Origin of the sequence: Undibacterium sp. 5I2 (genome assembly GCF_035019605.1) — a bacterium.
GTDB lineage: Bacteria > Pseudomonadota > Gammaproteobacteria > Burkholderiales > Burkholderiaceae_D > Undibacterium.
This window is the reverse complement of sequence record NZ_JASJVS010000026.1, coordinates 1-57,671: the sequence shown is the minus strand read 5'-3', so window position 1 is coordinate 57,671 and position 57,671 is coordinate 1. Positions and strand designations below refer to the sequence as shown.

Annotated in this window: 56 protein-coding genes and 1 tRNA gene (1 of these 57 running past the window's edge); 12 read left to right on the top strand and 45 right to left on the bottom strand. The window is 53.9% G+C overall.

Annotated elements, in window-relative coordinates; translation table 11 throughout:
* Both QN359_RS11035 and QN359_RS11030 read right to left on the bottom strand, forming a co-directional pair.
* Positions 1-1,214 carry the 5' portion of a hypothetical protein gene (locus QN359_RS11035; RefSeq protein ID WP_322250632.1) on the bottom strand. It extends 271 nt beyond the left edge of the window, so the window shows 1,214 of its 1,485 coding nt (coding positions 1-1,214); it begins with the start codon at positions 1,212-1,214; its stop codon lies beyond the left edge, outside the window.
* Between the two features lie 188 nt (positions 1,215-1,402).
* A complete protein-coding gene (locus QN359_RS11030; protein ID WP_322250631.1) occupies positions 1,403-2,335 on the bottom strand; it encodes an acyl-CoA thioester hydrolase/BAAT C-terminal domain-containing protein in 933 nt (310 codons plus the stop codon).
* A gap of 142 nt (positions 2,336-2,477) precedes the next feature.
* Here QN359_RS11030 and QN359_RS11025 point away from each other — a divergent pair, with 142 nt between their 5' ends.
* The gene (locus QN359_RS11025) at positions 2,478-4,826 is read left to right on the top strand and encodes a Tex family protein (protein WP_322250630.1); all 2,349 of its coding nucleotides are present in this window, start codon (positions 2,478-2,480) and stop codon (positions 4,824-4,826) included.
* A 309-nt stretch (positions 4,827-5,135) separates the two neighbouring features.
* Positions 5,136-5,930, top strand: coding sequence for an aldehyde dehydrogenase family protein (locus tag QN359_RS11020; protein WP_322250629.1), 795 nt, complete (start codon positions 5,136-5,138; stop codon positions 5,928-5,930).
* Between the two features lie 4 nt (positions 5,931-5,934).
* Here QN359_RS11020 and QN359_RS11015 read toward each other — a convergent pair whose 3' ends face one another.
* Positions 5,935-7,860, bottom strand: coding sequence for a sigma-54-dependent Fis family transcriptional regulator (locus tag QN359_RS11015; RefSeq protein WP_323503146.1), 1,926 nt, complete (start codon positions 7,858-7,860; stop codon positions 5,935-5,937).
* A gap of 210 nt (positions 7,861-8,070) precedes the next feature.
* Between QN359_RS11015 and grxD the strand changes: the two genes are divergently transcribed.
* Together grxD and QN359_RS11005 are read left to right on the top strand one after the other, a co-directional pair.
* Positions 8,071-8,382, top strand: a complete 312-nt coding sequence (grxD, locus tag QN359_RS11010) for a Grx4 family monothiol glutaredoxin (protein ID WP_322250627.1) — start codon at positions 8,071-8,073, stop codon at positions 8,380-8,382.
* Between the two features lie 4 nt (positions 8,383-8,386).
* The gene (locus tag QN359_RS11005; protein ID WP_322250626.1) at positions 8,387-8,983 is read left to right on the top strand and encodes a UbiX family flavin prenyltransferase; all 597 of its coding nucleotides are present in this window, start codon (positions 8,387-8,389) and stop codon (positions 8,981-8,983) included.
* Here QN359_RS11005 and QN359_RS11000 read toward each other — a convergent pair.
* The 4 genes from QN359_RS11000 to QN359_RS10985 form a co-directional block, all read right to left on the bottom strand.
* Positions 8,975-11,431 carry an EAL domain-containing protein gene (locus tag QN359_RS11000; protein WP_322250625.1) on the bottom strand — a complete coding sequence of 819 codons (2,457 nt, stop codon included), beginning with the start codon at positions 11,429-11,431 and terminating at the stop codon, positions 8,975-8,977. The two genes, QN359_RS11005 and QN359_RS11000, sit on opposite strands and share 9 nt — an antisense overlap.
* Positions 11,421-13,235 carry a PAS domain-containing protein gene (locus QN359_RS10995; RefSeq protein WP_322250624.1) on the bottom strand — a complete coding sequence of 605 codons (1,815 nt, stop codon included), beginning with the start codon at positions 13,233-13,235 and terminating at the stop codon, positions 11,421-11,423. The genes QN359_RS11000 and QN359_RS10995 overlap by 11 nt, the downstream gene beginning before the upstream one ends.
* Before the next feature lie 129 nt (positions 13,236-13,364).
* Positions 13,365-15,557, bottom strand: coding sequence for a S9 family peptidase (locus tag QN359_RS10990; protein ID WP_322250623.1), 2,193 nt, complete (start codon positions 15,555-15,557; stop codon positions 13,365-13,367).
* A gap of 80 nt (positions 15,558-15,637) precedes the next feature.
* Positions 15,638-16,543 carry an AraC family transcriptional regulator gene (locus QN359_RS10985; RefSeq protein ID WP_322250622.1) on the bottom strand — a complete coding sequence of 302 codons (906 nt, stop codon included), beginning with the start codon at positions 16,541-16,543 and terminating at the stop codon, positions 15,638-15,640.
* Positions 16,544-16,787: 244 nt separating this feature from the next.
* Between QN359_RS10985 and QN359_RS10980 the strand changes: the two genes are divergently transcribed.
* The 3 genes from QN359_RS10980 to QN359_RS10970 are packed head-to-tail and all read left to right on the top strand — an operon-like array spanning position 16,788 to position 20,544.
* Positions 16,788-17,261, top strand: coding sequence for a (2Fe-2S)-binding protein (locus tag QN359_RS10980; protein WP_322250621.1), 474 nt, complete (start codon positions 16,788-16,790; stop codon positions 17,259-17,261).
* Between the two features lie 10 nt (positions 17,262-17,271).
* Positions 17,272-19,503 carry a xanthine dehydrogenase family protein molybdopterin-binding subunit gene (locus tag QN359_RS10975; protein WP_322250620.1) on the top strand — a complete coding sequence of 744 codons (2,232 nt, stop codon included), beginning with the start codon at positions 17,272-17,274 and terminating at the stop codon, positions 19,501-19,503.
* Between the two features lie 9 nt (positions 19,504-19,512).
* The gene (locus tag QN359_RS10970; RefSeq protein WP_322250619.1) at positions 19,513-20,544 is read left to right on the top strand and encodes an XdhC family protein; all 1,032 of its coding nucleotides are present in this window, start codon (positions 19,513-19,515) and stop codon (positions 20,542-20,544) included.
* A gap of 257 nt (positions 20,545-20,801) precedes the next feature.
* On the opposite strand, the gene QN359_RS10965 is transcribed toward QN359_RS10970, so the two are convergent.
* Positions 20,802-21,029, bottom strand: a complete 228-nt coding sequence (locus QN359_RS10965) for a hypothetical protein (protein ID WP_322250618.1) — start codon at positions 21,027-21,029, stop codon at positions 20,802-20,804.
* Positions 21,030-21,101: 72 nt separating this feature from the next.
* Here QN359_RS10965 and QN359_RS10960 point away from each other — a divergent pair, with 72 nt between their 5' ends.
* A complete protein-coding gene (locus QN359_RS10960) occupies positions 21,102-21,443 on the top strand; it encodes a hypothetical protein (protein ID WP_322250617.1) in 342 nt (113 codons plus the stop codon).
* Positions 21,444-21,618: 175 nt separating this feature from the next.
* Here QN359_RS10960 and QN359_RS10955 read toward each other — a convergent pair.
* The 6 genes from QN359_RS10955 to petA form a co-directional block, all read right to left on the bottom strand.
* Positions 21,619-21,694, bottom strand: a tRNA-Thr gene (locus tag QN359_RS10955).
* 59 nt (positions 21,695-21,753) lie between these two features.
* On the bottom strand, positions 21,754-22,230 hold the full coding sequence (locus QN359_RS10950; RefSeq protein WP_322250616.1) for a ClpXP protease specificity-enhancing factor: 477 nt from the start codon (positions 22,228-22,230) through the stop codon (positions 21,754-21,756).
* A gap of 118 nt (positions 22,231-22,348) precedes the next feature.
* Positions 22,349-22,960, bottom strand: a complete 612-nt coding sequence (locus QN359_RS10945) for a glutathione S-transferase N-terminal domain-containing protein (protein WP_186913049.1) — start codon at positions 22,958-22,960, stop codon at positions 22,349-22,351.
* Positions 22,961-23,121: 161 nt separating this feature from the next.
* A complete protein-coding gene (locus QN359_RS10940) occupies positions 23,122-23,886 on the bottom strand; it encodes a cytochrome c1 (protein WP_322250615.1) in 765 nt (254 codons plus the stop codon).
* A gap of 25 nt (positions 23,887-23,911) precedes the next feature.
* Positions 23,912-25,324 carry a cytochrome b gene (locus QN359_RS10935; RefSeq protein WP_322251069.1) on the bottom strand — a complete coding sequence of 471 codons (1,413 nt, stop codon included), beginning with the start codon at positions 25,322-25,324 and terminating at the stop codon, positions 23,912-23,914.
* Positions 25,324-25,938 carry a ubiquinol-cytochrome c reductase iron-sulfur subunit gene (petA, locus tag QN359_RS10930; RefSeq protein ID WP_322250614.1) on the bottom strand — a complete coding sequence of 205 codons (615 nt, stop codon included), beginning with the start codon at positions 25,936-25,938 and terminating at the stop codon, positions 25,324-25,326. Before petA ends, QN359_RS10935 begins: the two co-directional genes overlap by 1 nt.
* A 303-nt stretch (positions 25,939-26,241) precedes the next feature.
* Here petA and mscL point away from each other — a divergent pair, with 303 nt between their 5' ends.
* Complete coding sequence (mscL, locus tag QN359_RS10925; protein ID WP_322250613.1) at positions 26,242-26,661, top strand: large conductance mechanosensitive channel protein MscL; 420 nt, start codon at positions 26,242-26,244, stop codon at positions 26,659-26,661.
* Between the two features lie 7 nt (positions 26,662-26,668).
* On the opposite strand, the gene QN359_RS10920 is transcribed toward mscL, so the two are convergent.
* Positions 26,669-27,427, bottom strand: a complete 759-nt coding sequence (locus QN359_RS10920; RefSeq protein ID WP_322251068.1) for a Nif3-like dinuclear metal center hexameric protein — start codon at positions 27,425-27,427, stop codon at positions 26,669-26,671.
* Between the two features lie 25 nt (positions 27,428-27,452).
* On the opposite strand from QN359_RS10920, the gene QN359_RS10915 reads away from it, so the two are divergent.
* The gene (locus tag QN359_RS10915) at positions 27,453-28,619 is read left to right on the top strand and encodes a S1C family serine protease (protein WP_322250612.1); all 1,167 of its coding nucleotides are present in this window, start codon (positions 27,453-27,455) and stop codon (positions 28,617-28,619) included.
* A gap of 6 nt (positions 28,620-28,625) precedes the next feature.
* Positions 28,626-29,294 (top strand): DUF2461 domain-containing protein, encoded by a 669-nt coding sequence (locus QN359_RS10910; protein WP_322250611.1) that lies wholly within the window; start codon positions 28,626-28,628, stop codon positions 29,292-29,294.
* A gap of 26 nt (positions 29,295-29,320) precedes the next feature.
* Here QN359_RS10910 and tatC read toward each other — a convergent pair whose 3' ends face one another.
* The 27 genes from tatC to QN359_RS10775 form a co-directional block, all read right to left on the bottom strand.
* A complete protein-coding gene (gene tatC, locus QN359_RS10905) occupies positions 29,321-30,097 on the bottom strand; it encodes a twin-arginine translocase subunit TatC (RefSeq protein WP_322250610.1) in 777 nt (258 codons plus the stop codon).
* 24 nt (positions 30,098-30,121) lie between these two features.
* Positions 30,122-30,613 (bottom strand): Sec-independent protein translocase protein TatB, encoded by a 492-nt coding sequence (tatB, locus tag QN359_RS10900; RefSeq protein WP_322250609.1) that lies wholly within the window; start codon positions 30,611-30,613, stop codon positions 30,122-30,124.
* Between the two features lie 36 nt (positions 30,614-30,649).
* Positions 30,650-30,880 (bottom strand): Sec-independent protein translocase subunit TatA, encoded by a 231-nt coding sequence (gene tatA / locus QN359_RS10895; RefSeq protein WP_322250608.1) that lies wholly within the window; start codon positions 30,878-30,880, stop codon positions 30,650-30,652.
* A 39-nt stretch (positions 30,881-30,919) separates the two neighbouring features.
* Positions 30,920-31,291, bottom strand: coding sequence for a histidine triad nucleotide-binding protein (locus tag QN359_RS10890; RefSeq protein ID WP_322250607.1), 372 nt, complete (start codon positions 31,289-31,291; stop codon positions 30,920-30,922).
* 42 nt (positions 31,292-31,333) lie between these two features.
* Complete coding sequence (locus QN359_RS10885; RefSeq protein WP_322250606.1) at positions 31,334-31,687, bottom strand: phosphoribosyl-ATP diphosphatase; 354 nt, start codon at positions 31,685-31,687, stop codon at positions 31,334-31,336.
* Positions 31,684-32,085 (bottom strand): phosphoribosyl-AMP cyclohydrolase, encoded by a 402-nt coding sequence (hisI, locus tag QN359_RS10880; protein ID WP_322250604.1) that lies wholly within the window; start codon positions 32,083-32,085, stop codon positions 31,684-31,686. Before hisI ends, QN359_RS10885 begins: the two co-directional genes overlap by 4 nt.
* Positions 32,082-32,846, bottom strand: a complete 765-nt coding sequence (hisF, locus tag QN359_RS10875; protein WP_322250603.1) for an imidazole glycerol phosphate synthase subunit HisF — start codon at positions 32,844-32,846, stop codon at positions 32,082-32,084. The genes hisI and hisF overlap by 4 nt, the downstream gene beginning before the upstream one ends.
* On the bottom strand, positions 32,843-33,634 hold the full coding sequence (gene hisA, locus QN359_RS10870) for a 1-(5-phosphoribosyl)-5-[(5-phosphoribosylamino)methylideneamino]imidazole-4-carboxamide isomerase (RefSeq protein ID WP_322250602.1): 792 nt from the start codon (positions 33,632-33,634) through the stop codon (positions 32,843-32,845). The genes hisF and hisA overlap by 4 nt, the downstream gene beginning before the upstream one ends.
* A 62-nt stretch (positions 33,635-33,696) precedes the next feature.
* Positions 33,697-34,335 carry an imidazole glycerol phosphate synthase subunit HisH gene (gene hisH, locus QN359_RS10865; RefSeq protein WP_322250601.1) on the bottom strand — a complete coding sequence of 213 codons (639 nt, stop codon included), beginning with the start codon at positions 34,333-34,335 and terminating at the stop codon, positions 33,697-33,699.
* 57 nt (positions 34,336-34,392) lie between these two features.
* A complete protein-coding gene (gene hisB, locus QN359_RS10860; protein ID WP_322250600.1) occupies positions 34,393-34,989 on the bottom strand; it encodes an imidazoleglycerol-phosphate dehydratase HisB in 597 nt (198 codons plus the stop codon).
* 8 nt (positions 34,990-34,997) lie between these two features.
* A complete protein-coding gene (hisC, locus tag QN359_RS10855; RefSeq protein ID WP_322250599.1) occupies positions 34,998-36,068 on the bottom strand; it encodes a histidinol-phosphate transaminase in 1,071 nt (356 codons plus the stop codon).
* A 45-nt stretch (positions 36,069-36,113) separates the two neighbouring features.
* Positions 36,114-36,911 (bottom strand): site-specific DNA-methyltransferase, encoded by a 798-nt coding sequence (locus QN359_RS10850; RefSeq protein WP_322250598.1) that lies wholly within the window; start codon positions 36,909-36,911, stop codon positions 36,114-36,116.
* Positions 36,912-36,927: 16 nt separating this feature from the next.
* Positions 36,928-38,241 carry a histidinol dehydrogenase gene (hisD, locus tag QN359_RS10845; protein ID WP_322250597.1) on the bottom strand — a complete coding sequence of 438 codons (1,314 nt, stop codon included), beginning with the start codon at positions 38,239-38,241 and terminating at the stop codon, positions 36,928-36,930.
* A gap of 42 nt (positions 38,242-38,283) precedes the next feature.
* Positions 38,284-38,949 (bottom strand): ATP phosphoribosyltransferase, encoded by a 666-nt coding sequence (gene hisG, locus QN359_RS10840; protein ID WP_322250596.1) that lies wholly within the window; start codon positions 38,947-38,949, stop codon positions 38,284-38,286.
* Complete coding sequence (murA, locus tag QN359_RS10835; RefSeq protein ID WP_322250595.1) at positions 38,946-40,199, bottom strand: UDP-N-acetylglucosamine 1-carboxyvinyltransferase; 1,254 nt, start codon at positions 40,197-40,199, stop codon at positions 38,946-38,948. Before murA ends, hisG begins: the two co-directional genes overlap by 4 nt.
* Entirely contained in the window at positions 40,199-40,435 is a 237-nt protein-coding gene (locus QN359_RS10830) for a BolA family protein (RefSeq protein WP_322250594.1), read from the bottom strand. The genes murA and QN359_RS10830 overlap by 1 nt, the downstream gene beginning before the upstream one ends.
* A 24-nt stretch (positions 40,436-40,459) precedes the next feature.
* A complete protein-coding gene (locus QN359_RS10825) occupies positions 40,460-41,215 on the bottom strand; it encodes an ABC transporter permease (protein WP_322251067.1) in 756 nt (251 codons plus the stop codon).
* Between the two features lie 5 nt (positions 41,216-41,220).
* Positions 41,221-42,141, bottom strand: coding sequence for an ABC transporter ATP-binding protein (locus tag QN359_RS10820; RefSeq protein WP_322251066.1), 921 nt, complete (start codon positions 42,139-42,141; stop codon positions 41,221-41,223).
* A 156-nt stretch (positions 42,142-42,297) separates the two neighbouring features.
* The gene (locus QN359_RS10815; RefSeq protein ID WP_322250593.1) at positions 42,298-42,573 is read right to left on the bottom strand and encodes an STAS domain-containing protein; all 276 of its coding nucleotides are present in this window, start codon (positions 42,571-42,573) and stop codon (positions 42,298-42,300) included.
* An 18-nt stretch (positions 42,574-42,591) separates the two neighbouring features.
* A complete protein-coding gene (locus QN359_RS10810; RefSeq protein ID WP_322250592.1) occupies positions 42,592-43,233 on the bottom strand; it encodes an ABC transporter substrate-binding protein in 642 nt (213 codons plus the stop codon).
* Between the two features lie 93 nt (positions 43,234-43,326).
* A complete protein-coding gene (locus QN359_RS10805; RefSeq protein ID WP_416200221.1) occupies positions 43,327-44,094 on the bottom strand; it encodes a VacJ family lipoprotein in 768 nt (255 codons plus the stop codon).
* Positions 44,091-44,567, bottom strand: a complete 477-nt coding sequence (gene mlaD / locus QN359_RS10800) for an outer membrane lipid asymmetry maintenance protein MlaD (protein ID WP_322250591.1) — start codon at positions 44,565-44,567, stop codon at positions 44,091-44,093. The genes QN359_RS10805 and mlaD overlap by 4 nt, the downstream gene beginning before the upstream one ends.
* Positions 44,568-44,690: 123 nt before the next feature.
* Complete coding sequence (mlaE, locus tag QN359_RS10795; RefSeq protein WP_322250590.1) at positions 44,691-45,461, bottom strand: lipid asymmetry maintenance ABC transporter permease subunit MlaE; 771 nt, start codon at positions 45,459-45,461, stop codon at positions 44,691-44,693.
* Positions 45,458-46,261 carry an ABC transporter ATP-binding protein gene (locus tag QN359_RS10790; protein ID WP_322250589.1) on the bottom strand — a complete coding sequence of 268 codons (804 nt, stop codon included), beginning with the start codon at positions 46,259-46,261 and terminating at the stop codon, positions 45,458-45,460. Before QN359_RS10790 ends, mlaE begins: the two co-directional genes overlap by 4 nt.
* A gap of 286 nt (positions 46,262-46,547) precedes the next feature.
* Complete coding sequence (locus QN359_RS10785) at positions 46,548-48,011, bottom strand: glutamate synthase subunit beta (RefSeq protein WP_322250588.1); 1,464 nt, start codon at positions 48,009-48,011, stop codon at positions 46,548-46,550.
* Positions 48,012-48,073: 62 nt separating this feature from the next.
* Positions 48,074-52,753, bottom strand: a complete 4,680-nt coding sequence (locus QN359_RS10780; protein ID WP_322250587.1) for a glutamate synthase-related protein — start codon at positions 52,751-52,753, stop codon at positions 48,074-48,076.
* A 140-nt stretch (positions 52,754-52,893) separates the two neighbouring features.
* Positions 52,894-53,592, bottom strand: a complete 699-nt coding sequence (locus QN359_RS10775) for a transposase (RefSeq protein ID WP_322250585.1) — start codon at positions 53,590-53,592, stop codon at positions 52,894-52,896.
* A 234-nt stretch (positions 53,593-53,826) separates the two neighbouring features.
* Here QN359_RS10775 and QN359_RS10770 point away from each other — a divergent pair, with 234 nt between their 5' ends.
* A complete protein-coding gene (locus tag QN359_RS10770) occupies positions 53,827-55,506 on the top strand; it encodes a methyl-accepting chemotaxis protein (protein ID WP_322250584.1) in 1,680 nt (559 codons plus the stop codon).
* Between the two features lie 208 nt (positions 55,507-55,714).
* Here QN359_RS10770 and QN359_RS10765 read toward each other — a convergent pair whose 3' ends face one another.
* The 3 genes from QN359_RS10765 to QN359_RS10755 all read right to left on the bottom strand — a co-directional run.
* The gene (locus QN359_RS10765; RefSeq protein ID WP_322250583.1) at positions 55,715-56,059 is read right to left on the bottom strand and encodes a hypothetical protein; all 345 of its coding nucleotides are present in this window, start codon (positions 56,057-56,059) and stop codon (positions 55,715-55,717) included.
* Positions 56,060-56,334: 275 nt separating this feature from the next.
* Positions 56,335-56,775: a ProQ/FINO family protein gene (locus QN359_RS10760; RefSeq protein WP_322250582.1), complete on the bottom strand. Its 441-nt coding sequence runs from the start codon at positions 56,773-56,775 to the stop codon at positions 56,335-56,337.
* 213 nt (positions 56,776-56,988) lie between these two features.
* Positions 56,989-57,671, bottom strand: a 683-nt coding sequence (locus QN359_RS10755; protein ID WP_323493270.1) for a hypothetical protein, incomplete at its 5' end; no start/stop codon positions are given.

Here is a 57,671-nt window from a genome sequence, read left to right as displayed (position 1 = left end):
GCAATGAACACCCGTTCCGGCAAACTGCGCCACATACGGTCGTCGGCCGGGCTTTCGGTGGCAGCTACGGCAATATTGGCAGCCAAACCAGCCAAGGGACCCAGATGCTTATTCACCTGATCTTGCGCCACCGCTTTGGTGACCGCGCGAATCGCCGCACGGGTTTGAATGCCCGGCAATTCATCTTTCAAGGCCCGACGTGCCATGACATTGAAATCGGCCACCATCGCCGTCGGCAAAATCTGGCTGCCGACCGCAAACGAATTGATGACTGGCGCATCTTTGTCAGGATAGATAACTGGGAAAGCAAACGATACCGTGATCAAGCCGCGCCCGGTCGGTACCGGGAAGGCGATCTTTTTCGACAGCCGCGCCGGAGAATTACCGGCTTCGATGACAAACAGCACATCGGTCATGCCTTTCTTGCGGCGAAAACTGGTGCGTTGATCCAAACCTTTCAAGCCATCTTCCAACACCGGCAATTCCGGACGCAATTCTATCGCCTTGCGATAGCCCGGTGCGGCCAAGCCTGGTTCGTTCAAGGCTTCATAGACGAATCCGGCAAGATAATGGCCCAAGGCGTTTTGGTAACCGTTTTTGAGTTGCAGCACGGCTGGGTCATTCAGGGTTTCCACTGGGTAGCCGCTTAATTCCTTGCTACCAGTTTTTACACCTTTGCTTTTTGCATCGTCTTCCGCTTCCAGCGTTTCTTTCGAGCGGAATTCGGCAATCACCGCTTCGCGTTCGTGCGTGCGTTTGATATCGACACGGGCGGTATCGAGGTCGCCGAGATTGATGCGATCCATCGCCATTCTGATCGTCAACATGACTTTTTCGTAATCCTGACCTTCATAATCGCGACTGGCATCACCCATGAACAAAGCGCCGATCTGTCCCATCAGCTTTTGCGGATTCGATTTGGCCGTCTCTTCCCAAGCCTTGACACTGACATCGGCCACACCGAAGGCATCCAAACTCTCTTGGTAGCGCTTACCGACGCGCATGAGCTCGCCTTTTTCCAAGTTCAGCAGCAAATCTTTTTCATTCTTGCCTTGGGTCTGTTGCTCCACCTGCTTAATCGCATCATCGATATTGCCGGTTTTGACTACGCTCAGGGAGCTGGCGACTTTACTGTCATGTGTTGGCGCAGTGGCGCAACCACTCAAGATCAAAGCAAGGGCCAGCGGGGTCAGCGAAAAAGCATGCAAGCGCATAGGGAGCGATCAAAAAAGTAAGAAAAAAGGTCTACCCAGCATGCGCACAGGCATAGCCGAATGAGTTTGAGAGCATTTTATTGCTTTGAAGATGGTGATTATATGAAAGTTATGCTTTTTTGTCACTTTACCGGATGGAAATTAATGCCAATCTGAATCACAAAACCACACTTTTTAAGCTTGCTGCCTCAAGGGCTATTTCCTTCTTGCAACCAAAGCTCAAACTGCCACATAAAGTCTGCCAGATAATTGCGATATGGCCCCTGCAATCCATGATCAGCCTGCGGGAAACCTCGTATTACCAAGCGCTGCGATCCGGCCGAGGCAAATAATTGTTGTAATTTATCCAAAGAATGCGGCGGGATCAAACTGTCCGCCTCGCCGACGCCGAGCAAGATCGGCAAATTACTTTCCAGCAAGCCCTGACTCTGCGGCAAATTGAGTATTTCATCCCAGTAAAGCCAGCTGCGACCATGAATCAAGAGCTGCGTCGGGTCGGCCGGACGCAGCGCCAGTGCGGCTTGTAATTGCTGCCAACCGCGCGCCATATGCGGATACTCAGCCGCCAGCGCACGATAGACGGTGCCGGCATTCATCCCACTATGTGAGAGCAAAACCAAATGCGTTGTTTGCGGCAAGGCCGCCGCCAACAAAGGCAGCAATTCCGCCCCTTCAGAAATACCGAACAACACCACGCGCTGTGGTGCGCCACCCAGCTCTGCCAAGCGCGCACGAATGAAGGCCAACTGGTCGGCCCGCCATTGCGATAGATGGTCGGCACGAACAAACTCGGCGCTGCAGCGTTGGCCGTCGGACAATGCGGCAATAAAGCGTTTTTGTAATACGAAAATACGGCTGCGCCCGGATTCGCCCTCGAATCCGGTGAAATACGCGGGCAAAATACTTCCCATGCTGCGACAACCAGCGCCGGCGACGACAAACATCACATTCACCAGTGCCGCCTCAGTATCCTCGGCCGCCGCCAAATGTTTATCAAAAACATAATACAGCGCACTCCCCCCATCCTCGAATTGCATGCGCTGTGGCACCAATTCAAACGCCATCAAGAGCGGCATCACCGACATCAGACCAATAAAAACGAGTAAGCGTAAGCCGGGCACAGGGTTTCCTTGTTATTGCCGATAACGAAAATTTTCGTCGCACTTTTCCCTTCTAACCCCACAGCGCGCGCCTGTCAAGACTGGCGCATCGGCGGAAATTGGGTATCATCTGCGCCTTGATTGCTTTTTATTGTCTGGATTTATGCTGCCATCGATTGAACAAAGACTCGCCGTAGAACTCGCTGCCAAGCCAGTTCAGGTTGCCGCCGCCGTAGCCCTGCTCGACGAAGGTGCGACCGTGCCGTTTATTGCGCGTTACCGCAAGGAAGTCACCGGCGGGCTCGACGACATCCAGTTGCGCCTGCTCGAAGAGCGGCTGCGCTACTTGCGCGAGCTCGAAGACCGACGGGCAGCCATCATTTCATCGATAGAAGAACAAGGAAAAATGACGCCGGTGTTGCTCGATGCGATCGTGCATGCCGAAGATAAAACCCGTCTCGAAGATCTGTACCTGCCGTACAAATTGAAACGTCGCACCAAAGCACAGATCGCCACCGAAGCCGGCTTACTGCCCTTGGCCGTAGCCCTGCTCGACAACCCTCTGCTGCATCCTGAGACCGAAGCGGCAGCGTATTTGAAAGCGCCGTTTACCACCGATCAGGGCGATAACCCCGGCGTCGTTGACGTTAAAGCCGCGCTCGATGGTGCCCGTCAAATTTTGATGGAACGCTTCGCCGAAGATGCCACCCTGCTGCAGGCTTTACGTGAATACATCAACGACCATGGCGTGGTCGAATCGAAAGTCGTGCCTGGTAAAGAAGAAGCCGGCGAAAAATTCGCCGATTACTTCGACTACACCGAAAACCTCGTGACGATTCCCTCGCACCGTGCGCTGGCCTTGTTCCGCGGCCGGCGTGAAGAAATGCTCAGCGTTACCCTGCGGCTCGACAGCGAAGTGGAAAAACCGAAATGGGATGCGCCGCTCAATCCTTGCGAGAGTCGCATCGCCGCTCGTTTCGGCGTCAGCCAAAAAGACCGTCCGGCCGATAAATGGCTGGCCGACACCGTACGCTGGGCTTGGCGCGTCAAAGTGTTCATGCACTTGGAAACCGAACTGATGGGGAAATTGCGCGAGCAAGCAGAGATTGAAGCCATCAATGTTTTCGCGCGCAATCTGAAAGCGCTGCTGCTGGCCGCTCCGGCCGGACCACGTGCCACCATGGGTCTCGATCCTGGTCTGCGCACCGGCGTCAAAGTCGCCATCGTCGATGCCACCGGCAAGGTGCTCGACTATGCCACGATTTATCCGCATCAGCCACGCAACGATTGGGATGGCGCGCTGCAAACGCTGGCAGTTCTTGCCGCAAAGCATAATGTCTCGCTGATTTCCATCGGGAATGGCACGGGCTCGCGCGAAACCGATAAGCTGGCGCAAGATCTGATCAAACTCAAACCGGATTTGAAACTGACTAAAATCGTGGTATCTGAAGCCGGTGCCTCGGTGTATTCGGCTTCCGAATTCGCCTCCAAAGAATTGCCTGATCTCGATGTCTCGATACGCGGTGCGGTCTCGATTGCCCGCCGCTTGCAAGATCCTTTGGCCGAACTGGTCAAGATCGATCCGAAATCGATCGGGGTGGGCCAATACCAGCATGATGTCAGCCAAAGTCAGCTGGCGCGCTCGCTCGATGCCGTGGTCGAAGATTGCGTCAATGCCGTCGGGGTTGATGTCAACACCGCTTCGGCACCGTTGCTGGCGCGCGTATCGGGTTTATCCAGCAGTGTGGCACAAAGCATAGTCAATTTCCGTGACGCCAAAGGTATGTTTACTTCGCGTGCCGACTTGCGTGCCGTGCCACGCCTTGGCGACAAAACCTTCGAGCAAGCCGCCGGTTTTTTACGGGTTATGAACGGCAGCAATCCGCTTGATGCCTCGGCAGTACACCCGGAATCTTACCCTCTGGTAGAAAAAATTCTGGCTGATTTAAAAAAAGAAATCAAGTCGCTGATCGGTGATGCTGGGCTGTTGAAATCGCTCAACCCTGTCAAGTATGCCGACGAGAAATTCGGTATTCCAACCATCAGCGATATTCTTGCTGAATTGGAAAAACCGGGCCGTGATCCGCGTCCTGAATTTACTACGGCCACCTTTAAAGATGGCGTCGAGCAAATCAAAGATTTGCTGCCAGACATGATCTTGGAAGGCGTCGTCACCAACGTGGCCGCCTTTGGTGCTTTTGTCGATATTGGCGTTCATCAAGATGGCTTGGTACACATTTCGGCACTCTCGCATACCTTCGTCAAAGATCCGCACAGCGTGGTCAAAGCTGGTCAAGTTGTCAAAGTCAAGGTACTCGAAGTCGATGTAAAACGGCAACGTATCGCCTTGACCATGCGTCTGACTGATTCTGCCCCACAAGCAGGCAGCAAGCCGGAACAACGCGCCGATCGCAATGACACCAAACGCTTGCAACAACACCGCTCGCAAGCTCCGGCAGCTGCGCCTTCAGGCAACGCCATGGCGGCGGCGTTTGCCAAACTGCGCAGCTGATTCAATTCTGCAGACGAACACGGAGGCCTAAGGGCCTCCGTTTTTTTTGTCCAAAACAAGCAAGCAGTCGCCTGTGTGCCAGATTGAAACAGTCACCGCGAGGCTGTTGAATTCGGCAACAAAACGTGTTTACTAGACTTGCCGTAAGCAAGGCGAACTTACCGACAATTCGATGCAACCAGAACTAAACAAGCGTAGCGATTTTGCTGGCATGCCGATTGCTAAATATATTTTGAGTGGCAGGCTGTCCCTGCCCTCATACGACAGCAGAGAAAAAACTCAATCGACAGGACACCACACATCATGAACATGGCCGACATCAGCAAATTAGGTATCAGCAACCCCTATCGCCAACGTTACGATAATTTCATCGATGGAAAATTCAGCGCGCCTGTCAACGGCGTGTATTTTAAAAACAGTAGTCCGATTTTCGGAAAAACCTTTTGCGAAGTGGCACGCTCTTGCAACGCCGATATCGAACTCGCGCTCAATGCCGCCCATGCCGCTGCACCGCTCTGGGCCGCCAGCTCAGCGAGCCAACGGGCGCAATTGCTGATTCAGATAGCCGAACGCATGGAAAGCAATTTGGCCTTGCTGGCGATGGCAGAAACGCTGGACAGTGGCAGCCCGATTTACGACACCACGGCGGCCGACATTCCGCTGGCAATTGACCATTGTCGTTACACCGCCAATTGCATCGCCGCACACGCACAAACCCCGAGTGCATTGGCCAGGCACGTGCTGGCCTACCATATCGAGCGACTGCCGGGCGTCACTGCCCATATTTTACCGGCCACTTTTCCCATGCTGGCAGCAATCTGCAAGCTAGTCCCGGCACTGGCCGCCGGTCATACCATTGTACTCAAGCCGGCCGAACAAACGCCGGCATCGATCATGGTACTGATGGAATTGATCGCCGATTTATTGCCGCCGGGAGTGGTCAATATCGTCAATGGTTTTGCCCATGAAGCCGGCAAACATCTGGCCGCCAGTAAGCGACTCAGCCCTGTTATTGTCACCGGAGAAACCGGCACCGGCCTGCTGATTTTGCAATATATCGAGCAAGCCTCGCCCTTGAAGCAGCGACTCAGCTCGGCACGCTGAGCATTCATTCGCGTCGCTTACGATAGATCGTGTTACGCGATATGCCGAGCGAACGCGCGGTGGCGGAGACATTGCCAGCGTGCGAAGCCAGGCTGCTTTGAATCACACTCACGGCGATCTGATCCATGGTGCCGGCGGCCGGTGCCGCCGCGCCTGGCGCGGCGATGCCGGCGTCTTCGAGGAAATCGTCGGGCAAGTGCTCAAAACGGATTTCGCGCTCGCCACCGGTCATGAGCATCGCCGTTTTCAGCAAGGTACTTAATTGGCGGAAATTACCGGGCCAAGTATGTCGCAAGAACAAGTCGAAGACTTCATCGGCCAGCCGGTAACCCAGCCCCAATTCCGCACTCTGCAACAAGCGATCGATAATCACGGCGAGATCGCTGCGTTCACGCAAGGGTGGCAATTTGACGACTAAACCATTGAGGCGATAATACAAGTCATCACGAAAGCTGGCCTTGGCTATCATCTCGCGCAATGGGCGGTTGGTGGCGCAAATCAGGGCTATGTCGATGGCAATCGCACGATCGCTGCCCAAGGGGGTAATCATTCTTTCCTGCAAAACCCGCAACAAGCGCGCCTGCAAATTCAAAGGCATGTCGCCGATTTCATCGAGAAACAAGGTGCCGCCATCGGCCTGTAAAATTTTGCCGATCTGGCCTTTTTTGCGCGCGCCGGTAAACGCCCCCTCTTCGTAACCGAACAATTCTGATTCGATCAAGGACTCCGGAATCGAAGCACAATTGAGTGCCACAAAAGCTTGCGTCTGGCGCGGTGAATCTTGGTGTATTGCGCGCGCCATCCATTCCTTACCGGTACCGGTCTCGCCGGTCAGCAGGATGGAAATACCACGTCCTATCACCTTGCGTAATTTCTCTATCGACAGCGCGATATGCGTATCGCCGGTATTGAGCCAAGCCAAATTATGCACCGGCCTTGTGGCCGCTGACTGGCGTATCAAATCGGCACGGTCGCTACGCGTATTTTGCAGCGTCAGTTGAAATGGTGATTTTGCCAAATGTAAGTTAGACCAGCGCGCCGCCACCTTCAAACCATTGGGCAGAGTCAGTTGCAACATGCCCGGGCCTACCGAGCGATCGCTGACGGCAGAAATTGGCAAGCCGAACAAGGAACTGAAACTATGTGTCCGTAAAGCGGCCAAGGACAAACCGATTTGAGCTATGCCACTGCGATTGGCCGAAAGAAATTGTCCCTCAGGATTAAAACAGGCCACACCTTCCATCAGCGTTCCAAGGAATGCAGGCCGGCTGTGAAAATGCAATTTGACGGTTTGTTGAAATGTTTCATTGAACAGATGGTTTTCTATCATCTGTGCCGACATGCGTACCAGCGCCAGCGTATGTTGATGAAAAAACTCGCGCTCCCCGGTGACATCCAAGACCCCGATCAATTTTCCATAGGGGTCGAAAATAGGTGCGGCAGAACAGGATAGACGGTGGTTAGCATACAAATAATGCTCATCACCATGCACGCTGGTCGGGCGCAAGCCAGCGATGGCCGTGCCGATCGCATTCGTGCCTTGGCTTTGCTCCGACCACGCGACACCGGGATGGAAGCCAAGGCGGTCGGCGCTGGAAAGAAACGCGTCCTGGCCCAGCGAGTGCAAAATACGTGCGCGCATGTCAGTCAACACCACCATATGACGTGTCGTGGCGATTTGCTCGTAAAGTACTTCCATCATAGGCAAAGCGTGGCTGCTCAATTGACGATTTTGCTCCAGCAAGTCGGCCAAATCGCTCTTGCCGAGCAGTTCGTAGTCGGGCCGTGCGCTTCTTTGTACGCCGTAGGCGGCGGAACGACCATGAGCTTGCGCAATCAGCCCCTGATCGGCACCCACCACTAAACCGGCAGGCGCACCGACACACGCTTGCGACACAGCTACGCTGAGGGCGTCTGTGTTGTTTGCCATATCGTGCATTGCTCTCTCCGAGACAATTTGTTACCTGTAAGGTCGACCAAATGTTAAATAATGTAACATTGTTTTGAATTTTGAGCACGACATCATTTAAACCGTATTGGATGCGATCAATTTCGCCGCAATTGACTGCACGCGTGTCTTGAGCGCACTCATGACAAAAATCTGGGATAATGCCAACATTCGTTTTATAAGGAACCCATCATGAGCGACGTACAAAGCTGGATTAAAGAAACCGTAGACCAAAACGCAGTGGTCTTATTTATGAAGGGAACTGCCCAGTTTCCACAATGTGGCTTTTCCGGCCGTGCCGTACAATTGCTGAAAACTTGCGGCGTGCAAAATCTGGTGACCATCAATGTCTTGGAAGACCCGGAAGTACGTCAAGGCATCAAGGATTTTTCCAACTGGCCAACGGTACCGCAGTTGTATGTCAAGGGTGAATTCGTCGGTGGATCAGACATCATGAATGAAATGTTTGATAACGGCGAACTGCAAACCTTGCTCAAAGATTAAGCCAATGAGCACCGCCCCACTGCGTCTGATCGTCGCCATCACTGGTGCCACTGGCGCTGTCTATGGGGTCAGGCTGCTCGAAGTGCTGCGCGACTTGCCCGGGGTAGAAAGCCACTTGCTGATTTCAGAAGCGGCGCTGCTGACGGTGCATCAGGAACTGGACCTCAAACGCAAAGATGTCGAAGCGCTCGCCGATGTGGTACACCATGTGCGCGATATCGGTGCCAGCATCGCCAGCGGCTCGTTTCTGTCGGATGGCATGGTGATTGCACCGTGTTCGATGAAAACCTTAGCCGCCATCGCCCATGGTTTATCCGATAATCTGATCACGCGTGCCGCCGATGTGGTGCTCAAAGAGCGCCGCCGTCTGGTGTTGATGGTGCGCGAAACGCCGTTCAACTTGGCCCATCTGCGCAATATGACTGCCGTCACCGAAATGGGTGGCATCATTTTCCCGCCGCTGCCGGGCTTCTATCACCGGCCGCAATCGATCGCTGAAATGGTCGACCATACCGTCGGCCGGGTACTCGATATGTTCGCCATTACGCACGAACTGACGCCACGTTGGCACGGTCTGAAAGCCGACAGTCAATCAAACTGACTGACTGAGACAAGCGAGCGCATCGAAGCTACCGGCACGTCCGGCACCACTGAACCAGTCGGGCGTATAGGCGCTCGCCGGCAGGGGATGACCGAATAAATAGCCCTGCATCGCCGGGCATCCCATCTCACGTAGAACAGCGGCCTGCTCGCGGATTTCTATACCTTCAGCCGTCACCAACAAATCAAGACTCTTGGCCATGCCCATGATGGTCCCGACCAAACCGACATCACGGGAAGAACCGGGCAAAGCTGACACGAACGAGCGATCGATCTTGATGCGCGAAATTGCCAAGTGACGCAGCAAAGCAATCGAGGAATAGCCGGTGCCGAAATCATCAATCGCCACGCTCACGCCGAGCTTGCGCATGGCATCGACGATTTTGCGACTACGATGAAAATCCTGTAAGGTCGATTCAGTAATCTCGATTTCCAGACACGCCGCCGGCACACTATGACGCAGCAAGGCAGCCTCTATCAAGGCCTGCAAACCCTCGTTCTGAAACTGCCGCGGTGAGACATTGACGGCCATAAACAAGGGCTGTACCAGATGCGTATTCCAGCGCTGCAATTGTGCCAAGGCTTGGTCCAACACCCAAGCACCGATCGCTTCGATCAAACCGCTTTCTTCGGCAATCTGTATGAACTGATCTGGACCAATCAAACCGGCTACCGGATGATGCCAGCGCAATAAAGCTTCAAAACCGATCAGACGCGCAGTCGATGTCTCGATCACCGGTTGATAATACAATTCGAATTCCTCATATTCCAAGGCACGATGCAGACTTTGCTCGATATTAAGCCGGGTACGGACATTCTCAGTGAGGTCATTGGAGTAATAGCAAATGCGCCCTTTGCCACGCCGCTTGGCTTCATACATCGCGCTGTCGGCGGCGCTGAGCAATTCACCCAAGGTGTTCCCATCACCGGGAAATTTCGCCACGCCGATGCTGGCACCGATTTTGAACTGTAATTCTTCAATCTGTTGCGGCTCAAGCAGTGTTTTCAATATTTTTTCGGCAACCATATCGGCCTCCGCTGCCTGTCCCAAATCGGTGATCAATACCACGAACTCATCGCCACCGAGGCGTATCGCTTCATCATTGCGGCGAATCTGGCCGACGATACGTTTGGCCGCTTCCTGGATCAGACGATCGCCGACATGGTGGCCCATGGTGTCATTGATCGCCTTGAAACCATCAAGGTCGATGAACAATACCGCCAGCCAACTACCACTCTGACGCGCACGCTCGAGTTCCAATGCCAGCCGTTGATCGAGTAAATAGCGATTACCCAGACCGGTCAACGGATCATGATAAGCCAAGTGCACAAGCTGGCGCTCGGCTTCACGGATGGAACTGATATCGGAAATCGAATGAACGAACTGGGCATCATGACCGCTCTCGTTGCGGACCACACAAATATGCTGCAGCGTTGGCAAAATCCGCCCATCGCGGCACAGGCACGGCGCCTCGCCAGACCAATATCCGCTTTCGCCGCCAGCGATATCGGCATAGGCCGGGTCGCTGTCGCGCCGCACAATGAGAAAATCCGTCGGCGACCGACCTTCAATATCGGCCGCCGCATAGCCGGTCATCTTGAAAAATGCCGGATTGGCCGTGATGATGCGAGCCTGTACATCGAGTATCATCATCCCCTCGACCGCGGTATCGAACACCACACTGGCGCGTCGTAAACTTTCCTCCATGGTTTTACGCGCAGTGATGTCACGGATCGCACCGATGACCAAGCGCGGTGCTGCTGGTTCGAGCAGCAATTTGCCATATATTTCCAGCCAAGCGTACTGGCCGCTGCTGCGGCGGGCGCGAAATTCTGTGCTGAACAAGCCCGAATCAGAAAAATGCGCTTCAACGATAGACCTGTCATCAGGGTGAATACATGCCAACATCGCTTGCAAATCGGTTTGAAACGGCCGTAGCGCCATTCCCCAAATTCGATGAAAACGCTCATCGCCGCTGAATTCATTGAGCCGACTTTCCCATTCCCAGCAGCCAAGTTCAGCTGCATCCAGCGCCAGGGCCAGCCGCTGCTGCGATTTCGCCAACAAAGCTTCGGTATCGTGGCGCACCCGCGCGACCTGAATAACGGCTGACAATTCCTTGCTCTCGAACGGTTTGAGCACATAGCCGAACGGCTTACAGAGGGTGGCGCGATCAACGGTTTTATCGTCGGCGTAGGCCGTCAAAAAAATCACCGGCAATTTCCAGCGGCGATAAATTTCATTGCATGCATCAATGCCGTCCAAGTGCCCGGCAATATGTATATCCATGAGCACCAAACTCGGCATCAACGCGCTGACCGCAGCGATGGCTTCATCAAAATTCGTGCTGATATCAACGACTTCATGACCCAGCTCAAGCAAGCTCTGCTGCAAATCAAGTGCGACTACCGGTTCATCTTCGACAATCAGAATTTTTTCAATTTGCATCATGCCTCTCCGCTTGATTCATATTGAGCACAACGCTGATGCATGCGCCGTGCGCGCTGCTTTCGGTAATTAATTCGCCTTGCAACTGATGCACGAACATAGGAATCAGCTGACTGCCGAGACCGGAGTGTGCGCCCCATTGGAAACCGTCTGGCAGACCGCGACCGTTATCGGCCACGGCAATGCGCAACTGCTGCCCGGTATGGGTCAGTGTAATCGAGACCACGCCGTCTTGGCCGACATCAAAGGCATGTTTGATCGCATTGAGAACCAATTCATTGACCACCAAACCGCACGGTATCATGCGTTGCACATCGAGTGCCAAAGGGCTGGGATGTGCATGCAAACGCAGCTTGACCGAGTGCTTGTCAGCGCTGTACAAAGTCGCCGACAAATTGAGTAGTTTTTTCAGGAATTCATACAGGTTAATTTCCGACATATTATGTGATTCATACAATAACTGATGAATCAGCGCCATGGCTTTGATGCGTCCCTGACTTTCTGCCAGGACGCGAGCGACCTCGGGCGCAACCTTACGTGCCTGCAGATTCAGCAGACTCGAAACGATTTGCAAATTATTTTTCACTCGGTGATGCACTTCATGCAGCAAGGCGGTTTTTTCCGACAATGCTTGCTCGAGCATGTCGCGCTGGGCTTTTTGCTGTGAAATATCGCGTGCCAGCTTACACGCACCAATGACGCTGCCGGCTCGGTCACGCAATGGCGAAATCGTCACAGCCACATGCACAATTCGGCCTGATTGATGGATACGTTCGGTTTCGAATGCGGCGATTTTTTCGCCGCGTGCAATTTTATCAAGCAGCTCTTTTTCTTCATGCAACCGTGCTGGCGGAAAAAACTGCGTCATCGGCTGCCCTATCGCTTCTTGCGCCGTATAACCGAGCAAATTCTCCGCCGCCGGATTCCAACTCGTGACGATACCATCGAGAGATTTGGTGATAATGGCATCGTCGGACGACTCGATCACCGAGCGTAACTGCTCTTCCGAGCGGTGCAAAGCCGCTTCCGCAGCATGGCGTTGGCTGATGTCTATGCCGGATGGAATCAGGTGAGTGATGCGCCCTTGCCCATCACGCAAAGGCGAAAGCATGAAATCGATCCACGCCAGCGCTTCACCACGCAGTCGAATCTGCACATCGCAACGGACCGACTGCCCTTGCGTGCAGCGCGTGATCGCCGCTTGCAAATTGGCTTGCGAAGCGGGCGAAAACGACCACCAATGACAATCCCAGAATTTTTTCCCGATCACATCGCTCAAAGCAATGCCGGCGGCCTCAAGCGGTGCGCGATTCGCATTGACCAAGGTGCCGTCGAGTTCGAGCACGCCGACGAAAGCGAACAGATTATCTAACACACTGAGCAAGCGCTGCTGACTCTCTTGCTGTATCTGCTCTTGAAAATCGTCGACAGTCGCGTCTTGAATCAAGCCAAGCACGCCTTTGCGCTTGCCATCCGCACTGTTCCAAGGATAATACGAGGCCAGACGGTGCGCAGCGACATCATGCTCATCGGCCGCTGCGGCGCGAATAGTCTGGCGCAGCAGCGGCGTATCGGTAGCGAGCACAAACCGTAACTTGGCCTCAATCTGATCGGCGATCAGCGGCAAATAGTCCCGCACATGGTGACCGATTTGCTGATCTTTCGGGCAATGATTCAACTCGGCATGGCGGTCGTTGATATAGCGCAGATGCAGGTCTGGGCCAATCACGGCTATACCGATGGGCAATACATCCATCAGCATGGAAAACAGTTGCTCAATCTCGTTCGACTGCAGGTCATGCATACGTTACCTCACGGAAAACATTACATTCTGTGCAATATATCTGGAATCAAAGCAATTACAAACAACTTTCTGCATACACAACAAATGTGACTTTAAATCAACTATTGAATGTAACGCGATTTTCCTTGTTTACAAATTATTTTTCAAAAACTCCCACTTTGCTTTTTGCAAAGACCAGATCACCGCGTCGCCGCGCGGCCCATGTTCCTGCCCCGGGTAGAGCTGCAAGCTGTAGTCTTGGCCCTGTTTGATCAAGGCGTCGATGAACATGATGCTGTTTTGCGGATGGACATTGTCGTCCATGGTGCCGTGCATGATCAGAATTTTGCCGTGTAATTGCGCGGCCGCTTGCAATACGCTGCTGCGCTCATAGCCGGCTTGATTTTCACTGGGCAAACCCATGTAACGCTCGGTATAGACACTGTCGTACAAACGCCAATCGGTGACCGGTGCACCGACCATGCCGATTTTCCAGGCCTTGCTGTGGGTCATGGCATACGCGGTAAAATAGCCGCCATAGCTCCAACCATTCAAGGCAATTCTATCCATATCGGCCCAGCCTTGCTGCGCCAACCAAGCCAAACCATCGAGCTGATCCTGCAACTCCAGCTCACCCAAGCGCTGGTAAATGGGCCAGGCGCTGACTGGGCCCTGATTGCTGGCGCTACGGTTATCGAGTATCCACACCACATAGCCTTGTTCGGCCAGGAAATGATAGTACAGGTCATTACTCCAGCGATCGACCACCATCGGCGTCATCGGCCCGGCATACAAATGCTGATACACCGGATATTTTTTATGCGCATCAAAGTCGGGCGGCAGATACAACAAACTCTCCAGCAAAGTCCCGTCGCGTGCAGGGATGCGCTGATGCAATACGCCAGCCCGCCGCACCGCCTGTAGCGCTGCCGGCACCCCGGCAGCGTCGACCAGTTTGATCTGCACCCCATCGGCACGCACCAGCGCCTGCGCCGGCGGCTGCGTCAAGCTGCTCCAGCTGTCGATGAATTGGGTGTAATCATGATTCCAGCGCGCCAGGTGCGTGCCTTTGGCCTCGCTCAAGCGTTGCAAGGGCCCACCTTCAAGCGCGAGCGCATACACATCGCGGCCGATAAGATTACGTTCATTGGCCGTCAACAAGATACGGCCGCGCACCTGATCGATGCCCTCGACGCTGCGGACATCCCAGTTGCCACTGGTGAGTGCGGCGCGCAAGCGAAAATTCTTATCGTAGCGGTACAGATGCATGTGGCCGCTGCGCTCGGATTCCCAAATAAAGCCGCCATCCTGCAGAAAATGTGGCAAAGGCAAACGTCCGGTCCAAGCCGGACTGGTTTCGCGCACCATCACCTCACTATCGCCCAGACTTGGCTGGTATAAGCGCAGATCCAACCAGGTTTGTGCACGGTCTTGCCAAGACGCCAGCAAACGCCCATCCGGGGTCCAGCCGACCTGCACGATCAGGGTTTCGGCGCTGCCATATGGATTCGCGCTCCAACTGACTTGTCCGGTCAAATCAACCACACCCAGTCGCACCACTGGATTCGGATCACCGGCTTGCGGATACCGTGTCGCTACACTCGTACTCGGGTTGCGATGATCAGCGCTGAGGGTATAGAGCGGCACGCGGCTTTCATCAAAATTTAAAAATGCCAAGCGCTGCGAATCCGGCGACCACCAGAAGGCCCGCATCGTACCGCGCCCGTAAATTTCTTCCATATACACCCAATCGTGCCGACCATTGAGATTACTCGCGCTGCCGCCGCTGGTCAGACGCGTTTCTTTGGCGCTGGCGACATCGCTCAGATACAAATCATTGCCCTTCAAATACGCCACCGCTTGCCCGTCGGGCGACAGTAAAGCCTCGTCCTTACTTTGTTCCGGGCTATACGTAAGGCGCCGCACCGCCGCTGCCGCAAGATCGACCAGCCATAAATCCTGCTTCGACACAAACAGGTAACGGTTCACGGCCGGGGTGATTTTCGGTGCCAGTTGTTCGGCAATCGTCAGCGCTTCGGCCGCATCGATACCGGCTGCGCGCAACCACTTACGCACCGGCGCGTCCGAATAAGCCGCCTGCTTTTCCCAATTGAGCGGGTTGATCAATAAGGAAGTCACGACGCCGTCTTTACTACGACTCTCGACCAAACGATTCTGCCCATCCCAATTCAAGCCAGTCAGCGGCGCGATCGTGAAATTTTCCTTTTTTTGCGGGTGATATAACATCTCCAGACTGAGTTGGCGCGGTTCAACGGCGCAACTCATACTACTCAACAGCATGCTCAAACTGAGCAAAAGCAGGTATGTTCCGGTTTTTTTCATAATGACTAGACCTGTAAGGAAATGGCGAATTTCATGAAGAGCGCTATTATCGCTGCGAACCGGGCATTTCTCAGGATTTGTTATTGAGCACGGGCGCGGCGGATATCGCGCAGTGGTGGCGCGCCAAACAAACGCGTGTATTCGCGACTGAACTGGGAAGCGCTTTCATAACCAACTTGGATAGCGGCACTGGCCGCGTCAATATCCTGATTAAGCATACGCTGACGGGCATCTTGCAAGCGCAATTGCTTAAGGTATTGCAGCGGACTCAAGCCCGCCACCGCGCGAAAATGTTGCCGAAACGTTGAAGGACTCATATGCGCCCGCGTGGCCAGCAACTGCATGGAAATATCTTCCGTATAGTGCTGCTTCAACCATGAAATGAGCTTGGCGATTTGCTGCCCAGGCGAGCCGGCATGAATCAGATGACGCAAGGTCTGGCCATGTCCGCCATGCAGCAATCGAACGATCATCTCTTGCTTGATCAAGGGGGCCAGCAAAGGCAGCAGTTGCGGTTCCTTGACCAAGCGCAGCAAACGAACCAGCGTATCGAGCACCCCTTCATCGAGGGTCAACACCGACATCGCCAGACTGATACGCTTGTTGTGCGCCGCAGGGAAAGTCATTTCGGCCGCACATTGCGCGATGCTGCGCGCATCCAAGGCCAGCCCGAGTGCAAAAAATGGCTGCGCCTCACTGGCGCTGGTGACCGACGACAACACAGGCAAATCGAGCGAAGTCACCAGCGACTGCCCGGCAGCATAGTCAAAAATCTCCCCACCCAAGCTTACCCGCTTACTGCCTTGAACAGTCAAACCCAATCCCAGACCGTAAATACAATGTATCGGTTCGCTCACCTTACTGCGCCGATATATCGTCAAACCCGGTACAGACGTCAGGTGATCGCCATCGGTAGCAGCGATCGCGCTGAGTAATTCAAGCAAGATGTGGCTGTTAGAGAGTTGCGTTTGAGGTAGCTTTTCCATATGATATTGTTGCCGCACGTATAAAGTTCATAGCCTAGCACCATCCCGACTCGGTTCTGCACTTCCGAGCAGAAATCGGCGAATCAGGCAAGAAATGCAGCAAATCAGGCAAACCACTTTAAGCCTTGCCGGGTGACAATAAGCGGTGTTTTTCGATACTGGCTGCCAGCCGTTGCGCCGCCCAGCCGAGTGCGGCGATCCGTGTCGCTCAGTCCCGTCTATCCCTCCCCTACTGGAGCATATTATGATCACTACCACTATCAACGGCCAAGCTGTCAGCGTCGATGTCCCGCCCGACACCCCGGTATTATGGATGCTGCGCGACTCGCTGCAACTGACCGGTACCAAGTTCGGCTGCGGCGCAGCCTTGTGCGGTGCCTGTACCGTCCACCTCGATGGTCAGGCGATTCGCTCCTGCGTCACGCCCGCCTCTGCTGTTGCTGGAAAGAATATCACCACCATCGAAGCAGCCACCGGCGGCAGCGATCGCGTCGGCAATGCCGTCCATGCGGCCTGGGTGAAACACGATGTCGCCCAGTGTGGTTACTGCCAAAGCGGACAAATCATGAGCGCCACCGCCTTCTTGAAATCACTTCCGCACGGCAAATTGCCGACCAACAAGCAAATCGACTCCGCCATGGCCGGCAACATCTGCCGCTGCGGTACCTACGCCCGCATCCGCGCCGCCATATCCGACGCCGCCACCGCCCTCATCTGAAGGAATGCCCATGTTACCGCATATCGATTACAGCGAACTGCCGCGCGCCCTGCAACATCTGCTGGCACGCGATCAGGCCGCCCCGCCCGCCCCGTCACGTCGCAACTTTCTTAAACTCGCCGCCGTCAGCGGTTTTGCACTCGGTGCCTTCCCCGGCTTAGCGCTGGCACAAAGCACAGACAAAAAACCCCTGGGCCCGACCCAACAACCGTCGGCCTTCGTCGAAATTGCCGCCAACGGCGCAGTGACCGTCACCATCAACCGGCTCGATTTCGGCCAAGGCGTACAAACCGCCCTGCCCATGATACTGGCCGAAGAACTCGATGCCGACTGGAGCAAAGTCCACAGCCGTCACGGCAGCAATGACGGGGCCTATGTCGACCCGAAGATGGGCATGCACATCACGGGCGGGTCCAATTCGATTAAAAACAGCTTCATGCAATACCGCGAGCTCGGTGCCCGCGCGCGCGCGATGTTGCTGGCCGCTGCCGCCAGCGAGTGGCACCTTGATGTTGCGCAATTGCGCACTGAAAATGGTGCCGTCATCGCCCCGGATGGCCGCCAACTGAGCTACGGCCAACTGGCCGCTGCCGCCATGCAGCAAACCGTGCCGGAAACCGTGGTACTCAAAGACATCAAAGACTTCCGTCTGATCGGTCGCCCCACCACCCGCCTCGACGCCGTCGCCAAAAGCAGCGGCAAGCAAGACTATGGCATCGACATGCATTTACCCGGCCAACTGACGGCCTTGGTGTTACGCCCACCGGTGTTCGGTTCCAAAATTGCCAGCCTCGACGACACGGCCGCGCGTGCCATCGCCGGCGTCAAAGCCGTGCTGCGCGTGCCGTTGGATCGGGGTGCCGAAGGCGTCGCCGTGATTGCCGATGGCTACTGGCCCGCCAAGCTGGGCCGCGATGCACTCAAACTGAGTTGGGATAGCTCGGCGGTGGAAAAAGTCGATAGTGTCGCGCAACTGGCACAGTACCGGGCACTGGCCAAACAACCGGGCAAGCGCCACTTCGATGCCGACATGGCACCGCTGCAAGGTGCGGCCCGCACCATCGAAGCCGAATTCCACTTCCCATATTTAGCGCACGCGCCTATGGAACCGCTCAATTGCACCGTCCGTATTGATAGCGCCGGGGCCGAACTTTGGCTCGGCAGCCAAATGCCGGGCATCGATGGAGTCACGGCAGCGCGCGTGCTCGATCTCAAGCCTGAGCAAGTCAAAGTCCATGTGCAAATGGCCGGCGGTGGCTTCGGTCGCCGCGCCATTCCCACCAGCGACTACGTCTTCGAAGCCTGCGGCGTCGCCAAGGCGGCGCGCAGCGCCGGTCTTGATGCGCCGATACGCACGCTGTGGAGTCGCGAAGATGATATCCGCGGCGGTTATTATCGCCCGGCGCAATTGCACCACGCCCGTATCGGCCTCGATGCCCACGGCAAGGTACTGGCATGGGAGCATGTCATCGTCGGACAATCGATTGCCGCCGACACCTTCCTCGAAGGCTTCATGATCAAAAACGGCATCGACAACACCGCCGTCGAAGGTATGCGTGAGCCCTACGATTTACCGATGCGCCTCACCGTGCACCATCCGAAACTCAATGTGCCGGTACTCTGGTGGCGTAGCGTCGGCTCGACCCACACTGCCTTCGTCATGGAAACGCTGATCGATGACATCGCCCGCAGCGCCAAACAAGATCCGGTCGCTTACCGCATGCAATTGTTCGGCGACAAACACTTGCGTCACCGTGCCGCCTTGCAACTGGCGGTCGATCATAGCGGCTACGGCAAGAAACGCTTGGCCAAAGGCCACGCTTGGGGCGTCGCGGTACATGAATCCTTCCAAACCGTAGTGGCCTACGTGGTCGAAGCCTCGATCCAAGGCGGCCGACCGGTATTGCATCGCGCGACTGCCGGCGTGCACTGTAACCTCGCGGTCAACCCGCGCACCATCGAAGCACAAGTACAAGGTGCCGCGCTGATGGGCTTGTCGATGTGCCTGCCCGGCGCGGCCATCACGTTCAAAGACGGCGTCGTCGAGCAAAGCAATTTCGGTGATTACGTCGTGCCGCGCATCACTGACATGCCGGACATCGCGGTACACGTCGTACCCAGTGCCGATGCGCCGACCGGCATGGGTGAGCCCGGCTTGCCACCGTTGGCACCGGCCTTTGCCAATGCCATCGCGACACTGACCGGTAAAGCCATGCGCGAACTGCCGTTCAAGTTCAGCTAAGCCAAGCCGATGGAAGATCTCGATACCACCGTGCTGCGCACCGCCCTAAGCTGGCAAGTCCAAGGCTTGGCGGTGCTGTTGGTGACCGTGGCGCGCACATGGGGTTCCTCGCCGCGCCCGCCCGGCTCGCTGATGGCGATCAATCAGCGCGGCGCAACCGTCGGCTCGGTGTCGGGCGGCTGTATCGAGGATGATCTGATCGAGCGCATGCAACAAGCAGGCATCGCGGCAATCTGCCAAAATGGCCTGCCGGCGGTGCTGCGCTATGGTGTTTCCAGCGAGCAGGCACAGCGCTTCGGCCTGCCGTGTGGCGGCACCATCGAATTGGTGCTCGAACCCCTCTCCGCACACAGCCAAATCGAGGCCTTGCTGCACGCTTGCCAACAACGCCTGAGCATAGAACGCACGCTCGATTTGCAGACGGGTCACACCCGCCTGCGTCACGGCGTGCGCGGTGGCGTGCCGCGCCTCGATGAGCAGCAACTGGTCAGCTATCTGGGGCCACAAATTCGTCTCATCGTCATTGGTGCCAGCGATTTGTCGCGCTTCCTGTGCCAATTTGCACTGGCCATGGGCTTCGAAGTGATCGTTTGCGATCCACGCGAAGAATACCGCGCCGCTTGGCAATTGGATGGCGTCGCCGTCAGCGCCGAAATGCCCGACGACTTGATACAAAGCCTGGTGCCGGACGCCCGTACTGCGATCATCGCCTTAAGCCACGATCCCAAGCTCGATGACTTAGCCTTGATCGATGCCCTGCAGTCTGAGGCATTTTATGTCGGTGCCATCGGTTCGCGCCGCAACAGCGCGCAAAGACACGAGCGCTTGCGCACCCACTTCGACTTATCGGAAACAGCCTTGCAAGCCTTGCATGGCCCGGCCGGCCTGTATATCGGCAGCCGCACCCCGGCCGAAATCGCGCTCTCCATCATGGCGCAAGTAGTGGCGATCAAAAATGGCGTGCCGCAGTTGCCGCCGACACAGGTGGCAGCAGGGAAAGTACAGCAAGCGCAGGAGATGGGGATAGGCGCGCCTCTCTGACACGTCTTGCCCGGCTCTGCCACTCCCGCACCGACCTTGTTCCGAACGGAATCGAGCTCAACCACAGTGACTCACCACGCAACTAATCGCCGGTACGACAGCGAGATATTTTTGCGCTGAAAAAAATACGCAAGTTTTCAAGCCCAAAGCAGAAGAAACCAATGCGTGTCAGACCAGACTCCAGGGGAAACGCAGATTTATTCAAAAAAAATAAACTGATCCCAAAGATTGCGGTCGAATTCCGTGCTCCAGTAAGTTTAATCAACAAAAATGCTTGGATAGAGGAAAATGACGACGACAAAATTTTGCGGCATGTGCGAACGAAAAGTGGCACCAGAAAGAGTAATAGGTGTCGGTACTATTCTTCTGGCTCTTTGCACCGCGGGTGCTACTTTACTGCTCATTCCTTTGTATAAAAAGCGCTGTCCTATTTGTAAGGGCAACGACTTCAGCACATCACCAACAAACACGATGAGCAAAGGCATTCGCGAGCCTTCTCCAGAAACACATATAAAATGCCCTGATTGCCAGGAGTACATTCTCAAAGAGGCAAGAGTTTGCAGACACTGTCGCTGTCGATTCTTGCCACAGGTTTAGCTGTGGCAAATCGGCTTAGGCAGGGCTTATTTGGGATGCCGATGCAAAATTCAGTACGTCGGCCATGGTCGCCGTCCTGCGAGCTTTTGGCAGAAATCCAGCAACGTTCGTGGTTAACTGAAAATACCAGAAATGATGGTGTTTTCAGTGTTAAAAACGATACTGGGTTCCCGCCGAAAGCATGCGGGAATGATGAGGTCATTGGCTTTCATGGTGAATCAGTGGAATTGGCCGTTGCCAATGAGGATGCAATGCAATCTCCTTGCGCATGTCCAGGTGGCTGCTCGCAGGCACCTGACTGAGGTGCGACTTGCTGATATTGTCCGCTTGGCACAGAACAAAGTGCGAATGCTTTAACCGAGCGCCTATTTTAGCGAATCGGGTTACACAGCGCTTACACAATACAATTATTGCGAATGATAAAACAAAAGGGTTACAGACCGAAATCTGTAACCCTTTGTTTTTACTACTTTATATTGGTGCCGGCTGCCGGAATCGAACTGGCTACCTGATGATTACAAGTCAACTGCTCTACCAAGTGAGCTAAGCCGGCGAAAATCTTTTCAAATGAAACTTAAAGAATTAAGTGCATCCGAAGACCGAGATTATAGGCTATTTAATTATTTTAAGCGAGGGCTTTTCCGACTTTTTTTGCTCTTTTTCAGGTGACTTCACCGTTCCTGCATTCTGCACCGAACTGATGGCTGCCAAACCGAGTGTCGGACGCGGCTTGTCTTCCGTCGCTGCGACGGCGACGGCACTGTCCTCAGATGGCTCGCTATCGAGTTCAAACGCCATGCCCTGCCCGTTCTCGCTGGCATACACGGCCAGCACATTGGCGACCGGTACATGGATGTCACGCGATACGCCGCCAAACCTGGCCTTGAACGTCACGGCTTGATTGTCCATCTTCAAGCCACTGGTGGCACCGAAGCTGATATTGAGGACAATTTCGCCATTGCGCGCAAATTCCATAGGAACTTGGGTCGCTCCGCTGATTTTCACCGCCATATAAGGGGTGTAACCGTTATCGGTGCACCATTCATAAATGGCACGCATGAAATACGGCTTGGTAGAAGTTTCTTGCATAGTCAGATACTCAGACAAAGGAATATTAAGAATAGGCCGCTATTCTAGAAACAACAAGGCTGACCTGAGTCAGCCTTGTTGCATTTAACGTAAGCCGATCAAATCCATGCGCCCGGAATTAACGGCGCATAACCTTTTCAGACGGAGTCAATGCTTCGATATAGGCCGGACGCGAGAAAATGCGTTCGGCGTATTTCATGATCGGCGCAGCAGTCTTCGACAATTCTATACCGTAATGATCGAGACGCCAGAGTAATGGAGCAACAGCGACATCAAGCATGGAGAATTCATCGCCGAGCATGTACTTGTTCTTGATGAACAAAGGAGCGAGCTGCGTCAAACGATCACGAATTTCAGCACGGGCCTTGTCTTGCACTTTCGCCGAACTGGTGTTCTTGTCGTTTTCCAGCGTATGCACGTGGACGAACAATTCTTTCTCAAAATTGAACAACATCAGACGCGCGCGCGCGCGCTGCAAAGGATCGGCCGGCATCAGTTGCGGGTGCGGGAAACGTTCATCGATGTATTCATTGATGATATTCGATTCATACAAAATCAATTCGCGCTCAACCAGAATAGGCACCTGACCGTAGGGATTCATGGTCGAGATATCTTCCGGCTTGTTGAACAAATCAACGTCGCGGATTTCAAAATCCATGCCTTTTTCAAACAAAACCAAGCGGCAACGCTGTGAAAATGGGCAGGTTGTGCCAGAGTAGAGAACCATCATTTTTATAGTTCCTTAAAAACGATCAGGGCGAGGGGCCACTTTCGCGCACCTCACCCCGGGGATTACACGTCCGTTGACGACGGAGAAAAACGGACGTTCTTAGAAAATTTCACCGTGTCGATCAGTACGACCGACCAGATGAAAACATTGCTGTTACTTAATTACTTCACTTCCTTCCAGTAGGAGGCATTCAGGCGCCAAGCGAATGTCGCCAGCAAAGCCATGAACAAGACCACGATCACGCCGAGACGTTTACGCGTAGCCTGGGCCGGTTCCCCCATCCACTGCAGATAGCCGACCAAATCGCCCACTGTATTATCATATTCTACCGCTGTCATGCTACCGGCCGACACTGTATCAAAACCAGCAAACTTATGCACGGATTTGCTTTCGTCATGCGGATCTTTTTCCTCGACGAACTTGGCGTTGCGAACCCCTTGCAATTGCCATAATACATGCGGCATGCCGACATTCGGGAATACCATATTATTCCAACCGGTCGGGCGCGACTCATCTTTGTAGTAACTACGCAGATAAGTATACAACCAATCGGCCCCGGAACCAGCCGCCGATGCGCGCGCGCGCGCGATCACCGATAAATCGGGTGGCACCGCACCGAACCACGCTTTGGCATCTTTCGCTGCCATCGTAGTTTTCATCAAATCGCCGACTTTTTCACCGGTAAACAATAAATTGTGTTTGATCTGGTCATCGGTCAGGCCAATGTCTTTGAGCCGATTGTAGCGCATCGCCGAAGCAGAATGGCAATTCAAACAGTAATTGACAAACAACTTGGCACCATTCTGTAAGGCTGCCATGTCGGCCGAACGATCGGGCGCGTGCTCGAGCGGGAAACCGGCTTCATTAGCCAGCACCAGTGCTGGTAACAAGGCGATGACAGCGATCAGTTTTTTAAGTAATTTCATGCTTATTCTTCCTCGCTTGGTTGGCTCAATGCGCCGTGAACGTAACACGTTTCGGCACCGGCTTAAATGTTCCCATCGCGCTCCACCATGGCATGAGCAAGAAAAAGCCGAAGTAGATAACGGCACAGACTTGCGAAATCCGTTCGCGCGTCGGCGACGGCGGCTCAACACCGAGGTAACCGAGGGTAACAAACACGATGGCAAATACCAGGTAGACCGGCTTGTGCCAATCAGGGCGGTAGCGTATCGATCTCACCGGAGACAGATCGAGCCAAGGCAGGAAGGCCAAGATCACCACCGAACCACCGAACAAGACCACACCCCAGAATTTAGCATCCAAACCGCCCGGTATCATGCCAACGATAACCAGTAAGCCAGCTACCGCGATGACGATTTTCAGCAGTTGCGGCAGCTTGGTGGTCAGGTAGATCAAGGCGACATACGCAGCGATCCCGGCTTGCAACACGAATAAAAATTCCGAAGTCGTGGCCCGCAAGATCGAGTAAAACGGCGTGAAATACCAAGTCGGCGCAATATGCAGCGGCGTTTTGAGTGAATCGGCCGGGATGAAGTTATTGTATTCGAGGAAATACCCGCCCATTTCCGGCGCAAAGAACACCGCCGCACTGAACAAGGTCAGGAATATCGTCACCCCGAAAATGTCGTGGAAAGTGTAATACGGATGCGAAGGTACGCCGTCGAGCGGATGTCCGTCCGGGCCCAAGGTATCTTTGATCTCGATGCCATCCGGATTATTCGAACCGACTTCATGCAACGCGATCAAATGCGCCATCACCAAACCGAGCAACACCAAAGGAATGGCGATGACATGGAAGGAAAAGAAGCGGTTCAAGGTGGCGTCCGAAACGACGTAATCACCGCGTATCCACAAGGACAAATCAGGGCCGATGAAAGGAATGGCACCGAACAAGTTGACGATTACCTGAGCGCCCCAGTATGACATCTGACCCCATGGCAGCAAATAACCGAAAAACGCTTCGGCCATCAAACACAGGAAGATCGCGAAACCGAACAGCCAAATCAATTCACGCGGCTTGCGATACGAGCCGTACATGAAGGCGCGCGCCATATGCAGGTACACGACGATGAAAAAGGCGGAAGCGCCGGTCGAGTGCATGTAGCGCACTAACCAACCCCAAGGCACATCGCGCATGATGTATTCGACCGAGGCAAAGGCCAGCGTCGCATCCGGTTTGTAATGCATGACCAGGAAAATACCGGTCACGATCTGAATCACCAACACCAGCATCGCCAGCGAACCGAAGATATACCAGAAGTTGAAATTTTTAGGTGCGTAGTACTGACCCCATTGGTCATTCCACAGCTTGGTCAGCGGGAAGCGCGAGTCGACCCAATTGAGCGCCTTGGCCACTACGGGGGCATCGGCCGGAAGTTTCTTTTCAACGAATGCCATGATTACGCCTCGCCTTTCTCATCTTTACCGATGACAATTTTGGTATCCGACATAAACATGTGACGCGGCACATCGAGATTTTGCGGTGCCGGCTTGTTTTTATAGACGCGGCCTGCCAGATCGAAGGTCGAACCATGGCAGGGGCACAAAAAGCCGCCTTGCCAATCATCCGGCAGCGAGGCCTGTGCGCCGGGTTGAAATTTAGCACTGGGCGAGCAACCGAGATGCGAACAAATACCTACCGTGATGAGCAATTCCGGATGTTCTTTGCGCGAACGGGTCTGCTTATCGCAGTATTCAGGCAAATCCATGGTGTACGGTTTTTTCGAAGTCGGATCAGCTACTTTGTCTTCGGTCTTGGCCAAGCTGGCCATCATTTCCGGCGTACGCTTAATTATCCATACCGGCTTACCGCGCCATTCCACCGTCGTCATCTCACCCGGATTGAGGGCTGCAATATCCACTTCTACCGGTGCCCCTGCTGCTTTGGCACGCTCAGATGGCTGAAAAGTGCTGACGAGCGCCCCTGCCGTTGCCAATCCTGCTACACCACCCGCTGCGCAAGTGGCGACGAGCAAACCGCGACGGCCGGAATCGACCTGCTTCTCAATACTCATACCAACCCCAATCTGTCAAAAATCAAAATTCGACCAAGCTTTACCCAATACTACTTCTAGCAACATTAAATTATAAAGTAGCCGGGTAGGCTTTTAAAGCAAAACCTACCCGATATAGCAACAATGGGTCTTTATTTTTGGAAATACGTCACTATTTGACGTAGTTCATAGAACTGTCTCTATTATTGTGCTTAATACCCACAAACCTGAGCCTAAATGACAAGATAATTGACAAATTGCCAGTCATTCTCAATTTACAATAGCGGCTCTTTTACGGCATACCCTTTTCGAAAGCGACTTACTATGAGCATGATGCAAGAATTCAAAACCTTTGCGACCAAAGGCAACGTGGTCGACCTCGCCGTCGGTGTCATCATCGGTGGGGCCTTTGGCAAGATCGTCGACTCGCTGGTCGGCGACATCGTCATGCCGGTGATCGGCCGTCTGTTTGGCGGGCTCGATTTTTCCAATTACTATTTGGCACTCAATGGTCAAGACCCGCATCTGACATTGCTGGAAGCGAAAAAAGCCGGCGGCGTGTTGGCATATGGTAATTTCATCACCATCAGTGTCAACTTCATCATTCTGGCCTTCGTGATTTTCCAAATGGTTCGCTTGGTCAACAAGTTGCGCAGCAACCAACCGGCACCGGTTCCGGCACCAGTAGTGATCGCCGAAGACATCGTCTTACTCCGCGAAATTCGCGACGCACTGAACAAATAAGCCGGTTTCAGACTGGATTGTCGATATCGACAAATTCATGCTCTATTCCAAAGCGCTCGGCCACCAGTTGACCGAGTGCTTCGATTCCATAGCGTTCGGTAGCATGATGTCCACAAGCTAAATACGCCACCCCGCTTTCGCGCGCCAAATGTACGGTTGGCTCCGAAATTTCACCGCTCAAATACACGCTGGCACCGGCAGTAATGGCGGCATCGAACAAATTCTGCGCCGCACCAGTACACCACGCCACCTGACTGACCAATTGAGCGGGATCACCGATCAGCAAGGGCGTACGGCCGAGCTGCCGGCCGACGTGCTCGGCCAATTGCCCCACTGTTAAGCGCGCCGGCAAAGCTGGCCCCGGCACGCCCAACCAACCCAAGTCATCTTCAGCGAAGCGTCGCTCTGGCAGCAAACCCAAGACTTGACCAAGACGCGCATTATTACCGAGGCTGGCATGCATATCGAGTGGTAAATGATAGGCGTACAGCGAGATGTCATTACTGAGCAAAAACTTCAAGCGCCGCTGCTTCTGCCCAATCACCCGCATATCTTCACCACGCCAAAAATAACCATGGTGTACCATGATTGCATCGGCTTGCAAGCGCAGCGCCGCTTCGAGCAAGGCCATGCTGGCGGTGACGCCACTGACAATGCGCCGAATTTCGCTGCGCCCTTCCACCTGCAAGCCATTTGGGCAATAATCACGTACACGCGTCACTTGTAATTCTGTGCTTAGAAATTTTGCAAGTGCTTCCCTATCGATAACATTTCTACTCATCATTCACCTTATGCGACGTCTTTGGTTCTTGTTTGCACAGACTGTAACAGTTGGTCTGGCGCTTTGGTTTATTGTACTCACCCTCAAACCCGAATGGCTAAGTAATCGTTACGGCAGCGCCCACGATGTGTCGCTCTCACACAGCGCCAGTTGGCGCGAAGCCCCGGCCAACAGCGTGGGGGCGCAAAGCTCGTACCGCTTGGCGGCACAAACGGCGATGCCGGCCGTGGTCAATATCTTCACGTCCAAAGAAGTCCAACGCAGCCGCAACCCTTTGCTCAACGACCCATTTCTACAACGTTTTTTCGGCGAACAAAAGAATCGCGCTACCGAGCGCCAATCCAGTCTCGGCTCCGGTGTCATCGTCAGTCCCCAAGGTTACATTCTGACCAATAACCATGTGATTGAATCGGCCGATGAAATCGATGTCGCCTTAGCCGACGGCCGCACCGCCGCGGCACGCGTCATCGGTACCGATCCGGAAACTGATCTGGCCGTGATTAAGATCGATTTGCCGAAATTACCAGCCGTCACGCTCGGCCATCCCGATGACATACAGGTCGGCGATGTCGTGCTGGCCATCGGCAACCCTTTCGGAGTCGGTCAAACCGTCACGATGGGAATTATTTCTGCCTTGGGTCGCAACAATCTGACCGAAAATGCATTTCAAAACTTTATACAAACCGATGCCGCGATTAACCCCGGCAATTCCGGTGGCGCTTTAGTCGATGTCAACGGCAATCTGCTCGGCATCAATACCGCGATTTATTCACAAAGCGGCGGCTCGGTCGGCATCGGCTTTGCGACTCCGGTGTCAACCGTCAAGCAAGTAATGGAATCGATCATTGCGCACGGTCAGGTGGTACGCGGCTGGATCGGGGTCGAGCCACAAGACATCACGCCGGAATTGGCGGAAAGCTTCGGCATTAAGCAACAGTCCGGTGCCATCATCGCCGGTGTGATACGCGGCGGGCCGGCCGACAAATCCGGCATAAAGCCAGGCGACATTCTGCTCAACATCGACGGCAAGCCGGTGACCAGCACCACCAACATGCTCAATTTGGTGGCCCAGCTGGTACCGGGCAAGAAGGCAAAATTCACGGTACTACGGAATCAGCAACAGGCGACGCTGGAAGTCTTGATCGACAAACGTCCGCCTACTCACCGCGAAGAATGACACCCCATGCATCTGATTGACTTACAAGCTTTTCTGTCTGAATTGGCCGACAATAACCAGCGTGCCTGGTTTGTCATGAACAAACCGCGCTACGATATTCTGCGTGCCGAATTTTTGGAAATGGTAGGCGAACTGATCCACGAGATTCAACAATTCGACCCGGTCATCATCGGTTGCGAACCGAAAAAAGCAATGTTTCGCATCAACCGCGATGTCCGCTTCGGCCACGACAAATCGCCTTACAAAACCACCTTCTCTTCGTCCATCCTGCCGTTCGGGCGTAAAAAACCGAGCGAGGGTGGTGGTCCAGCCTATTATTTCCAACTCGACGCCCATGGCCGCCTGTTCTTTGCCTGCGGCGAATACATGCCGCCGGCCGACCGCCTCAAGGCGATCCGCGAGCATATCCTCGCCGACCAGAGCGGCTTCGAAAAACTGTTGAAAGATAAAAAGCTGCGCCAAGTCTTCGGCGAGTTACAGCAAGAAGGCAAGCTCAAGCGCCCACCCAAAGGCTTTGCCGCCGATGCCAAGCATATCGAGTATCTGAAGCTGAAAAATTTCATGGTCTGGACCGAGTGCCCTTACCAAGGGCAGAGCAGCGCGGCCGTGCAGCAAACGCTGCTGCAAGCCTTCCACAGCGCCCTGCCATTAGTGAAGTGGCTGCGCGCGGCCTGACAGACCGCCGGCACTGAGGCACTGCCTCAGTCGTCGCCGATGGTCGGTGCGCGCGTGGCTTTGGTAAACCACGGTGCCAGTAACAAGCCCAACTCATAGAGCAGGCACATCGGCAGTGCCAACGAAAACTGGCTGACCAAATCAGGCGGCGTGACGATGGCGGCAATCACAAAGGCACCGACGATCACATATGAACGTATCGCCTTGAGCTTTTCGACCGAGACAAAACCCATCCGTACCAGTACCACCACCACCACCGGCACTTCGAAAGTCACGCCGAAAGCCAGGCACATCGACATGATGAAATCGAGATAGTTTTCTATATCAGGCGAAACATGGATCGAGGTCGGGGAAAACGCATTGATGAATTTGAACACGCGGCCAAACACGAAAAAATAGCAAAATGCCACACCGGTGAGAAACAGCGCTGAGGACGATATCACCAGCGGCGCAACCAAGCGTTTTTCATGCGTGTATAAGCCCGGTGCCACGAAGGCCCACACTTGGTACAGTACCCACGGCAGCGCCAGCATGAAAGCCAATAGCATGGTCACTTTCATCGGCACCATGAATGGCGAGATCACACCGGTGGCGATCATTTGTGCACCGGCCGGCAGCGAATCAACCATAGGCTGCGCCAGAAAATCATAGATACGGGCCGGCCCGGGCCAAGCCAGCAGCGCTACCGTTGCAATGACCAAGCCATAACTGGCTTTGACTAAACGATCGCGTAATTCAACCAAATGCGAGATGAAGCTTTCCTCACCGCTGGATTCCGCGCTGGATTCCGTCTTGTCGCTCATGCCGCTACCACCAAAAAAGGGAAATCAAAAGAAACTGGCCGGCCCGCGCGACTGCACGCGATGCCGCGCCATGCGCGCCGAACCTGAGACGATGTGACTGCGCTGACCATGGCGCTGCTTGTACCAAGCCGGCAGCGCACTGGTTTTCGCCAGCTTTTTGCGACGGAAATCTTTGGCCTTGTCAGCCATCTGCGCCTGCGCAAACGTGCTCGACACGGCTGGCCGCTCAGTGCTGGCCGCAGCCGGCTCTTGCAGCGCCGTCGCGGCATCGTGCCAAGTCGTTTGCACCGACTGTTCGACTTCCTGCGCCGCATCCTGCACATCTTTGTGCATCTTGCGCAGCTCATCGAGTTCGATTTCTTTGCTGACTTCGGCTTTGACATCATTGATGTAACGCTGTGCCCGGCCTAGTAAGGTACCGGCCATGCGCGCCACGCGCGGCAATTTTTCCGGGCCGATGACGATCAGCGCGACCACGCCGATCAAGGCCAGCTTGCTGATGCCGAGATCAATCATTGAGCGCCTGCGCCGATAATCTGAGCACGCGTGCCATCAATGACCGTTTTTTTCTTTGGCATCGACATCGATCGTCGCTTTCTCAGCGACGGCAGCAGCCGGTGCAGCCGGCACAGCGGACTTATCTTCCTCGCCTTTGATACCATCTTTAAAACCCTTGACCGCTTTGCCAAGATCGGCACCGATATTGCCGAGTTTTTTAGTTCCGAACACCAGAATAACGATGACCAATACGACCAACCAATGCAAACCACTGAATGAACCCATGATGACTCCTGATGAGAGCACTGCTCTCTGAAAATACGGTTAACGTTGACCGCGCCAAGGCAAAGCCCCGCCGATCACGTGCATATGCAGATGATACACCTCTTGCCCGCCATCGGGTCCGGTGTTGATTAAGGTCTTGTAGCCACCGCTGCGCGTGCCATCTGCCAGTAGCTGTGGGGCGCAGCCGTGAGCGGCGGCCAGTTGCGGCACCAAGGCCAGCATCTTTCCGAGCAGCGCGCTGTGTTCGACGGTCGCGGCCGATAAAGTGTCGATATGCTGCTTCGGGATGATCAGCAAATGCACCGGGGCGGCCGGGTTGATATCCTTGAAAGCCAGCAAATCAGCATCCTCGTGCACGATGCTGGCAGGAATATGCTTCGCAGCGATTTTACAAAAAATACAATTTTCCATGCTCATCCTGTCAATACGGGCTAATCAGAAATAAAGTTGATGTCAGTCTGGGCCGCGCGCGGCTTTTTCAGCCAGACCGGACAAGCCTTCACGCCGCGCCAATTCATCGAGTACCTGCTGCGGATGCAAATCAAATTGCGCCAGCAAGACCAGTGAATGAAACCACAAGTCGGCGCATTCATAGAGCAGTTTCGTAGCGTCACCCGAAACGCGCGCATCTTTGGCCGCCATCACGGTCTCGGTCGCTTCTTCGCCGATTTTTTTGAGTATCGCATCGTCGCCCTTGGAAAACAGGCGCGCCACATACGATTTATCAGGGTCGCCGCCATTGGCCAGTTTACGGCTTTCGATAATTTTTGCCAAACCTTGCAGGGTAGAGTCTGTCGATGTCGTCATTTGTAAATACTTTCCGGATCTTTCAGCACTGGATCAACGGCCTCCCAATCGCCGTCATTCAAACCGCCGACAAACTGTTGGAAGAAACACGAGTGCCGGCCAGTGTGACAAGCAATGCTATCGGTTTGCTCAATTTTCAGCAACACCACATCTTCGTCGCAATCGAGACGGATTTCTTTCACGATCTGCACATGACCAGACTCTTCACCCTTGTGCCAGATTTTTTTGCGCGAACGGCTCCAGTACACGGCTTGGCCGAGTTCCACCGTGCGCGACAAGGCCTCGCGATTCATCCAGGCAAACATCAACACATCGTTGCTGCTGGCTTCTTGCGCGATCACCGGCACCAAACCTTGGTCATCCCACTTTACTTTATTCAACCACTTTGCCGCGCTCATACCAACCTCATAGGAATCTGTTGCGCCGCCATGAAGCGCTTTGCTTCACCCACTGTATGGTGGCCATAATGAAAAATACTCGCTGCCAGCACGGCATCGGCACCGCCAAGTTTGATGCCGTCGGCCAAATCCTGCAAATTGCCGACACCACCAGAAGCGATTACCGGGATCATCACCGCATCCGAAACCGCGCGTGTGAGGCCGAGATCGAAACCGGAACGGGTACCATCTTTATCCATACTCGTGAGCAGAATTTCTCCGGCCCCGAGACGCGCCATATTCTGCGCCCATTCCACCGCGTCCAAGCCAGTCGCATGGCGACCGCCGTGCGTGTAGACTTCCCATTTTCCTGGGGCCACGCGTTTGGCATCGATCGCCACGACGATGCATTGCGAACCATACTTATGCGCGGCATCGGCAACCAACTGCGGATTGGTGACGGCCGAGGTATTGATGCCGACCTTATCAGCACCGGCATTGAGCAGACGGCGCACATCAGCGACCGTGCGCACGCCACCGCCCACTGTGAGCGGAATGAAGACCTGATCGGCTACCGCTTCGATGATAGGCAAGATCAGATCGCGTCCGTCGGAAGAAGCGGTGATATCGAGAAAAGTAATCTCGTCGGCCCCTTGGGCATCATAACGGCGGGCGATTTCAACCGGATCACCGGCATCGCGCAATTCTTGAAAATTGATCCCTTTGACGACCCGACCAGCGGTCACGTCGAGGCAGGGAATAATACGTTTGGCCAGTGTCATTCGAACTCTACTTCGGCGCTGTCGTCGCCACTGAGGATATCGGCACGCAGCTGCGCGCTACCAAGGTCGAGCGTGCCTTCGTAAATCGAACGACCGCAAATGACGCCGCTAATGCCTTCACTTTGCACCGCGCACAGGGCTTCGACGTCGGCCAAATCGTGCACACCGCCCGAGGCGATGACCGGAATGCTGACCGCTTGCGCCAACTTGACGGTGGCCTCGATATTCACGCCACCCATCATGCCGTCACGGCCGATATCGGTGTAAATGATCGCTTCGACGCCGTAGCCTTCGAATTTCTTCGCCAGGTCAATCACTTCATGACCCGATAACTTACTCCAACCATCGGTGGCAACCTTGCCATCTTTGGCATCGATACCGACAATGATTTGGCCCGGAAAGGCGCTGCAGGCATCCGCCAAGAAACCGGGGTTTTTGACCGCCGCAGTACCGATGATGATATAAGACAAACCGTCGTCGAGATAACGTTCGATGGTGTCAAGATCACGAATACCACCGCCGAGCTGGACTGGAATCGCTTCGCTGCCGGTTTCTTCGGCATAGTCGCGCACCGCCGCGAGGATCGCTTTGACTGCCGCTTCGTTCTTCGGTTTGCCGGCGAAAGCGCCGTTGAGATCAACTAAATGCAAGCGCCGCGCGCCCTGGCGCAACCAATGCCGTGCCATTTCGGCCGGGTCATCGGAAAATACGGTGGCTTGGTCCATATCACCTTGTTTAAGGCGTACGCAGTGACCATCTTTGAGGTCGATAGCAGGAATGAGCAACATGATTAAAAAATTTTAAAGTACTACATAAAAAATAACACCGCCCGAGGCGCAGAACTACCGCTTCAAGGCTTCCAGTTTACAAAATTCTTATACAGTTGCAAGCCGGCCGCAGCACTTTTTTCCGGATGAAACTGCGTGGCGAAGATATTATCGCGTGCCACGGCGGCGGCAAATGGCTGGCCGTAATCGGTCAGACCAACGGTATGGTCGCTGATTTCCGGCTGGGCATAATAACTGTGTACAAAATAAAAATATTCTTCGTCAGTAATATTATTCCACAATGCATGAGCACGGGCTTGCCCTACCCGGTTCCAACCCATTTGCGGTACTTTGAAGCGCGAGCCATCGTCTTGCAAGCGACCTTCGAGCGCAAAACGCGTGACTTTACCGGGCAACAGACCAAGCCCAGGGGTATCACCTTCTTCACTGACATCAAACAACATTTGTTCACCGACACACACGCCGAACATCGGCTTGTTGCGCGCCGCCGTCATGACGGCTTGCTGCAAACCCGAGTCACGCAGACTGCTCATGCAGTCGGGCATCGCGCCCTGCCCCGGCAAGACCAGGCGGTCGGCACTGTCTATATCGGCCACCAAACCCGAGATCAGCACCTGCGCTTCCGGTGCCACCGCGCGCAACGCTTGGGCGACCGAACGCAGATTGCCCATACCATAATCGACTACGACAATTTTATTCATAAAGGTTTCACTCGCAGCGCCCGCAGCGCCGCCTTGACTTCACACTCGGTTCAACAATTAAAGACTGCCCTTGGTCGATGGAATCGTGCCGGCGGCACGCACATCGTGTTCCGCCGCCATACGCAAGGCACGACCGAAAGCCTTGAACACCGTTTCACATTGATGATGCGCATTTTCGCCGCGCAGATTATCAATATGCACACTGACTAAGGCATGGTTGACGAAGCCCTGAAAAAATTCACGCGTTAAATCGACATCAAAGCCACCGATCATCGAACGGGTAAACGGGATATGGTACTCCAAGCCAGGGCGACCGGAAAAATCGATCACCACGCGCGACAGTGCTTCATCGAGCGGCACATAGGCATGACCATAACGACGAATGCCCTTTTTGTCACCCATCGCCTGCGCCACGGCTTGTCCCAGTGTGATCCCGACGTCTTCCACCGTATGGTGGGCATCGATATGCAAGTCGCCGACGGCTTCGATATCAAGATCAATCAGACCATGACGGGCAATTTGGTCAAGCATGTGATCGAGAAACGGCACACCGGTATTGAGCTTTTGCACACCCGTGCCGTCAAGATTGATCGCCACCCGGATCTGGGTTTCGTTGGTGTTGCGGGTTACGGCCGCAATGCGTTGAGTTGGCATGTTCATTTTTATGGCAGAGACGCTGCAAAAGCAGCTGAAAAAAGGGCATTTTCTTCCTGATTACTGACCGTAATACGCAGACAGTTTTCTAGCAGAGCATGCATTTTACCTACATTTTTGACTAAAATTTTGTGTTTCAACAATTTGGCAAAGACTTGTTCAGCATTCGCAACACGAATCAGCAAAAAATTTGCCGCAGAGGGGAACACTTCCACACCCGGCAGGGCGCGTAATGTCGCGGTCAGCGCTTCACGCTGTCGGCACAATTCGGCCGCTTGCGCATTGAGTACTTCAACATGGCGCAACATGAATACGGCGCTCGCCTCGGTCAGAACGTTAATGTTATACGGTGGCCGCACCTTGTCAAATTCTTTCATCAACTCATTGTCGCCAGCCATATAGCCGAGTCGTATCCCGGCCAAGCCCAGTTTGGAAACGGTACGCATGACGACCAGATTCGGGAATTGCGCCAAACGGTCCATGAAACTGACTCCGGCGAACGGCCCGTAGGCTTCATCGACGACGACTATGCCACTGCTGCCGACGGCTTGGAGAATGGCGACGATGTCGGCGGCATCGAACAGCGTACCGGTCGGGTTATTCGGATACGCCAAATAGGTGATGACCGGACGATGTACGGCGATGGCAGCCAACATGGCGGCGGCATCGAGCGTGAAATCGGCGTTCAAGGGCACGCCGACAAACTCCAGCCCGGCGAAACGCGCCGACATCGCATACATCACAAAGCCAGGCACGGGCGCGAGCACCTTGGCACCGGGCCGGGCACACGCTTGCGACAAGATGGCGATCAATTCGTCGGAACCATTCCCGAGCACGATTTCACGCCCAGCCGGTACCGCCAGTTGCTCAGCGATCAAGGCTTTCAGACCGACATACGAGGGCACCGGATAACGGTTGAGCGGCAGTGCCGCCAAATGCTGGGCTAATTCAGCCTGCAGCGCCGCTGGCAAGGGAAATGGATTTTCCATCGCATCGAGTTTGACGTAACCATCGGAAGATGGCACATGGTAGGCCGACAAAGCGGCGATTTCAGGACGGATGATCTGTTTGATACTCACTGTTTACTCCATGCAGTACGGTATAAAAAACGGCCGAGCTCAGGATCAATCGGCCAACACCACCGGTGCGGCTATCGACCTCGGGCAAACCTGCAAGGCCAGCCGGCTCTGTATCATGGCGCAATACTCGACATTGAGTTCAAAGCCGACAAAATCACGCCCACAACGTTTGGCAGCGACAGCGGTGGTACCGCTGCCCATGAAGGGATCAAGCACAACGCCGCCGGGTGGGCAGGAAGCTTTGATCATACGCTCGATGATTTCCAAAGGTTTTTGGGTCGGGTGCGCTTCACGTTCGGCGTGCTCGCGATGTAAGCGCGACACACTCCAGATATCTTTAGGATTAAATCCCAGTTCCAGCCATTTGGCACCTTCAAAAATTTTCCGGCTGCGCGCTTTTTTAGTCACGGCATCATAGGGAATTCGGATCGCATCGAGATCAAAATAATAATCTTTCGCTTTCACGAAGAAACCTATACTGTCGTGCACCGAGGAATACTTGCGCACGCTGCCACCCATCGACGGTACCCGTCTATCCCAAATGATTTCATTCATCATCGTCAGCCTTTGCTTGAGCATGACAAACACTTCGGGCGAATACCGCCAGCTCAAGAACACATACAGGCTGCCGTTGGGTTTTAATTTAGGCAGGGCCAAATCGACCCAGGCCGTCATCCACAACAAATACTCGGCCGCTTCCATTTTATCGGAATCATTGCCGTAATCTTTACCCAGGCCATAAGGCGGGTCAGCCAACAGTAAATCGACGCTGGCGTCAGGCAAGCGCGCCAGACCTTGCAAGGCATCTTCGCAAAAAATCTGATTGCGCCACGGCGCGCTCATCGCCCTATTCTCATCATCAAAGCAAACGCAATTCGGCGCTGCGCGCATGCGCCGGCAAGCCCTCGCCATAGGCTAATTCGACGGCGATTTTTCCCAAGCTTTGCGCACCTTGTTGGCTGACATGGATGATAGACGAGCGCTTCTGAAAATCATACACACCCAAGGGTGAAGAGAAGCGCGCCGTGCCGGAGGTCGGCAACACATGGTTAGGGCCGGCACAATAATCCCCCAGTGCTTCGGAGGAATAACGTCCCAAAAACAAGGCACCGGCATGGCGAATTTGATCGGCCCATTGTTGCGGCTGCAGGGCAGAAATTTCCAGATGTTCGGCGGCGATGCGGTTGGCGATTTCGCAGGCTTGCTGCATATCGCGCACCTTGATCAAGGCACCGCGGTTGGCCAGCGATACCGCGATCACCGCTTGCCGCGGCATGCTTGGCAACAGCTTGGCGATACTCGCTTCGACGGCATCGAGATAAGCAGCATCGGGACACAGCAGTATCGATTGTGCCAGTTCGTCATGTTCGGCTTGCGAAAACAAATCCATCGCCACCCAATCAGGATCGGTGCTGCCATCGCACAGCACCAAAATTTCCGATGGGCCGGCGATCATATCGATGCCGACGATACCGAACACGCGACGCTTGGCGGCAGCCACATAGGCATTGCCTGGACCAACGATTTTATCCACGGCCGGAATGGTAGCGGTGCCATAGGCCAGCGCAGCAACCGCTTGCGCACCACCGATGGTAAACACCCGGTCGACGCCGGCAATTGCAGCAGCAGCCAGCACCAATTGATTTTTCACGCCATCGGGCGTCGGCACCACCATGATGATTTCAGACACGCCCGCAACCTTGGCCGGAATCGCATTCATCAACACCGAAGACGGATAAGCAGCCTTGCCACCGGGGACGTAAATACCAACCCGATCGAGTGGCGTGACTTTTTGCCCCAGCACGGTGCCATCGGCTTCGGTATAACTGAAGCCGGCCGAGCCGCATTCAGTCTTTTGAATTTCATGATAGGCACGCACGCGCGCAGCGGCTGCTTCGAGCGCAATGCGGCGCGCGGCCGGCAATCCCTGCAAGGCCGCCTGCAATTCTGCCTGCGGTACTTCGAGTGCGGCCACGCTGCTGGCTTGCAAACGGTCGTAGCGCTGCGTCGCAGCCAATACGGCGTGGTCGCCATCGGCCTTGACGCTGGCCAGTATCTGCGCCACCGCTTGCTCAATGGCGGCATCTTCGGTCGCTTCAAAGGCCAGCAGCTGCGTCAGTTGCCGGGCAAAATCGACATCGCTCGTGTCCAGTCGCTTGATCATGTTTCCCATGCTTCTCTCTCGAAAATACTGTCCGGCCTGGCCGGACCAAGTTCAGTTACCGGCTTGTGCCGCCGCCAGTGAAGCGCTTTCGAAGGCAGCCAAAATCGGCTGCAAACGCTCGCGTTTCATTTTCAAGGCAGCCTGGTTAACCACCAGGCGCGAAGAAATTTCCATGATGTGTTCGACTTCGACCAGATTATTCGCGCGCAGCGTGCTGCCGCTGCTGACCAAATCGACGATGGCATCGGCCAGGCCGACCAGCGGCGCCAATTCCATCGAACCATACAATTTGATTAAGTCGACGTGCACGCCTTTGCTGGCGAAATGCTCACGCGCCGTTTCGGTATACTTGGTCGCCACGCGCAAGCGCGCCCCCTGACGGACCGCCGTGGCATAGTCAAAACCGGCCGACACCGCTACCGACATGCGGCATTTGGCGATCTGCAGATCGATAGGCTGATACAAACCTTCGCCGCCATGTTCGTGCAAAACATCTTTGCCGGCCACGCCGAAATCGGCCGCACCGTATTGCACATACGTTGGCACATCGGAGGCGCGCACGATGATCACGCGCAGCGCCGGGTCATTGGTCGCCAAAATCAGCTTGCGCGATTTTTCCGGATCTTCCAACACGCGAATACCGGCGGCTTCCAACAAGGGCAGGGTTTCTTCAAAAATACGTCCTTTGGACAAAGCCAAAGTTAATTGTGCACTCATGCTTTCACCCGCTGTATTTGTGCGCCGACGGCGGACAATTTAACTTCCATACGATCGTAACCGCGATCGAGATGATAAATCCGGTCGATCACGGTTTCGCCTTCGGCCGCCATAGCGGCAATCACCAGCGACGCCGAAGCGCGCAAATCAGTCGCCATCACCGGCGCGCCGATCAATTTATCGACACCGGTAACCATGGCGGTATGACCTTCGATTTCAATTTTGGCACCGAGGCGATGCATTTCCGGTACATGCATGTAACGATTTTCAAAGATCGTTTCAGTGATACAACTGCTGCCCACGGCGATGCAATTCATGGCCATGAACTGGGCTTGCATATCGGTAGGAAAACCTGGGTATTCAGTGGTGCGAAAACCGATCGCTTTCGGCCGGCTGCTCATTTGCGCACGAATCCAATCCGGACCGCTGGTCAGAATCACCCCGGCTTCGCGCAACTTGTCGAGAGCGACATCGAGGATGTCGCTGCGTGTGTTGCGCAAAATGATGTCGCCACCGGTAGCGGCCACCGCACACAGGAAAGTCGCGCTTTCGATGCGATCGGCGATCACGGTGTGGCTGGCACCATGCAAGCGCTCCACCCCTTCAATCACCAAACGATCCGTGCCGATGCCGCTGATTTTCGCGCCCATGGCCACCAGCAGATTGGCCAGATCAGTCACTTCCGGCTCGCGCGCGGCATTTTCCAGTATCGTCACGCCATCGGCCAGTGTGGCGGCCATCAGTAAATTTTCAGTACCGGTAACGGTGATCATATCGGTCACCACACGCGTGCCTTTGAGACGCTTGGCGCGCGCATGAATATAGCCGGCTTCGATGCTGATCTCGGCACCCATGGCTTGCAAACCCTTGATATGCTGATCCACCGGACGCGAACCGATGGCGCAGCCGCCCGGCAGCGACACCTTGGCTTCGCCGAAGCGCGCCAACAAAGGACCGAGCACCAGAATCGAGGCGCGCATGGTTTTGACCAAGTCATACGGGGCTTCAAAACGATCGACCGCGCTACCATTGAGCACCATCACACCGTTTTCTTGCGTCGCCTTCAAACCCATCTGACGCAATAATTTCAGCATCGTGCTGACATCTTGCAGCGATGGCACATTGTGCAACACCAGCTCATCGGCCGTCAGCAAGCCGGCGCAGAGTATCGGCAAGGCGGCATTCTTGGCCCCGGAAATGCTGATCTCGCCATTGAGGCGCGAGCCGCCTGTAATCAGTAATTTATCCATTATGCAGCATGCTCTTCAGGAGTCAGGGTTTTCATCGACAAGGCATGAATCTCGGCGCGCATGCGCTCACCCAGCACGGCATAGACGATCTGATGCCGGGCAATCAGGCGTTTGCCAGCGAAAGCAGACGACACGATGAGGGCCTTGAAATGCTGACCGTCGCCCTCGACTTCGAGATGCGTGCAATCTAAGCCGGCCGCGATGTAAGCATGAATTTGTTCAGGAGTAGGAAACACAGCGTATCTTTCTAAAACTTGAAATTAGTGACGTAATTTATAACCGCGCTTGAGCATCTGCACCGCAATCGTCGTCAGGATCAGGAAAAAACAGCCGACCACAATCAGGCTATTGACGGGATCAACGTCGGACTGACCGAAAAAGCCGTAGCGAAACCCATCTATCATATAAAAAAATGGGTTGAAGCGGGACAAGGTCAGCCAAAATGGCGGCAGCGAATGTATCGAATAAAACACGCCCGATAAAAACGTCGCCGGCATGATTAAAAAATTCTGAAATGCCGCGAGTTGATCGAACTTTTCGGCCCAGATGCCGGCGATCAAACCCATCGTGCCCAGCATGGCAGCGCCAAGTAAAGCGAACAAGGCGATCCAGCCAGGTGCGACGAAATGCAGATTGGTAAACCATACCGTAACGATGAACACCCCGCCGCCAACCGCCAAACCACGCATGGTGGCCGCCAGTACATAGGCACCGAACAATTCCCAGTGTGACAACGGCGGCAAGAGCACGAACACCAGGTTACCGGTGATCTTCGATTGAATCAGTGAGGACGAGGTATTGGCAAAGGCATTTTGCAAAATACTCATCATCACCAAGCCCGGCACCAAAAAAGCGGTGTACCGCACACCCGGGTAGACTTGCACATGCGCATCGAGCACATGACCGAAAATGAGCAGATACAACAAGGCCGTCATGATCGGGGCAGTGATGGTTTGCGTCGCCACTTTCCAAAACCGCAAGACCTCTTTATACAACAGGGTATTGAAACCAGTCATGTTCATCATTGTGCGCCTTCCATAATTTGCAGAAAGACATCTTCAAGATCTGCCTGGAGTAATTGTAAATCTTCAATCTGACAACCGGCTTGACGGAATGCCGCCAACATACCTTCGACTTGATTGTAGTCAGTCACGCGCAACACAAACTGGCGCTGCTCGGCCGGCGTTTCATGCGTCACGATTTGCTCGCGTAAAGTCGGCGGCAAGGCGATGTTGCCGCCGGAAGCCAGCGTCACGCGCAATTGCGAACCGGAGATACGGTTAATCAAGGCTGCCGTGGTATCGAGCGCGACCACTTTACCACCCTTGAGCATGGCGATACGATTACACAGTGCCTGTGCCTCTTCGAGGTAATGCGTGGTCAACACCACGGTATGCCCTTCGCGATTGAGGCGGGCAATGAATTGCCACAAACTTTGGCGCAATTCGACATCGACCCCGGCGGTTGGCTCATCGAGCACAATCACCGGCGGTTTGTGAACCAGTGCCTGCGCCACCAAGACGCGCCGCTTCATGCCGCCCGAGAGCGCGCGCATATTGGTATCGGCCTTATTGGTCAAGTCCAGATTGTGCATGATCTCATCGATCCAGCTGTCATTGTTCTTGATGCCGAAATACCCGGATTGCATGCGCAGTGTTTCGCGTACCGTGAAAAACGGATCGAATACCAATTCCTGCGGCACCACACCAAGCTTGCTGCGGGCTTGGCGATAGTCGGTGACGACGTCATGCCCCTGCACCGTAATATTGCCGGCATCGGCACGATTCAGACCGGCCAGGATAGAAATCAGCGTGGTCTTGCCGGCCCCATTCGGACCAAGCAAGCCGAAAAATTCGCCTTCTTCTATCGTCAATGACACGCCATCCAAGGCTTGCAGCGATTGGTAACGTTTTTGTATATTATTTATTTGTATCGCGGCCATATGGTGTGCTCGCATGCTCGCACTTACGTGCTCTATAGGGGTGAGGAGGAAGAACGTTTCGTCAATAATGACGAAACCTTTGATTATAGGGGATTTTCGGTCCGGGAACCGAATCGGTGGCGCGGAAACTTTCCCGCGCCGCCACATTGACGAGCGTCAATGTCGTTCTGCAGCCACCATCTGGAATTGCCCGCTCAAACCGTACAGAGCAATCAAGCTTTGCAATGCGGGTGGGGCTGCATGAAATTTCAATAACTTTTTCTCTTGCAAGGCATAGCGCTGCCAAGCAATCATGACCGCGACCGCGGCAGAATCAACGCGCTCGAGGCCAGACAAATCAAAATCGGACGCGCCGGCAGTCAGCGCGGCGATACCGGCATCGACTGCCTGACGAGCATTCTCTTGGGCCAGCTGACCGCTCAGTTTGTACACAACATCACCTTTTTTTGATTATTTGGCGGCGGCTTTATTCGGTGTTGCTGCCAGCTTTTTATTTTTTTCTGCCAAAGTTTTGATCAAACCATCAATACCGGTTTTACTGATTTGCTCGGTAAACGTACCCTTGTAGGTTTCCACCAACCAAGCACCGAGCACATTGATGTCATAAATTTTCCACGCGCCGGCAGTTTTAGCCAAGCGATAATTGAGCTGTATCGGCTCGCCGCGGCTCTGTATCACTTGCGAACGCACTTCCACTTCGGTGTCTTCCGGTGCCGCACGCATAGGCTTGAATTCTACCCGTTGATCGCGGATTTGTGAGATCGCGCCAGAATAAGTGTAGACCAGCAGAGTACGGAACTCGTTGCTCAACTGTTTTTGCTGTTCCGGCGTGGCATCGCGCCAGTTTTTACCAGCCGCCAGCGAAGTCATGCGTTGGAAATCGATGTAAGGCAGAATTTTCGCTTCCACCATGTCATACACACGTTTCTGATTACCGGCTTGGATATCTTTATCGCTTTTAGCGACGTCGAGAATTTCTTGGCTCAAACGCTTGACCAACTGATCCGGCGCTTCCTCAGCAGCCAGACTGCTACCCATGAATGCCAAACTGGCAAAGGCGAAGAGAAAAATTTTACTGATGAGTGTTTTCATATTAAATCCTTTCAAGCGGTACCACACCGCCAGTTGACAGCCGCGACGGCGGCATCACTGTGTTACGTTTGTTATGACAATCGCTAAACAAGATCAATCTTGGTTAGGATTAATTTGACTGGCTCGGCGCTGCAAATACGCATCGCGGATAAATACATACCGGTCGAGTGCCGCCTCTTCGATTAAAGAGCCGGCATCAAGAACGGATGCCCGCTTGTCGACCAAGCGCACCAAACTGCCCGTATTGCGAATATACACAGGCTTATAATACGACCAAGCATCGCCATAATAATCAAGCGGTGTGGCGACGGCATCACGCACCGTCGTCGGTCCGAGCACCGGCAAGACCAGATACGGTCCCGAGCGCACGCCCCACACCCCAAGTGTCTGGCCAAAATCTTCTTTGTGCTTACTCAAACCAGCCGGCGAACCGATGTCAAGCAAGCCCGCCAACCCGAAGGTAGAATTGAGCGCCACCCGCATGATATCGGAACTGCCGTCACCTACTTTACCCTGCAATAAATTATTGAGCGCCGTGTAGATATCACCGATATTGCCGAAAAAATTGCCGACGCCGGTTTGCACGAACGACGGCGTGACATTTGCGTAGACTTGCGCGACTGGCTTGAGCACGGCTTGATCGATCGCATCATTGAAATCAAACATAGCGCGATTGAAGCCTTCCAACGGATCGCGCGGATTCTGGCCGATATTGGTCTTGGTACCGATGGTATCGAGCGCCTTGTCAGCCTTGGTCTTGATTTTCTCAACCGAAACGGTGCTACAAGCGCTCATCGAGAGCAAGGCTAAGACCGCGACGAAGCTGCGGCTGCCAGTAAAAAGTGTTGTTATTGTTTTCATTTTTTCCCATCCGAACTACTGTCGGTTGCTTTGCTAAATAAGAACTGACTGATCAGATTTTCCAGTACTACGGCCGATTGCGTCATTTTAATTTTGTCACCTGCGACCAGATTTTGGGTATCGCCACCTGCTTCCAGACCGATGTATTGCTCGCCCAATAAGCCGGCGGTCAGAATTTTTGCCGAGGTATCTTTCGGAAACTGGTAACGCGTTTCCAATTGCATCGTCACGCTGGCTTGAAAGCTTTTGTCATCAAACGTGATTGCCGACACCCGCCCAACCACCACACCGGCACTTTTCACTGCCGCGCGCGGCTTGAGGCCGCCAATATTGTCGAAACGGCTGACGACAGTATAGGTCTTTTGCAAGGATAGGGAGCTCATATTGCCAGCTTGCAATGCCAAGAATAGCAAGGCTGCCGCTCCCAGAATCACAAACAAACCGACCCAGAAATCCAATGATTTTTTTTGCATGTTTTTCCTCTGTGCCCCCACTTGGGAGCGCAATGATTATTTGATACCTGCCGCGTCACTACGCTGCGTGTTCATCTGGAATCCTGAGCGGCAGAACGGAGTCGGCGGCAAAGGCTCCCAGGCTTACTGAAACATCCAAGCTGTCAGCAAGAAATCGAGCCCCAGCACCAGCAAAGACGAAATCACGACGGTGCGAGTGGTAGCACGTGCCACGCCTTCCGGCGTAGGCTGCGCTTCATATCCCTGAAACAGCGCCACAAATGTGACGGCAAAACCGAACACCACACTCTTGATCACGCCATTGCCGATATCTTGCCACACTTCCACACCGGCCTGCATTTGCGACCAGAACGCGCCATTATCAACCCCGATCAGCTTCACGCCAACCACATAACCGCCGATGATGCCCATAGCATTAAAGATGGCCGTCAAGATCGGCATGGCGATAATGCCGGCGATGAAACGTGGGGCCAAGACGCGGGCGATCGGGTCAACTGCCATCATTTCCATGGCCGCCAACTGCTCGCCGGCCTTCATCAAACCGATTTCCGCCGTCAGCGAGGTACCGGCCCGACCGGCAAACAGCAGCGCCGTCACCACCGGACCGAGCTCACGCGTGAGCGACAAAGCGACCAACAAACCGAGCGCCTCTTCCGAACCGTAACGATTCAAGGTGTAATAACCCTGATAGCTGAGCACGAAGCCGACGAACAGCCCGGAAATGGCGATGATCACCAAAGAATAATTACCGATGAAGTGAATCTGATCGGTCACCAGACGTGGGCGCCGCCACAAGCCGCGTGCTGCCGCGGCGATGGTGACGAAACTCCGGCTGGCATAGCCAAGATCGGAGGCCAGCTCACGCACCCGGCGTCCTATGCGTTCTATGATCATGGCTGTCCTTTCAAACCGAGATCGTCGGCCAGCGCCAGCCCCGGATAATGGAACGGTACCGGTCCATCGGCTTGGGCATGCACAAACTGCCGCACATACGGATCGTCCGAGGCCAACATCTGCTGCGGACTGCCCTCGGCCACGATTTTCCCCTGTGACAGGAAATATACGTGGTCGGCGATGGCAAACGACTCATGCACATCATGCGATACCAAAATTGAGGTCGAACCCAGCGCATCATTGAGACTGCGAATCAAATTCGCCGTCACGCCCATAGAAATCGGGTCGAGTCCGGCGAACGGCTCGTCATACATGATTAACTGCGGGTCGAGCGCGATAGCGCGCGCCAACGCCACGCGGCGCGCCATACCGCCGGAAATTTCGGCCGGCATCAACTGTGCTGCATTGCGCAATCCGACCGCCTGTAACTTCAGCATCACCAAGTCGCGGATCAAACTCGGCGTGAGGTCGGTATGCTCGCGCAATGGAAAAGCGACATTCTCGAATACACTCAAATCGGTAAACAGCGCACCGTGCTGAAACAGCATGCCCATCTTGCGGCGCATCTGCTGCAAACCAGCTTGATCGAGTTGCGCCACCTCTAGCCCATTGACTTGCACACTGCCGCTACCGGCGCGGATCTGCCCGCCTATCAGGCGCAAAATGGTGGTCTTGCCGGAGCCGGAACCGCCCATCACAGCAATCACTTTACCGCGTGGAAAATCCATACGGAGTCCGGACAAAATAGTCCGCTCTCCATAGGCAAAATGAACATCGCGAAGTTCTACGAGATTTGACACGTCAAAGTATGGTGTTTTGCAAAAGCTAGATTGTAATGCAGAACGCGAGAAGAAGTGTTGACGTTAAGAATATTAAAATATCAAGGATTTGCCGATAATTCTTATAAATACTATTTATTCCAAATATTTAACGTCAAAATTATTAAAATGCAGAATTTAGATCATTTTTTTATTTTGCAGAGCACAAAAATTAATGAATTCTGGGTCATTAATTGATGATTTTTGTATCAAGCATTCAAAAAAACTGACGAAGTTCTTGGCTTTACTAAGAACTTCGTCACGCCACTCAACGTGGTAAGTCTGATGCACCCATCAAAAACAGGTCGACTTCGCGCGCGCACTGACGACCTTCGCGGATCGCCCACACCACCAAGGACTGGCCGCGCCGCATATCTCCGGCCGCAAACACCTTGGCCACATTGGTCTGATAACAATCAGGGCCATCGGTACTGGCCTTGGCATTGCCACGGCTATCTTTCTCGACGCCGAAGGCCTCGAGCACTTGCGCCACCGGTGACACAAAGCCCATCGCCAGCAAGACCAAATCAGCCTTCATTTCGAATTCAGAGTCGGCCACTTCCTGCATCTTGCCATCTTTCCATTCGACGCGGCAGGCGATCAGCTTCTCGACCTTACCAGCCTTGCCTTCGAGACGCTTGGTCGCGACCGCCCAATCGCGCTCACAACCTTCTTCGTGCGACGAGGAAGTGCGCAGCTTGGTCGGCCAATATGGCCACACCATAGACTTGTTTTCTTGTTCCGGCGGTTGCGGCAACAATTCGAACTGCGCCACCGATTTGGCACCATGGCGATTCGAGGTGCCGACACAATCGGAACCGGTATCGCCGCCGCCGATGACGATGACATTTTTGGCCGTCGCCATGATCTGATCTTTCACCTTGTCGCCGGCATTGACCTTATTTTGCAAAGGCAGGAAATCCATCGCGAAATGCACACCCTTGAGCTCGCGCCCCGGCACTGGCAAATCGCGCGGTGTTTCAGCACCGCCGGCGATAACGACGGCATCAAACTCTGCTTGCAACTGCTCGGGCGAAATGCTTTCTTTCGACCAGTTGGTGATGGTGCCAGGAAAATCTTTACCGACCAAGACGCCGGTGCGGAAAATCACACCTTCGGCCTGCATTTGATCGACGCGACGATCGATATGCGATTTTTCCATCTTAAAGTCAGGAATACCATAACGCAGCAAACCGCCGACCCGATCATTCTTTTCAAAAACCGTCACCTCATGACCTGCACGGGCAAGCTGCTGGGCAGTTGCCAATCCAGCCGGACCGGAACCAACCACGGCGACTTTTTTACCGGTTTTCTGCAAGGCCGGTTGCGCTTTCACCCAGCCGTTTTCCCAACCCTTGTCGATGATGTAATGCTCGATCGATTTAATTCCGACCGCATCATCATTAATTCCCAAGGTACAGGCCGATTCACACGGTGCCGGACAAATCCGGCCAGTGAATTCCGGGAAATTATTAGTTGAATGCAAAGTCTCCAGCGCCGACTCGACATTCCCGCTGTACACCAAATCATTCCAATCAGGAATGATGTTGTTGACCGGACACCCATTATTACAGAATGGAATCCCACAATCCATGCAGCGCGCCGCCTGTGTCTTGGCTTGACTATCGTCGAGATGGACCAGAAATTCTTTGTAATGCTTTTTGCGTGATTGCGGCGCTTCGCTTGCTTCTTGCAAACGCTGAAATTCCATGAAACCCGTTACTTTACCCATTTTTCACCTCAAATCGTTGCGGGCGTCTGCCCGGTTTATTCTGTTCTGCCAGCACCAGCGGTTCAGGCCGCGGCCTTGGCAGTGAGCTGTTTGGCCGCATACATTTCAGCCAGTGCACGCTTGTACTCAGTCGGGAAGACCTTGATGAACTTGGCGCGACTACGCGCCCAATCATCGAGCAAATTGCGCGAACGGGTGCTGCCGGTATGTTTGAAATGCCGCTCGATGAGATCACGCAGTATCGCTTCATCGGTCTCGCCTTCACCACCACGCAAGCGACTATGCCAAATCGAACGATCGACGGTCGCCACCTGCACATCGCCGGCCAACACCGCTTCCAGCGTCACCATGCTCAGATTGCAGCGCGCTTCGAATTCGCCTTCCGGGTCATACACATAGGCGATCCCGCCCGACATGCCGGCGGCAAAATTGCGTCCGGTTTCGCCCAACACCACGACCGTACCGCCCGTCATGTATTCACAACCATGATCGCCCGTGCCTTCGACTACTGTCGACGCGCCCGAGTTACGTACCGCAAAGCGTTCGCCGGCCACGCCATTGATGAATGCTTCACCGGAAATCGCGCCATACAAAACCGTATTACCGCAAATGATGTTATCGACGGCACGGCCACGGAATTCCGTATTCGGACGAATAATGATGCGACCGCCCGACAAGCCTTTACCGACGTAATCATTACCCTCGCCCACCAAATCCAGCGTCACGCCATGCGCTAAGAAAGCACCGGCCGACTGACCCGCCGTACCTTGCAACTGGATGTGAATGGTATCGTCCGGCAAACCGGCATGACCATACTTCTTGGCCACCATGCCCGACAACATACTGCCAACGGTGCGGTTACGATTCTTGATCGGCGAAATAAACGATACTTTTTCACCGCTTTCGATTGCCGATTTAGCTTGGGCAATCAACTTGTTATCGAGCGCTTTATCCAAACCATGGTCCTGCACATCGACATGACGGATCGCCGCATCGGCAGCCACTTCGGGACGGAAGAAAATCTTGGAAAAATCAAGGCCCTTGGCTTTCCAATGTGTCACGGCGCTCGACTTATCGAGTAAATCTACCCGACCAATCAACTCGTCATAGCTGCGCACTCCAAGCTGGGCCATGATTTGACGCAGTTCTTCCGCGACGAAGAAGAAGTAATTAACCACATACTCAGGCTTACCGGAAAATTTCGCGCGCAATACCGGATCTTGCGTCGCGACACCGACCGGGCAGGTATTGAGGTGACATTTACGCATCATGACACAGCCTTCCACCACCAAAGGCGCGGTGGCGAAGCCGATTTCATCGGCACCGAGCATGGCGGCAATCGCCACGTCACGCCCGGTTTTCATCTGACCATCAGCCTGTACCCGTACTCGCCCACGTAAGCCGTTGAGAACCAGAGTTTGCTGGGTTTCCGCCAAGCCGAGCTCCCACGGCGTACCAGCATGCTTGATCGACGACAAAGGCGACGCACCGGTACCGCCATCATGACCGGCAATCACCACGTGATCGGCTTTAGCTTTCGACACACCGGCGGCGATGGTACCAACCCCGACTTCGGAAACCAGTTTGACCGAGATCGATGCTTGCGGGTTCACATTCTTCAAATCGTGAATCAACTGCGCCAAATCTTCGATCGAATAAATATCATGATGCGGCGGTGGCGAAATCAAACCCACGCCCGGCACCGAGAAGCGCAACTTGGCAATGTATTCCGACACTTTATGGCCTGGCAATTGACCGCCCTCACCCGGTTTGGCACCCTGGGCCATCTTGATCTGGATTTGATCGGCCGAACTCAGATATTCGGTCGTTACACCGAAGCGGCCGGAAGCCACTTGTTTGATACGCGAGCGCAGCGAATCACCATCTTGCAAAGGGATGTCGACTTCAATATGTTCGCGCCCGATCACCGAAGCCAAAGTAGCACCCTGCTTGATCGGAATACCCTTGAGTTCTTGGGTGTAGCGCGCCGGATCTTCGCCGCCTTCGCCGGTATTCGATTTGCCGCCGATACGGTTCATCGCAATGGCCAGAGTCGCATGCGCCTCGGTACTGATGGAACCGAGCGACATCGCGCCGGTGGCGAAACGTTTGACGATTTCCTTGGCCGGCTCAACCAAATCGAGCGCGATAGCCTTGGCCGGATCGATCTTGAATTCAAACAAACCGCGCAAAGTCATGTGACGCTTCGATTGATCATTGATGATCTGAGCGTATTCTTTGTAGGAATTATAGTTATTGGCACGCGTCGAATGCTGCAACTTAGCGATCGCGTCGGGCGTCCACATATGGTCTTCACCACGTACGCGGAAGGCATATTCACCGCCGGCATCGAGCGCATTGGCCAGTACCGGATCATTGCCGAAAGCGAGCTTATGCAAACGCAATGCTTCCTCGGCCACTTCAAACACGCCTATGCCTTCAACATTCGAAGCCGTGCCTTTGAAATACTTCTCGACCAAAGATTTATTGAGCCCGATGGCTTCGAAAATCTGCGCCCCGCAATACGACATATAGGTCGAGATGCCCATTTTCGACATCACCTTCATGAGGCCCTTGCCGACTGCCTTACTGTAATTGTAAATCGCCACATCGGCCGTCAAACCAGGCGCCAGTTGTGGTGCCAGCGCCGCCAGTGTTTGCATGGCCAAATAAGGATGAACGGCTTCAGCACCGTAACCGGCCAGCAGTGCAAAGTGATGCGTCTCACGCGCCGAGCCGGTTTCCACTACTAAGCCGGTGTTGGTGCGCAGACCCTTGCTGACCAAATGCTGATGCACAGTCGAAGTAGCCAGCAAGGCCGGGATCGCGACGAAATCAGCACTCATCTTGCGATCGGTAATGATCAAAATGTTATGACCGGATTTCACTGCATCGACGACCTCGGCACAAATTGAGGCCAGACGTGCTTCGATACCATCTTTGCCCCAGGCCACCGGATAGCAGATATCGAGTTCATACGACTTGAATTTGCCGCCGGTATTGGCGCTGATATTGCGCAGCTTGGCGATATCATCAAAATTAAGTATCGGTTGTGAAACTTCCAAACGCATCGGTGGGTTGATGTTATTAGTATCGAGCAGATTCGGTTTCGGACCGATGAACGACACCAGCGACATCACCATCGCTTCGCGAATCGGATCGATAGGCGGATTGGTAACTTGGGCAAACAATTGCTTGAAGTAGTTGTACAAAGGCTTGAGTTTGTTCGACATCACCGCCAAGGAGGAATCATTCCCCATCGAGCCGAGCGCTTCTTCACCGGCCACCGCCATAGGCGTCATGAGGAACTTGATATCTTCCTGGGTATAGCCGAAGGCTTGCTGACGGTCGAGCAAACTGTCGGCCGTCGGTTGTGCATCGGGCGTACCTTTGAGTTCATTGAGCTTGATCCGTACCGACTTGATCCACTGCTTGTAGGGCTTGGCATTGGCGTAGGTATCTTTGATTTCTTTGTCATCGATGATGCGGCCAGCTTCCAAATCAATCAAGAACATTTTGCCTGGTTGCAGACGCCATTTTTTGATGATTTTCGATTCAGGAATCGGCAACACGCCCGATTCCGATGCCATCACCACTAAATCATCGTCGGTGACGATATAACGGGCCGGACGCAAGCCATTGCGATCAAGCGTACCACCGATTTGACGACCATCGGTAAACGCCATCGCCGCCGGACCGTCCCACGGTTCCATCATGGCAGCATGATATTCATAAAAGGCACGGCGGTTTTCATCCATCATGCCATGATTTTCCCAGGCTTCCGGGATCATCATCATCATCGCTTGAGCGATAGGATAACCGGCCATCACCAACAATTCGAGGGCATTGTCAAAACTGGCGGTATCGGACTGGCCTTCAAAAATCAAAGGATACAATTTTTGCAAATCGTCGCCAAGCACAGCCGATTTCATCACGCCTTCGCGCGCGCGCATCCAATTGAAATTGCCTTTGACGGTATTGATCTCGCCATTGTGCGCAATCATGCGGTATGGGTGAGCCAGCGGCCATTCTGGGAAAGTGTTGGTAGAAAAGCGTTGATGTACCAATGCCAGCGCGGAAACGCAGCGTGGATCTTGCAAATCCTTGTAGTACACGCCGACCTGATCGGCCAGCAACAAACCTTTGTAGACGATGGTGCGAGCGGACATGGATGCAACAAAATATTCTTTGCCATGGATCAGTTTGAGCGCTTCGATTGCATGCACAGCCGATTTGCGGATCACATACAATTTACGCTCAAGCGCATCGGTCACCATGATGTCCGGACCACGGCCGATGAAAATCTGCCGTATCAGCGGTTCTTTTTCGCGCACCGTCGGCGACATCGGCATAGTGCGGTCGACCGGCACATCGCGCCAGCCCAACACCACTTGGCCTTCGGTACGCACGGCGCGTTCGATTTCCTGCTCGCAGGCCAGTCGTGAGCCATGTTCCTTAGGCAAAAACACCATGCCCACGCCATATTCACCCGGCGGTGGCAAAACGATGCCCTGTACCGCCATTTCTTCACGGTAGTATTGATCTGGAACTTGAATCAAGATCCCCGCACCATCGCCCATCAAGGCATCGGCACCGACGGCACCGCGGTGATCGAGATTCTTTAAAATCAGCAAACCCTGATCGACGATCGCATGGGTCTTCTTACCCTTGATGTGGGCGATGAAACCGACGCCACAGGCATCATGTTCGTTGGAGGGATCGTATAAACCTTGGGCTTGCATAGCTATCTCCGGAGGGCAAAAGTGGAAGTCTGTCCCAGAGGATAGTGCACTGCAAAATAAAGTTCAACAGAAATAATTAGGGTCAGAGTTAATTAAAATTACCCTATTTTATTTTAATTTTTTATTAGGGTCAGAGTAGATTATGCAGGTGACACCAGCTTACGCGGCCGGCCGCGCTTGTGCGGCTGCAAACGCCGCGCCGTCAGCTTAGCCATCTCTGCCTCAAAGCTTGCTGAGCCGAGCAACCAAGCCTTGTGCGTGGCCTCGCGTAGCAGTGCGAGTTGCTGCTCCGTTATGCCTTGCTCGAGCAAGTGCTTATAATTGGCTTCGCGTTGAAATGGCGTATTGCCCATAGCCCAGAACAGCGGGTGATCGGCGACCAGCGCATCATTGCGAAGTCCAATATGGTGGGCATAACTGGACCACTGATACGCGGCGGCATCACTGACCAAACCCGCGCGCACCGGATTACTTTCTATATACAAGCTACAAGGGAAGAAATACAAACTCGGATCCAGCACGGTGGCTTTGTAGCGCCCCTGCCACAAACTGCCACTACGCAAATATTTACGATTGAAATGCGGTACGTAATAGCGCCCCAACCACTGCATCAGTTTGGACAAACTTGTTGCTTCTTGTGGGGTAACTAAGAGATGAAAGTGATCGGGCATCAACACATAGGCATGGATCGCGATGCCGAAGTGACGTGCGCCCTGCAGTAAAGAGGCAAGAAACACTATATGGTCGTCATCATCACGAAACAAGCGTAAGCCATCATGACTCGATTGCATCACATGGTGCAGCGCATGGGGAATAAGGAGACGAGGCAGTCGGGCCATGGCGATCCCAAATCGCTCATTGTAAAACAAGCAAAGACAGGCAGCGGACTAATTTTCCAGGAGAGACGTAGGAATCATGCATCTCGTGGGCAAATATTATGTAGACTAAAGCGCATATTGTTGCTAACTGGTACCATAATGACGCTCTGAAGATGTAGCACGCCAATAAGCTGGCCAGACCATTGAATCAACGACCCCAACCACGCCTGCGAAAGACAGGCACCGGAGCCCACCATGACAGCATTCTTCAATCGTTTATCCGTAGGGCAAAGATTAGGACTGGGTTTCGCCTTGGTCTTATGTCTCGCACTGTTCACGACAGCAATTGCTTTCTTCCAACTGTCCCAAGTTGCGGCCGAAACCGAAGCCTTGATGAAAGAACCGCTGACGACCGAACGTTTGGTCAGCGATTGGTACCGCAACATCCACACCGGCATACGCAGAACCAGCGCGATTGCAAAAAGCAGCGACGAATCACTGACTCCTTTTTTTGCGGCAGATCAAGCCGAATCGACGCGCACCTCGGCTATTTTGCAAAAAGAAATAGAAGAGCACATGCAGTCGGATAAAGAAAAAGCCTTACTTAAAGAGATAGGCGAAGTCCGGCAAAGCTATGTCAACGGGCGCGCCAAAGTCGTTGCGTTAAAAAAGGAAGGCAAGACCGACGAAGCCAATCAGGCGCTTGAGCAAATATTTATTCCTGCTTCGGTCGGCTATGTCAAAAAGATTGAAGAAATGCTGCTGTTACAACGCGCGCAAATCGATCAAGCTTCACAAGAAATGCAACATTCTTCGCAGCAAAGTCGTCTGCTGCTGATGATCTTATCTGCCATCGCCGTTGCACTGTCCGCCTTGTGCGCGTGGTTAATCACCAGTTCGATCACCAAACCCTTGCATGAAGCCACAGGCTTAGCGGAACAACTGGCCCGCGGTGATTTGACCGGGCAAGTCAAAGTCACACGCGATGATGAAATCGGCTTATTGATGAAGGCCATCAATGGCATCAGCAGTGGCTTGAGTGAAGTCATTGCCGAAGTGCGCAGTGGTACAGAATCGATCAATGTGGCCGCCGGGGAAATTGCCTCCGGCAATGCCGACTTATCGGCCCGCACCGAATCGCAAGCCAGCTCGCTGGAAGAAACCGCCTCATCGATGGAAGAATTGACCGCCACCGTGCGGCAAAATGCCGACAATGCCCAGCAAGCCAATCAATACGTGGTTTCGGCCAGCAGCGTGGCAGTCAAAGGCGGTGAAGTGGTCCATCAGGTAGTGGAAACCATGGGTTCGATCAAGGCCAGTTCCAATAAAATCGTCGATATCATTTCCGTGATTGACGGTATCGCCTTTCAAACCAACATTCTGGCGCTCAACGCCGCAGTCGAAGCCGCCCGGGCCGGAGAACAAGGCCGTGGTTTCGCGGTCGTGGCATCGGAAGTGAGAAACTTGGCGCAACGCAGCGCCTCGGCCGCCAAGGAAATCAAAACCCTGATCGACGATTCAGTCGGAAAAGTGGAGCATGGCAGTAAGCTCGTCGATGTCGCCGGTACGACCATGCAAGACATCGTCGGCAGCGTGGCCAGGGTTGCCACCATCATGGCCGAAATCAGCGCTGCCAGCCGCGAACAAAGTGCCGGAATAGAACAAGTCAACCTCGCGGTCACGCAAATGGATGAGATGACGCAGCAGAATGCCGCGCTGGTGGAACAAGCCGCCGCCGCGGCCGAAAGCATGCGCGACCAAGCCGGCAAACTCTCGCACGTGGTGGCGCAATTCAAAACTACCCACCCAAGTTCAGCAGCGCCGGCTGGCAGCTTGAAAAGCCATGCCAGCCGACCGGCCACACGGCCGGCCACTCGGCAAATCAGTCAGAGTGCACGCAAATCAGCAAGCGATCAGAGTTGGGAAGAATTTTAATCCCCGCATGACTGTTTGAGCCAAAGCACGCGCAAGCTGTGCGCGTGCTTTTTTTGCTGCTACGCTGAACAACTTAATGGATCGTCGCAAGCGACGATGGAAAAGACTCTGGAAGGGGTTTGCATCCCCTCCCATCGCGTCGCTCCTTCGTCGCTCACCGGCCTGAAGGCCGGGGTTTCAAACCCTAGTCAGATTTTTGATGAAGTCTTTACAAATAAGCGCCAGCGAATTCATGCTTAGGCGCTTTGAAGCGGAACACACTGAGTGCCTTGGCGGCATCCGGCACCGCACGTACTTCAGGCACCCCGCTCATTAATTCGGAAATACGGCTTTTCAATGCTTTAGCCTGAGTGGCGAGCTTGAAATGGGCTGGGCGTGTCGTTTGCACGATGCTCCAGCGAACGATCGCTGAAAGCTTACTGTGATCGAGCAAACCAAGCTCACTCAGCCATTTTTCAAATGACCGCGAAGGTAAATCGCTGTCTATCCAAATCAAATGTTCCGAGCTCATCTTTTGCTTGTCAGCGGGGCGCACTAAAATTTCATAAATCATTTTCAGACTCCTAAAGGTGGAGCTTCGCGGCATAAAAACGACTGGCAAAGTTCCTTTAGGGTAAGAAACGAATCAGTGTGGCAATCCGTTGACATGAATAGTTACAAATCTCCAGAAATATTTATCTAAAGCTATAAAAATGTTATAAAAAGTTAACATATCGGCTTCATTAACTGATTTTTATTATATTTTTATAAATTATAGCTAAAAAAATGGCCCGCACTGTCGGCGAGCCAGAGGCTATCAGGCTGGCAATCAGGCCAGCATAGTCATATTTATTTAGCGAATTTCATTGCTAATTGATTCATTTTTTCTGCACGTCTTTTCGTCGCTTCCAACTCCGCCGCTTCAAGCTGACGCAATCGGTCGAATTCAGCCTGCGCCTTGATCCGTTCGGCATTCTTCTTGGCACGCTCGTTGAGCAACTGCTGCGCATGGGCGCGATGCGTATCGTTGATCTCTTCCTTAGGATTGCCATCGAGATCAAAACGCGTCGCTGAGGTCAGCGTTTTTTGCAGGTAGCGCGAAGATTTGGTGTGATACGTCAGCGCCAGACGCAATATTTTCAAGCTGGTTTCGGGCAAACGTTCGATGATCTGCTTATCTATACCTATCGCGAGCGGGTCGTTACGCTGAAATACAGGAAAGCTTTTCTTCAAGCTGTTGAGCAGTTCCTGAGCGGCGGAAACGGGGAGAGTCGGGCTTTTGTTGGTCATGAATAAATAGAACAGGCATTTACGAGAAGGCAAAGCATAACATACCGCCGTGGCGGCGCTTTCGATGATTGCACCTAATTAATATAGCAGCACTGGAATTGTTCGAAAAAGTGACGCTACTACGCTGATTGAAACAGTTGCGGACTATGCATTTCTTCAGCGCATGGTGCAAGGGAAGCGCAGATTTAATTTTGTTATCGTTTTTTTGCGATTTCAACAACTTAATGGATCGTCGCAAGCGACGATGGAAAAGACTCTGGAAGGGGTTTGCATCCCCTCCCAAGGTTTATTGCCAAGCGCAAAAAGAGTCGGCGGCTGCGATGGCGCGGACGGCATGCTTGGGCTGGGAAGCGGTGCCTCTTTGGCGAGCGTGTCGGCATCGACATTGGCAGCACTGACATGACCGCGCGTGCTGGCAACATTGCCAGGCACCGCCACATCACCCAATAATAGATTGCCCGTCATCGTTGCGATTTCGAGCGGATCAGCGTTGCCATCGCTACGTACTTGGCGAAAATCAATGTTGCCGCTCACTAAAGTCAGATGCAAACGAGCATTCACACAAACATCGCCGATGCGCAGATCTTCGTTGGTGGCATTAACCTTCCCGGCAATCTGGCCGCCGCTCTGACAGTAAGCGGAATTGCTCCAGCCAGCATGATTCTCACCCGCGTCCTGCCCGGTATGGGCTGCAGACTGGCCAGGTGCTACAGAAGTGTCGTTTGCTGCAGGCGTGCCGTGAAAACGCTCGACGTTACCAATATGCGAGTGAATGAACATAGCGATCTCCGATTCGAATAAACAACAACTTAATGGATCGTCGCAAAAGCCTAATGGACGCTTTTTTACACCTGAAACACCGTATACCTCGTCATTCCCGCGTGCTTTTGGCGGGA

Excerpts from the sequence above, each read along its gene's own strand:
- QN359_RS10975 (WP_322250620.1), top strand. The coding sequence starts at position 17,272 with ATGTTACCGCATATCGATTACAGCGAACTGCCGCGCGCCCTGCAACAT.
- QN359_RS10765 (WP_322250583.1), bottom strand. The coding sequence starts at position 56,059 with ATGATTTATGAAATTTTAGTGCGCCCCGCTGACAAGCAAAAGATGAGC.
- hisG (WP_322250596.1), bottom strand. The coding sequence starts at position 38,949 with ATGAGTGCACAATTAACTTTGGCTTTGTCCAAAGGACGTATTTTTGAA.
- QN359_RS10965 (WP_322250618.1), bottom strand. The coding sequence starts at position 21,029 with ATGCCTTTGCTCATCGTGTTTGTTGGTGATGTGCTGAAGTCGTTGCCC.
- QN359_RS10890 (WP_322250607.1), bottom strand. The coding sequence starts at position 31,291 with ATGGAAAATTGTATTTTTTGTAAAATCGCTGCGAAGCATATTCCTGCC.
- QN359_RS10915 (WP_322250612.1), top strand. The coding sequence starts at position 27,453 with ATGCGACGTCTTTGGTTCTTGTTTGCACAGACTGTAACAGTTGGTCTG.
- mlaD (WP_322250591.1), bottom strand. The coding sequence starts at position 44,567 with ATGCAAAAAAAATCATTGGATTTCTGGGTCGGTTTGTTTGTGATTCTG.
- QN359_RS10770 (WP_322250584.1), top strand. The coding sequence starts at position 53,827 with ATGACAGCATTCTTCAATCGTTTATCCGTAGGGCAAAGATTAGGACTG.
- QN359_RS10945 (WP_186913049.1), bottom strand. The coding sequence starts at position 22,960 with ATGATGGTTCTCTACTCTGGCACAACCTGCCCATTTTCACAGCGTTGC.
- QN359_RS10990 (WP_322250623.1), bottom strand. The coding sequence starts at position 15,557 with ATGAAAAAAACCGGAACATACCTGCTTTTGCTCAGTTTGAGCATGCTG.
- QN359_RS10785 (WP_322250588.1), bottom strand. The coding sequence starts at position 48,011 with ATGGGTAAAGTAACGGGTTTCATGGAATTTCAGCGTTTGCAAGAAGCA.
- hisB (WP_322250600.1), bottom strand. The coding sequence starts at position 34,989 with ATGCCAACTCAACGCATTGCGGCCGTAACCCGCAACACCAACGAAACC.
- tatA (WP_322250608.1), bottom strand. The coding sequence starts at position 30,880 with ATGGGTTCATTCAGTGGTTTGCATTGGTTGGTCGTATTGGTCATCGTT.
- QN359_RS10910 (WP_322250611.1), top strand. The coding sequence starts at position 28,626 with ATGCATCTGATTGACTTACAAGCTTTTCTGTCTGAATTGGCCGACAAT.
- QN359_RS10940 (WP_322250615.1), bottom strand. The coding sequence starts at position 23,886 with ATGAAATTACTTAAAAAACTGATCGCTGTCATCGCCTTGTTACCAGCA.
- QN359_RS10980 (WP_322250621.1), top strand. The coding sequence starts at position 16,788 with ATGATCACTACCACTATCAACGGCCAAGCTGTCAGCGTCGATGTCCCG.
- hisA (WP_322250602.1), bottom strand. The coding sequence starts at position 33,634 with ATGTTGCTCATTCCTGCTATCGACCTCAAAGATGGTCACTGCGTACGC.
- tatC (WP_322250610.1), bottom strand. The coding sequence starts at position 30,097 with ATGAGCGACAAGACGGAATCCAGCGCGGAATCCAGCGGTGAGGAAAGC.
- QN359_RS10775 (WP_322250585.1), bottom strand. The coding sequence starts at position 53,592 with ATGGCCCGACTGCCTCGTCTCCTTATTCCCCATGCGCTGCACCATGTG.
- QN359_RS11000 (WP_322250625.1), bottom strand. The coding sequence starts at position 11,431 with ATGCAAATTGAAAAAATTCTGATTGTCGAAGATGAACCGGTAGTCGCA.
- QN359_RS10810 (WP_322250592.1), bottom strand. The coding sequence starts at position 43,233 with ATGAAAACACTCATCAGTAAAATTTTTCTCTTCGCCTTTGCCAGTTTG.
- murA (WP_322250595.1), bottom strand. The coding sequence starts at position 40,199 with ATGGATAAATTACTGATTACAGGCGGCTCGCGCCTCAATGGCGAGATC.
- tatB (WP_322250609.1), bottom strand. The coding sequence starts at position 30,613 with ATGATTGATCTCGGCATCAGCAAGCTGGCCTTGATCGGCGTGGTCGCG.
- QN359_RS10850 (WP_322250598.1), bottom strand. The coding sequence starts at position 36,911 with ATGAGCGCGCCGTGGCGCAATCAGATTTTTTGCGAAGATGCCTTGCAA.
- hisD (WP_322250597.1), bottom strand. The coding sequence starts at position 38,241 with ATGGGAAACATGATCAAGCGACTGGACACGAGCGATGTCGATTTTGCC.
- QN359_RS10825 (WP_322251067.1), bottom strand. The coding sequence starts at position 41,215 with ATGACTGGTTTCAATACCCTGTTGTATAAAGAGGTCTTGCGGTTTTGG.
- QN359_RS10950 (WP_322250616.1), bottom strand. The coding sequence starts at position 22,230 with ATGCAAGAAACTTCTACCAAGCCGTATTTCATGCGTGCCATTTATGAA.
- hisF (WP_322250603.1), bottom strand. The coding sequence starts at position 32,846 with ATGACACTGGCCAAACGTATTATTCCCTGCCTCGACGTGACCGCTGGT.
- QN359_RS11020 (WP_322250629.1), top strand. The coding sequence starts at position 5,136 with ATGGCCGACATCAGCAAATTAGGTATCAGCAACCCCTATCGCCAACGT.
- QN359_RS11015 (WP_323503146.1), bottom strand. The coding sequence starts at position 7,860 with ATGGCAAACAACACAGACGCCCTCAGCGTAGCTGTGTCGCAAGCGTGT.
- QN359_RS11005 (WP_322250626.1), top strand. The coding sequence starts at position 8,387 with ATGAGCACCGCCCCACTGCGTCTGATCGTCGCCATCACTGGTGCCACT.
- QN359_RS10820 (WP_322251066.1), bottom strand. The coding sequence starts at position 42,141 with ATGGCCGCGATACAAATAAATAATATACAAAAACGTTACCAATCGCTG.
- QN359_RS10970 (WP_322250619.1), top strand. The coding sequence starts at position 19,513 with ATGGAAGATCTCGATACCACCGTGCTGCGCACCGCCCTAAGCTGGCAA.
- QN359_RS10805 (WP_416200221.1), bottom strand. The coding sequence starts at position 44,094 with ATGAAAACAATAACAACACTTTTTACTGGCAGCCGCAGCTTCGTCGCG.
- hisI (WP_322250604.1), bottom strand. The coding sequence starts at position 32,085 with ATGAGCGCGGCAAAGTGGTTGAATAAAGTAAAGTGGGATGACCAAGGT.
- QN359_RS10995 (WP_322250624.1), bottom strand. The coding sequence starts at position 13,235 with ATGCATGACCTGCAGTCGAACGAGATTGAGCAACTGTTTTCCATGCTG.
- petA (WP_322250614.1), bottom strand. The coding sequence starts at position 25,938 with ATGAGTATTGAGAAGCAGGTCGATTCCGGCCGTCGCGGTTTGCTCGTC.
- grxD (WP_322250627.1), top strand. The coding sequence starts at position 8,071 with ATGAGCGACGTACAAAGCTGGATTAAAGAAACCGTAGACCAAAACGCA.
- mscL (WP_322250613.1), top strand. The coding sequence starts at position 26,242 with ATGAGCATGATGCAAGAATTCAAAACCTTTGCGACCAAAGGCAACGTG.
- mlaE (WP_322250590.1), bottom strand. The coding sequence starts at position 45,461 with ATGATCATAGAACGCATAGGACGCCGGGTGCGTGAGCTGGCCTCCGAT.
- QN359_RS10885 (WP_322250606.1), bottom strand. The coding sequence starts at position 31,687 with ATGACGACATCGACAGACTCTACCCTGCAAGGTTTGGCAAAAATTATC.
- QN359_RS10780 (WP_322250587.1), bottom strand. The coding sequence starts at position 52,753 with ATGCAAGCCCAAGGTTTATACGATCCCTCCAACGAACATGATGCCTGT.
- QN359_RS11025 (WP_322250630.1), top strand. The coding sequence starts at position 2,478 with ATGCTGCCATCGATTGAACAAAGACTCGCCGTAGAACTCGCTGCCAAG.
- hisH (WP_322250601.1), bottom strand. The coding sequence starts at position 34,335 with ATGAATAAAATTGTCGTAGTCGATTATGGTATGGGCAATCTGCGTTCG.
- QN359_RS10760 (WP_322250582.1), bottom strand. The coding sequence starts at position 56,775 with ATGACCAACAAAAGCCCGACTCTCCCCGTTTCCGCCGCTCAGGAACTG.
- QN359_RS10985 (WP_322250622.1), bottom strand. The coding sequence starts at position 16,543 with ATGGAAAAGCTACCTCAAACGCAACTCTCTAACAGCCACATCTTGCTT.